The sequence below is a fragment of the uncultured Campylobacter sp. genome (genome assembly GCF_938039245.1).
Lineage (GTDB): Bacteria > Campylobacterota > Campylobacteria > Campylobacterales > Campylobacteraceae > Campylobacter_A.
Genome location: NZ_CALHVN010000043.1, coordinates 1 through 42583 on the forward strand (window position 1 = coordinate 1; position 42583 = coordinate 42583).

General features: G+C 47.1%; 49 protein-coding genes, 9 tRNA genes and 2 pseudogenes. 36 read left to right on the forward strand and 24 right to left on the reverse strand.

Features of this window, described 5'->3' with window-relative positions; translation table 11 throughout:
- Nucleotides 1-268: 268 nt before the first annotated feature.
- From Q0218_RS07990 to Q0218_RS08100, 24 genes are all read left to right on the forward strand, one after another.
- Nucleotides 269-664 carry a hypothetical protein gene (locus Q0218_RS07990; RefSeq protein WP_297968450.1) on the forward strand — a complete coding sequence of 132 codons (396 nt, stop codon included), beginning with the start codon at nucleotides 269-271 and terminating at the stop codon, nucleotides 662-664.
- Nucleotides 651-1817 (forward strand): beta-ketoacyl synthase N-terminal-like domain-containing protein, encoded by a 1167-nt coding sequence (locus Q0218_RS07995; RefSeq protein ID WP_297968451.1) that lies wholly within the window; start codon nucleotides 651-653, stop codon nucleotides 1815-1817. Before Q0218_RS07990 ends, Q0218_RS07995 begins: the two co-directional genes overlap by 14 nt.
- Nucleotides 1814-2254: a thioester dehydrase gene (locus Q0218_RS08000; RefSeq protein WP_297968452.1), complete on the forward strand. Its 441-nt coding sequence runs from the start codon at nucleotides 1814-1816 to the stop codon at nucleotides 2252-2254. Before Q0218_RS07995 ends, Q0218_RS08000 begins: the two co-directional genes overlap by 4 nt.
- Nucleotides 2247-2960, forward strand: a complete 714-nt coding sequence (fabG, locus tag Q0218_RS08005; RefSeq protein ID WP_297968454.1) for a 3-oxoacyl-ACP reductase FabG — start codon at nucleotides 2247-2249, stop codon at nucleotides 2958-2960. The genes Q0218_RS08000 and fabG overlap by 8 nt, the downstream gene beginning before the upstream one ends.
- Nucleotides 2960-4201, forward strand: a complete 1242-nt coding sequence (locus Q0218_RS08010; RefSeq protein WP_297968456.1) for a beta-ketoacyl-ACP synthase — start codon at nucleotides 2960-2962, stop codon at nucleotides 4199-4201. The genes fabG and Q0218_RS08010 overlap by 1 nt, the downstream gene beginning before the upstream one ends.
- Before the next feature lie 231 nt (nucleotides 4202-4432).
- Nucleotides 4433-4852 carry an excinuclease ABC subunit A gene (locus tag Q0218_RS08015; RefSeq protein WP_297968458.1) on the forward strand — a complete coding sequence of 140 codons (420 nt, stop codon included), beginning with the start codon at nucleotides 4433-4435 and terminating at the stop codon, nucleotides 4850-4852.
- A gap of 15 nt (nucleotides 4853-4867) precedes the next feature.
- Nucleotides 4868-5548 (forward strand): beta-ketoacyl synthase chain length factor, encoded by a 681-nt coding sequence (locus tag Q0218_RS08020; protein WP_297968459.1) that lies wholly within the window; start codon nucleotides 4868-4870, stop codon nucleotides 5546-5548.
- Nucleotides 5526-6278, forward strand: coding sequence for a 1-acyl-sn-glycerol-3-phosphate acyltransferase (locus Q0218_RS08025; protein WP_297968460.1), 753 nt, complete (start codon nucleotides 5526-5528; stop codon nucleotides 6276-6278). The genes Q0218_RS08020 and Q0218_RS08025 overlap by 23 nt, the downstream gene beginning before the upstream one ends.
- Nucleotides 6275-6532 (forward strand): phosphopantetheine-binding protein, encoded by a 258-nt coding sequence (locus Q0218_RS08030; protein ID WP_122862785.1) that lies wholly within the window; start codon nucleotides 6275-6277, stop codon nucleotides 6530-6532. The genes Q0218_RS08025 and Q0218_RS08030 overlap by 4 nt, the downstream gene beginning before the upstream one ends.
- Nucleotides 6533-6534: 2 nt before the next feature.
- A complete protein-coding gene (locus tag Q0218_RS08035) occupies nucleotides 6535-6786 on the forward strand; it encodes an acyl carrier protein (RefSeq protein ID WP_002946939.1) in 252 nt (83 codons plus the stop codon).
- Nucleotides 6770-7306, forward strand: coding sequence for a DNA gyrase subunit B (locus tag Q0218_RS08040; protein ID WP_297968463.1), 537 nt, complete (start codon nucleotides 6770-6772; stop codon nucleotides 7304-7306). Before Q0218_RS08035 ends, Q0218_RS08040 begins: the two co-directional genes overlap by 17 nt.
- A complete protein-coding gene (locus tag Q0218_RS08045; RefSeq protein ID WP_297968465.1) occupies nucleotides 7296-8963 on the forward strand; it encodes an AMP-binding protein in 1668 nt (555 codons plus the stop codon). The genes Q0218_RS08040 and Q0218_RS08045 overlap by 11 nt, the downstream gene beginning before the upstream one ends.
- The gene (locus Q0218_RS08050; protein ID WP_297968467.1) at nucleotides 8960-10657 is read left to right on the forward strand and encodes a glycosyltransferase family 2 protein; all 1698 of its coding nucleotides are present in this window, start codon (nucleotides 8960-8962) and stop codon (nucleotides 10655-10657) included. The genes Q0218_RS08045 and Q0218_RS08050 overlap by 4 nt, the downstream gene beginning before the upstream one ends.
- A 1-nt stretch (nucleotide 10658) precedes the next feature.
- Nucleotides 10659-11090: a thioesterase family protein gene (locus tag Q0218_RS08055; RefSeq protein WP_297968469.1), complete on the forward strand. Its 432-nt coding sequence runs from the start codon at nucleotides 10659-10661 to the stop codon at nucleotides 11088-11090.
- Entirely contained in the window at nucleotides 11065-11586 is a 522-nt protein-coding gene (locus Q0218_RS08060) for an outer membrane lipoprotein carrier protein LolA (protein WP_297968471.1), read from the forward strand. The genes Q0218_RS08055 and Q0218_RS08060 overlap by 26 nt, the downstream gene beginning before the upstream one ends.
- The gene (locus Q0218_RS08065) at nucleotides 11583-13814 is read left to right on the forward strand and encodes a hypothetical protein (RefSeq protein ID WP_297968473.1); all 2232 of its coding nucleotides are present in this window, start codon (nucleotides 11583-11585) and stop codon (nucleotides 13812-13814) included. Before Q0218_RS08060 ends, Q0218_RS08065 begins: the two co-directional genes overlap by 4 nt.
- A gap of 88 nt (nucleotides 13815-13902) precedes the next feature.
- Nucleotides 13903-14097, forward strand: coding sequence for a sulfur carrier protein ThiS (gene thiS / locus Q0218_RS08070; RefSeq protein ID WP_122873608.1), 195 nt, complete (start codon nucleotides 13903-13905; stop codon nucleotides 14095-14097).
- Between the two features lies 1 nt (nucleotide 14098).
- Nucleotides 14099-14875, forward strand: a complete 777-nt coding sequence (locus Q0218_RS08075; RefSeq protein ID WP_297968478.1) for a thiazole synthase — start codon at nucleotides 14099-14101, stop codon at nucleotides 14873-14875.
- Nucleotides 14876-15115: 240 nt separating this feature from the next.
- Nucleotides 15116-16249 carry a 2-iminoacetate synthase ThiH gene (gene thiH / locus Q0218_RS08080; protein WP_297968555.1) on the forward strand — a complete coding sequence of 378 codons (1134 nt, stop codon included), beginning with the start codon at nucleotides 15116-15118 and terminating at the stop codon, nucleotides 16247-16249.
- Nucleotides 16250-16543: 294 nt separating this feature from the next.
- Nucleotides 16544-17203, forward strand: a complete 660-nt coding sequence (locus Q0218_RS08085; RefSeq protein WP_297968481.1) for a thiamine phosphate synthase — start codon at nucleotides 16544-16546, stop codon at nucleotides 17201-17203.
- A 302-nt stretch (nucleotides 17204-17505) separates the two neighbouring features.
- Nucleotides 17506-17883 carry a WG repeat-containing protein gene (locus Q0218_RS08090; RefSeq protein ID WP_297968558.1) on the forward strand — a complete coding sequence of 126 codons (378 nt, stop codon included), beginning with the start codon at nucleotides 17506-17508 and terminating at the stop codon, nucleotides 17881-17883.
- Complete coding sequence (locus Q0218_RS11975) at nucleotides 17867-18196, forward strand: WG repeat-containing protein (protein ID WP_366517434.1); 330 nt, start codon at nucleotides 17867-17869, stop codon at nucleotides 18194-18196. The genes Q0218_RS08090 and Q0218_RS11975 overlap by 17 nt, the downstream gene beginning before the upstream one ends.
- Nucleotides 18197-18268: 72 nt before the next feature.
- Nucleotides 18269-18862, forward strand: coding sequence for a hypothetical protein (locus Q0218_RS08095; protein ID WP_297968484.1), 594 nt, complete (start codon nucleotides 18269-18271; stop codon nucleotides 18860-18862).
- A gap of 255 nt (nucleotides 18863-19117) precedes the next feature.
- The gene (locus Q0218_RS08100) at nucleotides 19118-20002 is read left to right on the forward strand and encodes an EamA family transporter (RefSeq protein ID WP_297968486.1); all 885 of its coding nucleotides are present in this window, start codon (nucleotides 19118-19120) and stop codon (nucleotides 20000-20002) included.
- A gap of 913 nt (nucleotides 20003-20915) precedes the next feature.
- Here Q0218_RS08100 and Q0218_RS08105 read toward each other — a convergent pair.
- The 18 genes and pseudogenes from Q0218_RS08105 to Q0218_RS08190 all read right to left on the reverse strand — a co-directional run.
- Nucleotides 20916-21770, reverse strand: a pseudogene (locus tag Q0218_RS08105) (ATP-grasp domain-containing protein); the annotation flags it as partial.
- 18 nt (nucleotides 21771-21788) lie between these two features.
- Nucleotides 21789-22121, reverse strand: a complete 333-nt coding sequence (locus Q0218_RS08110; RefSeq protein WP_297968489.1) for a cupin domain-containing protein — start codon at nucleotides 22119-22121, stop codon at nucleotides 21789-21791.
- Between the two features lie 142 nt (nucleotides 22122-22263).
- Entirely contained in the window at nucleotides 22264-22620 is a 357-nt protein-coding gene (gene rplS, locus Q0218_RS08115) for a 50S ribosomal protein L19 (RefSeq protein ID WP_002951216.1), read from the reverse strand.
- On the reverse strand, nucleotides 22617-23321 hold the full coding sequence (gene trmD / locus Q0218_RS08120; protein WP_297968492.1) for a tRNA (guanosine(37)-N1)-methyltransferase TrmD: 705 nt from the start codon (nucleotides 23319-23321) through the stop codon (nucleotides 22617-22619). The genes rplS and trmD overlap by 4 nt, the downstream gene beginning before the upstream one ends.
- The gene (rimM, locus tag Q0218_RS08125; RefSeq protein WP_297968495.1) at nucleotides 23321-23848 is read right to left on the reverse strand and encodes a ribosome maturation factor RimM; all 528 of its coding nucleotides are present in this window, start codon (nucleotides 23846-23848) and stop codon (nucleotides 23321-23323) included. The genes trmD and rimM overlap by 1 nt, the downstream gene beginning before the upstream one ends.
- Nucleotides 23841-24083, reverse strand: coding sequence for a KH domain-containing protein (locus tag Q0218_RS08130; protein WP_297968498.1), 243 nt, complete (start codon nucleotides 24081-24083; stop codon nucleotides 23841-23843). The genes rimM and Q0218_RS08130 overlap by 8 nt, the downstream gene beginning before the upstream one ends.
- 7 nt (nucleotides 24084-24090) lie before the next feature.
- Nucleotides 24091-24321 (reverse strand): 30S ribosomal protein S16, encoded by a 231-nt coding sequence (rpsP, locus tag Q0218_RS08135; protein ID WP_297968501.1) that lies wholly within the window; start codon nucleotides 24319-24321, stop codon nucleotides 24091-24093.
- 67 nt (nucleotides 24322-24388) lie between these two features.
- The gene (gene ffh / locus Q0218_RS08140; RefSeq protein ID WP_297968504.1) at nucleotides 24389-25729 is read right to left on the reverse strand and encodes a signal recognition particle protein; all 1341 of its coding nucleotides are present in this window, start codon (nucleotides 25727-25729) and stop codon (nucleotides 24389-24391) included.
- A gap of 66 nt (nucleotides 25730-25795) precedes the next feature.
- A complete protein-coding gene (locus tag Q0218_RS08145) occupies nucleotides 25796-26554 on the reverse strand; it encodes an RluA family pseudouridine synthase (protein ID WP_297968507.1) in 759 nt (252 codons plus the stop codon).
- Nucleotides 26551-27690, reverse strand: a complete 1140-nt coding sequence (gene waaA / locus Q0218_RS08150) for a lipid IV(A) 3-deoxy-D-manno-octulosonic acid transferase (protein ID WP_297968510.1) — start codon at nucleotides 27688-27690, stop codon at nucleotides 26551-26553. Before waaA ends, Q0218_RS08145 begins: the two co-directional genes overlap by 4 nt.
- Nucleotides 27691-27699: 9 nt before the next feature.
- A complete protein-coding gene (locus Q0218_RS08155) occupies nucleotides 27700-28410 on the reverse strand; it encodes a zinc ribbon domain-containing protein (RefSeq protein ID WP_297968513.1) in 711 nt (236 codons plus the stop codon).
- Nucleotides 28411-28419: 9 nt separating this feature from the next.
- Nucleotides 28420-29157, reverse strand: coding sequence for a Nif3-like dinuclear metal center hexameric protein (locus tag Q0218_RS08160; protein WP_297968516.1), 738 nt, complete (start codon nucleotides 29155-29157; stop codon nucleotides 28420-28422).
- 6 nt (nucleotides 29158-29163) lie between these two features.
- Entirely contained in the window at nucleotides 29164-30042 is an 879-nt protein-coding gene (gene glyQ / locus Q0218_RS08165) for a glycine--tRNA ligase subunit alpha (RefSeq protein ID WP_297968519.1), read from the reverse strand.
- A gap of 10 nt (nucleotides 30043-30052) precedes the next feature.
- The gene (locus tag Q0218_RS08170; RefSeq protein ID WP_297968521.1) at nucleotides 30053-30466 is read right to left on the reverse strand and encodes an effector binding domain-containing protein; all 414 of its coding nucleotides are present in this window, start codon (nucleotides 30464-30466) and stop codon (nucleotides 30053-30055) included.
- A gap of 2 nt (nucleotides 30467-30468) precedes the next feature.
- Nucleotides 30469-30942 carry a DUF3972 domain-containing protein gene (locus tag Q0218_RS08175; RefSeq protein WP_002946292.1) on the reverse strand — a complete coding sequence of 158 codons (474 nt, stop codon included), beginning with the start codon at nucleotides 30940-30942 and terminating at the stop codon, nucleotides 30469-30471.
- Nucleotides 30943-30952: 10 nt separating this feature from the next.
- Nucleotides 30953-31450 carry a 5-(carboxyamino)imidazole ribonucleotide mutase gene (purE, locus tag Q0218_RS08180; protein ID WP_122866867.1) on the reverse strand — a complete coding sequence of 166 codons (498 nt, stop codon included), beginning with the start codon at nucleotides 31448-31450 and terminating at the stop codon, nucleotides 30953-30955.
- Nucleotides 31447-32709 carry a peptidase U32 family protein gene (locus Q0218_RS08185; RefSeq protein WP_297968528.1) on the reverse strand — a complete coding sequence of 421 codons (1263 nt, stop codon included), beginning with the start codon at nucleotides 32707-32709 and terminating at the stop codon, nucleotides 31447-31449. The genes purE and Q0218_RS08185 overlap by 4 nt, the downstream gene beginning before the upstream one ends.
- Nucleotides 32709-33437 carry a chemotaxis protein gene (locus Q0218_RS08190; RefSeq protein WP_297968530.1) on the reverse strand — a complete coding sequence of 243 codons (729 nt, stop codon included), beginning with the start codon at nucleotides 33435-33437 and terminating at the stop codon, nucleotides 32709-32711. The genes Q0218_RS08185 and Q0218_RS08190 overlap by 1 nt, the downstream gene beginning before the upstream one ends.
- Before the next feature lie 123 nt (nucleotides 33438-33560).
- Between Q0218_RS08190 and Q0218_RS08195 the strand changes: the two genes are divergently transcribed.
- From Q0218_RS08195 to Q0218_RS08245, 11 genes are all read left to right on the forward strand, one after another.
- Nucleotides 33561-34340 carry a histidinol-phosphatase gene (locus tag Q0218_RS08195; protein WP_297968533.1) on the forward strand — a complete coding sequence of 260 codons (780 nt, stop codon included), beginning with the start codon at nucleotides 33561-33563 and terminating at the stop codon, nucleotides 34338-34340.
- 85 nt (nucleotides 34341-34425) lie between these two features.
- Nucleotides 34426-35856 carry a type I glutamate--ammonia ligase gene (gene glnA / locus Q0218_RS08200; protein ID WP_297968536.1) on the forward strand — a complete coding sequence of 477 codons (1431 nt, stop codon included), beginning with the start codon at nucleotides 34426-34428 and terminating at the stop codon, nucleotides 35854-35856.
- 125 nt (nucleotides 35857-35981) lie between these two features.
- Nucleotides 35982-36057, forward strand: a tRNA-Lys gene (locus tag Q0218_RS08205).
- A gap of 10 nt (nucleotides 36058-36067) precedes the next feature.
- Nucleotides 36068-36143, forward strand: a tRNA-Glu gene (locus Q0218_RS08210).
- 16 nt (nucleotides 36144-36159) lie between these two features.
- Nucleotides 36160-36235, forward strand: a tRNA-Val gene (locus Q0218_RS08215).
- An 8-nt stretch (nucleotides 36236-36243) separates the two neighbouring features.
- A tRNA-Asp gene (locus Q0218_RS08220) sits at nucleotides 36244-36320 on the forward strand.
- Between the two features lie 3 nt (nucleotides 36321-36323).
- Nucleotides 36324-36399 (forward strand) — tRNA-Lys (locus tag Q0218_RS08225).
- A 10-nt stretch (nucleotides 36400-36409) separates the two neighbouring features.
- Nucleotides 36410-36485 (forward strand) — tRNA-Glu (locus Q0218_RS08230).
- Between the two features lie 16 nt (nucleotides 36486-36501).
- Nucleotides 36502-36577 (forward strand) — tRNA-Val (locus tag Q0218_RS08235).
- Between the two features lie 8 nt (nucleotides 36578-36585).
- Nucleotides 36586-36662: transfer RNA gene (locus Q0218_RS08240), tRNA-Asp, on the forward strand.
- A gap of 3 nt (nucleotides 36663-36665) precedes the next feature.
- Nucleotides 36666-36741: transfer RNA gene (locus Q0218_RS08245), tRNA-Lys, on the forward strand.
- A gap of 489 nt (nucleotides 36742-37230) precedes the next feature.
- Here the strand turns inward: Q0218_RS08245 and Q0218_RS08250 are convergent.
- Nucleotides 37231-37338 (reverse strand): annotated as a pseudogene (locus Q0218_RS08250) (IS1595 family transposase); the annotation flags it as partial.
- A gap of 621 nt (nucleotides 37339-37959) precedes the next feature.
- On the opposite strand from Q0218_RS08250, the gene Q0218_RS08255 reads away from it, so the two are divergent.
- Nucleotides 37960-38619 (forward strand): hypothetical protein, encoded by a 660-nt coding sequence (locus Q0218_RS08255; RefSeq protein WP_297968538.1) that lies wholly within the window; start codon nucleotides 37960-37962, stop codon nucleotides 38617-38619.
- An 87-nt stretch (nucleotides 38620-38706) separates the two neighbouring features.
- On the opposite strand, the gene Q0218_RS08260 is transcribed toward Q0218_RS08255, so the two are convergent.
- From Q0218_RS08260 to larB, 5 genes are all read right to left on the reverse strand, one after another.
- On the reverse strand, nucleotides 38707-39366 hold the full coding sequence (locus Q0218_RS08260) for a hypothetical protein (RefSeq protein ID WP_297968540.1): 660 nt from the start codon (nucleotides 39364-39366) through the stop codon (nucleotides 38707-38709).
- A 780-nt stretch (nucleotides 39367-40146) separates the two neighbouring features.
- Nucleotides 40147-40758: a L(+)-tartrate dehydratase subunit beta gene (gene ttdB, locus Q0218_RS08265; protein WP_297968543.1), complete on the reverse strand. Its 612-nt coding sequence runs from the start codon at nucleotides 40756-40758 to the stop codon at nucleotides 40147-40149.
- Nucleotides 40755-41654: a L(+)-tartrate dehydratase subunit alpha gene (gene ttdA, locus Q0218_RS08270; RefSeq protein WP_297968546.1), complete on the reverse strand. Its 900-nt coding sequence runs from the start codon at nucleotides 41652-41654 to the stop codon at nucleotides 40755-40757. Before ttdA ends, ttdB begins: the two co-directional genes overlap by 4 nt.
- The gene (locus Q0218_RS08275) at nucleotides 41647-42105 is read right to left on the reverse strand and encodes a DUF2809 domain-containing protein (protein WP_297968549.1); all 459 of its coding nucleotides are present in this window, start codon (nucleotides 42103-42105) and stop codon (nucleotides 41647-41649) included. The genes ttdA and Q0218_RS08275 overlap by 8 nt, the downstream gene beginning before the upstream one ends.
- 52 nt (nucleotides 42106-42157) lie before the next feature.
- Nucleotides 42158-42583 (reverse strand): nickel pincer cofactor biosynthesis protein LarB (gene larB, locus Q0218_RS08280; RefSeq protein WP_297968552.1); only part of this gene is annotated, 426 nt, incomplete at its 5' end.

The window sequence follows — 42583 nt, forward strand, 5'->3', positions numbered from 1 at the left end:
TGGGACAGCTGCCCGCGTGGAGCGTCTGGGTGCTTTACGTAGCGGTGTTTTTACTAGCGGCTACTTGCGTAAACCGCGTGAGGATGGGGCTGGGGGAGTAGATTAGCTTATTTTAAGCGCTTAAATCTCGTATGCCGCCAAATTCGCATTCGTAAATTTGCGCGGCCTTTAGCCGGAGGCAAGCTCTGCGCTGTAGGTTTAAGGTAAAAAAGATATAATTTAAAATTATTCTAAAAAACAATAAAGATTTTAATATGGCGGCTAGCGAGTGAGGCTTAAAAGAGCTTTTAAATTTTTACTTATTTTTACGGCGACGATCTTTTTTTGCGGATGCGCGGCGAAGGCTAAATTTGATGTTCCGCAGATCGTAAATTTCGATAAACGCGAGTTTGAAGTGATTTCTCAAAGCGGCTCAAATTTACTCTATATTTCGCATGAAAAAGATGATTTTTATTTTACGATGATAAACTCCATGGGTACTCCGCTGGCTAGAAGAGTTTTAAGGCCGAGCGGCGAATTTGAAGCTATCGGCTTTTTACCGCCAAATAGTGCCTACAACGAGCTTTTTATTAAAGTGCTAAGTATCGTAAAGTCAAATCAAAAAGGGGCCGTCATAACAGCAAATAACGAAAATTTTAAGGTGAGAGCCCTTGATATACGTTAGCAAGCCAGCCCTCATCAGCGCAGCCGGAGCCGATGCGGAGGAAAATTTTGCAAATTTATGCGGCGAAAAGAGATTTTTGAGCGTTTGTGAAGGCTTTAGGGCGGATAAAAGCTTTATCCTCGGCAAAGCCCGCGCGCCGCTGGCTAAATTTAGCCAAAATACACCAAAACACTTGCAAACGCGCACGAACGCTCTGGTTTTAAGCGCGCTTTTGCAGATAGATAAAGACGTGCGAGACGCTATCAAAAAGTACGGCAAAAATCGCGTCGGCGTAGTAGTTGGCACGACTACTAGCGGCGTGGAGGAAAACTACGAAACGTTTAAGGATTTTGCCGCGACGGGTTTTTTTGATGCTTCAAAATTCGGCGTCAGTCGCAACTCCTTAGCCAATCCGTCCGAATTTATCGCCGATTTTTACGGGCTTAGCTCGGTTGCGTTTTCCGTCTCGACGGCCTGTACCTCGGGTGTCAAGGCGATCATAACGGCAAAAAGGCTGCTGGAACCCGGTATCTGCGACGCCGTGATCTGCGGCGGCGTGGATAGCCTAAATACGCTAACGATAAACGGCTTTGATAGCCTAGGTATCCTAAGCGCGCGCGAGACCAATCCGTTTTCCAAAAATCGCGACGGTATAAATATCGGCGAAGGCGCGGCCTTTTTCGTGGCGAGCAGGGATGAAATCTCAAACGTAGTTATCTCGGGCGAGCACTCAAACTGCGACGCGTTTCATATGACGCAGCCCGATTTTAGCGCTCAGATGCAAACAAAGTGCGTGCAAAAGGCGCTTCGGGCTGCAAATTTAGGCAGCGTTGATTATATAAATTTACACGGCACGGGCACGCAGGCAAACGATAAAATCGAGGCAAAGATCGTGCATTCGCTTTTGCCGCTCGTACCCGCAAGCTCCGTCAAGCCTCTAATCGGCCACACGCTAGGAGCCGCAGGAGCCATCGAGAGCGCGCTTTGCGCCATGCTTTGCGCTAAGGGCGAAACCGCGCTACCGCCGCACGTGTATGACGGCGTTTATGATGATGAGATAGAGAGGGTAAATTTGGTAAAATTTGGCCAAAAAGCGGTCGTAAATTCAGCTATGTCGCTGTCGTTTGCATTCGGCGGCGATAACGCGGCGATCGTGTTTGGGAGGGCGAAATGAGCCTAGAGGGTTATCTCCCGCACAGCACGGCGATCATTTTTATCGACGAGGTGCTTAAATTTGAAGAAGGGCGCATAAAGACCAAAAGCGTGATAAAAGAGGATAATAAATTTCTAGTGGACAGCAAATTCGCCATGCATAAAACCGTCGAGATGATGGCTCAGTCACTGGGCATCTACGACTCGAAGATGCGCGAGCTAAAGGGGATGAAATTTGGACTGGGCTTTTTGCTGGGTAGTAGAAAATTTGAAATATTTAAGCAGTTTTTAAAGGTCGGAGACGAAGTCGTCATCGAAGCTGCTTGCTCGATACAAGACGCAAGCGGTTTTGGAGTTTACGACTGCGAGCTTTACGTAAACGGCGAGCTTGGAGCGCGCGCGACGCTAAACGTGCTAAGCCCGGACGAGGAATACGTAAAAAGGATACTAGATGAGTAAAAGAGTGCTGATAACGGGCTCGAGTCGCGGCATCGGCGAAGCGGTAGCTAGGCGGCTGGCGGCGGCGGGATACGAGGTCGTATTGCACGGCAAAAGCGCGAGCGAGCAATTATTAAATTTGCAAAACGAGTTAAATTTGAGCGCTTTAAAATTTGACGTAGCCGATACGCAGGCGGCAAGGGCGGCGATCGAGGCCGATATAGAGGCTAACGGCGCTTACTACGCCGTCGTGCTAAACGCCGGCATCACGCGCGATAATACATTCGTAGCGATCGAGGACGAGGATTGGTTCGGCGTCGTGGATACGAATTTAAACGGCTTTTATAACGTCCTAAAGCCCGCTCTCATGCCTATGATCCGCGCTAAAAAGCCGGCTCGTATCGTCGTCATGAGCTCGGTCTCAGGCGTCGTCGGCAACCGCGGCCAGAGTAACTACGCGGCTAGCAAAGCAGGTCTCATCGGCGCGGCAAAATCCCTAGCCGTCGAGCTAGCCTCCAGGAACATCACCGTAAACTGCATTGCGCCCGGACTCATCGAGACTGATATGACGGACGGCGGTTTGCCGATGGAGGAGATCTTAAAGGCGATCCCGGCTAAAAGAGCGGGCAAAGCAGACGAGGTCGCGCCTTTAGTCGAGTTTTTGCTAAGCGAGGGCGCAGCCTACATAACGAGGCAGGTTATCGGCGTAAACGGAGGGCTTTGCTGATGCGAGTTTTTATAACCGGCATGGGCATGGTGAGCGCATTTGGCAAGAGTTGGGACGAGATAAGGGCTAAATTTGAGCTTGGCAAAAACGCCGTGAGATATATGCGGCAGTGGGATAGATATGAGGATCTAAATACCCGCCTGGCTGCACCCATAGAGGGCTACGAGTGCCCTAGCTCGTGGGACCGCAAGCAGCTAAGAAGCCTAGGCATAGTCTCGATGTATAGCGTCGAGGCGGCGGGTCTGGCGCTAAGAGACGCAGGGCTGATGCGAGGCGAAAATTTAGACGCCGCGAGCCTCGATCCTAGCGTGCAAGAGGGCAGTCTAGGGGTCGCGTGCGGTTCGTCCACGGGCAGCACCGAGTCGATACTGGCGATGGCAAAACTGCTAGAGCGCGGCGAAAACGAGTGTAATGCCAACACCTACATCAAGATGATGCCTCACACCACGGCGGCAAATATCGCGCTTTTTTACTCGCTAAAAGGTCGCATTATCCCGACGTCATCGGCCTGCACGAGCGGTTCGCACGCGATCGGATACGCCTACGAGAGCATTAAAAGCGGCAAGATCGACATGATGCTAGCTGGCGGCGCAGAGGAGCTGTGCCCGAGCGAGGCGTACGTGTTTGACATGCTTTATGCCACTAGCGTGAAAAATGGCTCGCCTGAAATTTCGCCCGCTCCCTTTGACGAGGGGCGCGACGGGCTAGTGCTAGGCGAGGGCGCTGGGATACTTTTGCTAGAGAGCGAAGAGAGCGCCGTAAAACGCGGAGCTAAAATTTACGCCGAGGTCGTGGGTTTTGGCTCAAATTGCGACGGCTCGCACGTCACTCGCCCGCAAAGCGCGACGATGAAAGGCGCGATGGCTCTAGCCCTAAAAGACGCAAATTTAACGCCGGAAAAGATCGGCTACGTAAATGCTCACGCTACGGCGACTAAGCAGGGTGATATAGCCGAGAGTATCGCTACAAACGAGCTTTTCGGCGATAAGATCGCTATTAGCTCGCTAAAAAGCTACCTCGGCCATACGCTAGGCGCTTGCGGCGGTTTGGAGGCGATATTTAGCGTGATGATGATGCGAGAGAAGAGATTTTTCCCGACGATAAATTTGACCCGCGTCGATCCGGAGTGCGCGCGGCTTTTTTACCTGACCGAGCAAACGGCGATAGATACAGACTTTGTGATGAGCAACAACTTTGCTTTTGGCGGAGTAAATACATCGCTAATTTTTAAAAAAATTTAAAACCAAGCGGCAAAGCGAGTCTAAACATCGGCGGCTAACGTCGCCTTTAAAAAATAAAGCCCCAAACGGCGCTTTTGCTAGGCAAATGCTTTTAAAGATAAAGCAAAGTAAGACCGCGAGCGTCGTTTGCCTTTGCGGGGTAAAATTTGGGCTAAAACCGAGCTTTTATGTTTATACTAACGAAATTTACGGTAATATTACGCGCTAATACGGCAAAATAAAGGAGAAAAAATGAAAAAATTATTAGTTTTAGCAGGCGTTTGCGCCTTGGCTTTAAATTTGAGCGCGCGCGACGACGTGCAGCACTTTTCGATCGAGGAGGCGTTAAACTCGCCAAAGGCTAAAGAGGTGCTAAATCCAAACATCAAGCTAAGCTTTGGCTCGGGTACGAAAGGCGGTATCATCAAAAGCGGCCTAATGGCGAACAAAAAAACCAATGCCTTTAACAAAAGCGACAAAGAGGCATGCGAGTGGGCGTTTCTATCGGCGGTAAAAACCTTCCAAGAGCGCGCGGTGCAAGAGGGCGGCTCGAGAGTGGTAAATTTAACCGGCTACTACAAAAAACAGCCTTTTGACTCCAAAACGCAGTTTCAGTGCGGCGCAGGCGCTTTGATGGCGGGCGTAACGCTAAAAGGCGATATAGCAAAATAGGCGGCAAAAGGAGCAATGGGGCTAAATTTTAAACTCGATTTTTTTGACGCGGTAGTTTTTAACGGCGCGCAAGATGCGAAGCTGGCGGCATACGAGAGGGAGCTTGACGTCTCGCACGTGCCTCTGCTTGAGCGCCGCAGGCTTAGCCGTGCGGCAAAATGCGCTTTTGACCTAACCAAAAACATCGCGCCGCTTGATATGCCTATCGTTTTTAGCTCTTATGAGGGCGAGATAAATCGCTGTTTTGAGCTGCAAAATACGCTAGCTCGCGGCGAACTCATATCGCCGACCTCGTTTTCGCTCTCGGTACACAACGCCCTTTCCTCGCTTTTAGCGATAAATTTTAAAAATAATAGCGAAATCTCGGCCGTTTCTGCATACGCGCCGCTAGAGTATGCTTTGGTGCAGGCGCATCTGATGCTAAAAAGCGGAGCCAAAAACGTCCTGGTTTTAGCCTATCACGAGAGCATTTCGCAGGAGTATTTTGATGAGTTTGCGCCCTCTTGTATGGTTTGTTTGCTAGTTAGCGAGGGCGAAAATTTAAGCCTGTCGCAATGTGAATCAGACGGCAAAACGGATGAAAATTTGCTCGTTAAGTTTTTGCAAAATTTTAATCCGAAGCAAAAATGCTCTTGGCAAAGCGCGGATAAAAACTCCGCTTGGCGGTGGGATTATGAGCCCTCGTCGCGGGTTTAGAATTTTTATCGTCGGGGCGAATTTCGCGCTATTTGGACTCATTTGCGCGCTTGGAAATTTGATCTTTATCCCGGTCGCGCTTCTTGGACTTTATAAATTTAAATTTATTCGCTATTTTTGCCGCGATCTGGTGCGTTTGGCTTGGAGATTTTTTATATTTTCTACGCAAATTTGCGGCTATCAGCGCACTAAATTTAACCTTCCCTCAGAGCTTGGCACCGCTTCGCAGATAATCATCGCAAACCACCCGTCGCTTTTAGACGTCGTATTTTTGATAGCGCTCATCCCCCGCGCAAACTGCGTGGTAAAAGGGGGCCTGGGTAAAAATATTTTCTTAGCTCCCGCGATAAAATCCTGCGGCTACATCCTAAACACGGCAAACGAGGAGCTCTTGCAAAAAAGCGCGGATGCCCTAAAAAGCGGCGAGAGCTTGATAATATTTCCAGAAGGCACGCGCACTGCAGGCGAGATCGTATTTCATAAAGCAGCCGCCTATATCGCGGTAAATGCGGCAAAACAGCTAGTCGCCCTCGCCATCAAAATGGATCCGCCCAGTCTCAAAAAACACGAGCCTTGGTACAAAACCCCCGGCGTTATGATAAAATACGAGTTCAAAGAGCTTTTTAGGCTAAATTTGGACGGTTTTTGCGCGCATAGGCCAAACCCGATCAGGGCTAGAGAGCTGCACGCTTTTATCAGCGAAAATTATACGAAGGAGTTTAAACGATGAACGAACTAATAGAGGAGATAAAAGAGCTCATCATAAAGAGCTTAAATTTGGAGGATATGAAACCAAGCGATATCGACGAAAACGCGCCGCTTTTTAACGAAGGGCTAGGGCTTGATAGCGTCGATGCGCTCGAGCTTGGCCTTGCGGTGCAAAAAAGCTACGGCCTAGTGCTTGATTCTAAAACCGCAAATTTAAAAGAGATTTTTTACAGCGTAAAAAGCCTCGCGCAATATATCTTTGAAAACAGGAAATAACGATGAAGCAGGAAGAAATTTTTGAGATTTTAAAGTCCGCGTTAGTGCAGCTTTTTGAGATCGACGAGGCCAAAATCACGCCGCAAACGCGCATCTACGAGGATTTGCAGATAGATAGCATCGACGCGATCGATCTAATAGACCACATCAAGCGCAAAACGGGACACCGATTGATGCCTGAAGACTTTAAAAACGTAAAAACGCTCGAAGACATCGTAAACGCGGTGGCTAAAAAATTTGACGAGCAAGCTTAAAATCGCCCTAAGCGTAGTTAGCGTCCTTTATCCGTTCGCGCTATTTTTCGCGGGTGATTTTGCCTTTTGGGTCGTTTGGGCGCTTGCCGCGCTGTGGATAGCGCGCGGAGCGTATTCAAGCGGCTTTGAGAGGAAGCTTAGCGTCCTTGCCGCCGTTTTTTTCATAGTTTGTGTGATTTTTAAAAGCGGATTTTTAGCGTATCTTTATCCCGTTTTGGTTAGTTTGGCGTTTTTAGCGTTTTTTGCTTTTAGTCTAAAAAACGAAGCCGTCATCACCAAAATCGCAAGGCTAAAAGAGCCTGATTTGGATGAAAAAGGCGTGATCTATACGCGAAATTTGACTAAAATTTGGTGCGCGTTTTTTATTTTTAACGCCGCCATATCGCTTGCGCTAGCCTTGATGGAGGATAAGTTTTACTGGAGCGTTTATAGCGGCGCGGTATCTTACGCGCTGATGGGGGCGCTGTTTTTCGGGGAAATTTTATTTAGAAAGAGATTTATAAAGAGCGATGAGCTTTGAAGAAAATTTAAAAAATTTTAGATTTGCGGACGACTCGCGCGACGTCTTTGACGCGTGTCTTAGAGTCGCCGCGTTTTTAGAAAAAAACGGCATAAAAGAGCTGCAAATTTATCTAGATGGCGCGTTTAAATTTTACGCCGCGTTTTTTGGCTCGCTTTTAGCGGGCGCGGCGCCTTACGTGCTGGCAAAGCCGGTTTATGAGCCGAATTTAACTGCCGTAAACGACGAAAATTTTTCAAATTTTCTCTCAATCAAGCCCGCAAACGGACTCAAATTTGATCCGCAGGCTAAATTTTACCTGCAGACTTCCGGCTCAAGCGGCAAAAGCAAGATGATAGAAAAGTCGCTCGCGCAGATGATAAAAGAGAGCGAGTATCTGGCCACCGAGCTAAATTTTAGCAGCCAAAACACCTTTTTTTCGAGCGTTTCGCACAGGCACATGTTCGGGCTTACGTTTAAGGTCTTTTTGCCGCTAGTTCTCGGCGCTAGCGTCATCGCTGACGAGCTAAACTACCCCGAGGCGATTTTGGGATTAGAGCTTGCAAATCACGTATTTATCGCTAGTCCCGTACTACTAGGCGCGCTAGTTCAAAGCCCCGCCGCAAGCGCGCTAAAAGGACTAAGCGGGATCGTAAGCGCGGGTTCGCCGCTAAAAAAAGAGCTAAGAGACGAGCTAGGCCGAATCTGCGACGCGCGGATCATCGAAATCTACGGCAGCACGGAAACTGGCATAGTAGCTAGAGACGAGGGGTGCGGGCTTAGGCTGTTTGGCGCGGTGAATGCCGGGCTGGACGGTAGGGGCGCGCTAAACGTGAGTTCGCCTTGGTGCGAGTTTTTTCAGACTAACGACGCGGCTAGCATTGGCGATAACCGCCTCGCGCTACAAGGCAGGATAGACCGCATAGTTAAGCTAAACGACAAGCGCGTGAGCCTGGAGAGCATCGAAGCAAAGCTGCTAGAAAGCGGCCTGCTCGCGGACTGCTACTGCGCGCCGCATCCGAAATTTAAACGTATCGCCGCGCTTTTAGAGCTTAACTGTGAGGGGCTAAAAAAATTTAGAAAAATCGGCAAAAAAGGCGTTGCGGCCGAGCTAAAAGAGCTTTTGAAGCTTGAGTTTAAAAACAGCGTGCGATACTTTAAAATCGTGGAAAAAATGCCGCGAAATCAGCAGGGTAAATTTGAAAAAAGCGAATTTGAAAATGCGCTATTTGCTAGTCCTAAGCTCGTCTGGAGCGGCGGGCGCGTAAATGAGGCGGGCGAAATTTGCGGCGGTCAAATTTATAAAAGCGGCCAAAATTTAGCGAGCGGCTTAAACTGCGGCTGCGCTAAATTTGAGGGGAGCGGCGAGCGGCTAGAAAACTCAGCGCAAAAATACGAATTTAGCGCCGTTATGCACGCCGGGCTTGAGATTTTCGAGAGCCATTTTCCAAATTTACCGCTGCTGCCGGGATTTATGCAGCTTGACTACGTCTTTGAGCTAGCTTGCGGCGTGGGTATCGACGTTAGCGGTGCTAGCGCTGTGGAAAATCTAAAATTTATGAAGTTTGTAAGACCGGGCGATTTGCTCCTAGTTTGTTTTGAAAAACGCGGCGGCAAGCTTTACTTTGAGCTATTTTGCAACGGCGAAAAGTGCTCGGTCGGCAGGGCGGCGCTTTGAATAAATTTGCGTTTTTAGTGCCCTTTTACAATCATCCGCAAAATATCAAAGCCCTGATCGCCGCGCTAAAAGCTTACAAGCTGCCAGTTATCGTCGTGGACGACGGCTCGGACGAGGCTAGCAAGCTAATCTTAGCGGAGCTTGAGCGCACGGAGGACATCTTGCTACTCACGCGCGCGCAAAACGGCGGCAAGGGTATCGCGATGAAGGACGGGTTTAAATTTGCGCTGGAGCGCGGTTTTAGCCATGTTTTGCAAATCGATGCCGATTTTCAGCACGACGTTGCCCTCATCGGCGAGTTTTTGAAGCAGAGCCGGGCGCACCCGCAAAGCATCGTCTGCGCAAATCCCATCTACGGCGATGATGCGCCGAGATCTCGCGTTTACGGCAGAAAAATCACGAATTTTTGGGTCGCGATAAATACGCTAAGTCTTGTCGTCAAAGATGCTATGTGCGGGTTTCGCGTTTATCCTTTGGAGCAGCTTAAAAAAGCGGCGGCAAAAAGCAAAACAAATAGGATGGAATTTGACATCGAAATCCTCGTAAATGCCGTAAGGCAGGGCATTAACGTGCGCTGGATCGATACGTACGTACGCTACGAAAAGGGCGGCGTTTCGCACTTTAAGATGCTGCGCGATAACGCGCTAATCAGCCTCATGCACGCAAAATGCTTTTTTTCTCTGCCTAAATTCGCGCCGGGTAAAATTTGGCGAGCGTGCGGGTTAAATTTGGGCGAAAAAAACGGGACAAGCACCCAAATCTCCGTAGAGCCTCAAGAAAATGCCGAGCAAAACCTCTGGTGGAAAAAGCAGGAAAGAGGAGGAGTATTTTTTCTAAGGCTTAGCCTATTTTTGTCGCAAATTTTGCCTGAGTTTGCGCTAAAGCTTATCGTTAAAATCGTGGTTTGGTTTTATTATTTATTTTCAAAAAACGAGCGCGAAAATATCGCCGAGTTTAGACGAAATTTAAGCGAATTTGCGGGCGCGCAGACGCTAAAAAAAACGAGCGTTTTTAGCCATTTTGAGGCGTTTGGCGGAGCTATTTGCAATAAATTTAGAGTCTGGAAAGGCAAGATCAAAGATGACGAGCTAGAGATCATAGACCTAGAGCGCATAAAAAGCGAACTAATCGGCGCGCAAAAGGGGCAAATTTTGCTCACGGCGCACCTTGGAAACGTCGAAATTTGCAAGGCTTTGGCTGCGCGGGTCGAGGGCTTTAGGATGGTGATTTTGACCTATGACGAGAACTCGCGTAAATTTAACGAAGTGCTGCGCGAAATCAGCCAAAACGGCGGCAGCGTGCGCATGATGGCGGTAAATAAGCTAGACGTAGCCGCGATGCTGGAGCTAAAAAATATCGTTGAAAGCGGCGAGCACATCGGCATAATGGGCGACAGGACGCCTCTTGGCGGCGATAAGGCCGCGCGCGTGAAATTTCTAGGCAAGGAGGCGAGCTTTAACTATGGTCCTTACTTGATCGCGGGGATTTTAGGCGTGAAGATAAGCTCGCTGTGGTGCCAGAAGATCGGCAGTAAATTTAGGATCGAGCTCGTACCGCTAGCAAGCGCCGTAAAACTGGGGCGAGACAAAGCCGCCGCAGCGCGCCAGTATCTACAAATTTACGTCCGCGAGCTGGAAAATCGCTGCAAGCAAACGCCTACGCAGTGGTTTAATTTTTTTGATTTTTGGAGATGAGATGATATCAAAATCAGTCGCGCTAAAGGCGCAGTTTTACGACGTGGACAGCATGAACGTCGTGTGGCACGGCAACTACGTGAAGTATTTCGAGACGGCTAGATGCGCGCTGCTAGAGGAGATAGGCTACGACTACGAGGCGATGAGGGCGGACGGCTACGCGTACCCGATCGTAAAAATCGAAGCAAAATATATTAAGCCCGTGTTTTTTGGCGATGAGATCGAGGTGGAGGCGACGCTAAAGGAGTGCGAGTGCTTTTTAAGGATCGGCTACGTCGTAAAAAGCGCCAAAACAGGCGAGACGCTGTGCACGGGCGCGAGCTCGCAGGCGGCCGTGGATATGCGCGCGATGCAGACGTGCTTTGAGATCCCGCAAGAGCTACAAAATGCAGTAAAAAGGTATATAAATGAAAAAAATAGCGATAATTTTTAGTTTGGCTGCGAGCCTAATGGGGCTTGATTTTAACGAGATAAAATCTCAAATCAAAACGCAAAATATCAGCGGCGAGTTTGCTCAGACGAAGTTTTTGAGCGGTTTTAACGTGGAGTTTAAAAGCTACGGTAAATTTGAGCTCAGTCAAAGCGAACTGCTCTACGACACGCTAAGTCCCATCGCGGTTAGCATCGTCATAAACGAGCGCGGCATCTTTCAAAAAAGCGGCAATCAGCTCATAAAAATCGATCAAAATTTTGATAAAAAGCTCTTTTTATCCATCATAAAGCTTGATAAAGACGAGCTTGAGAAGGAATTTATCTTTAAAATCTCAGGCGATAAAAACAACTGGAAGATCGAGCTGACGCCCAAAAATTTGTTGCTAAAGCAAATCTTTACGCGCATCTTAGTCGGAGGCGATAAATTCGTCCGCAAGATCGTGCTAAACGAGGTTAGCGGCGATAAAACGGTAAATGATTTTTACAACGTAAAATGAAAAAATCCGCGCGTTTTTTTATCTTTTTAGCGGCGTTTTTAGCCGCGCTCGCCGTTTGTTTTGCAAACGCGAAAAAGATAAACGCGGATATTTTTTCTCTCGTAAATTTTGAAAACTCTACCGAGCAAACCGCATTAAAAGCGATGCTTGATAGCGCTTCAAACGAGTTTTTGCTAGTTTCAAATTCGCCCGAGTTTTTAGAAAAAAGCGAAATTTTAGCCGCGCAAAGCGGAGTTTTTGAAGAGTACCGCGCAAAGCAGGACGTAAATTTAACCTCGTATCTAACTCAGCTAAATACCCTAAAAATCGCGCTTTTAAACGAGCAAACCTATGAGCTTTTGGTAAAAGACAAAAACAAATTTTTTAAACAAAGCGCGCAAAATTTATTTAATCAATTCGCTTTTAAGCCGCTTAACGCGAAGGACGATTTTTTTGCCTTAAGCTCGCACATGAGCCTAGAGAGATCAAAAATCAGCCTAAATTTGTCAAATTTGATGCTGGAAGCCGCGAGCGAGGGCGTGAAATTTTACCTCGTAAAAGCGCGCCTTAAGCTCGGCTACGAGCCGCGAAATTTGATCAAATTTTATGAAGACGTACGCGAGATGGCGGCGCAGGACGCAGTGCAGGCTTACGCTAGCTGCGGCGCGCTATACGGAGCCTACGGAAAAGCGGGCGGCGACAAAGAAAGTGCCGTTATGAGCGCGGCTTCGCTTAGCCTTTGCGCGATTTTTTTGCTGCTTGCTTTTAAAAATTTGCGCATTTTTTGCGTCGTTTTCGTCGCGATTTTCGGCTTTGCGTGCGGGCTTGCGGCCTCGCTTTTGATCTACGAGAGCCTTAGCGTCATGGTCGTGGTTATCGGAACGAGCCTCGTGGGCCTTATGTTTGATTTTGCGCTACACTGGCTGGGTAAAAATCAAAACGCGCCCGTGGCGGCTGCGAGCGTGCGTCCGATGCTTAAGATTTTCTTGCTCGGGCTTTGCATCACGATGAGCGGATACGGCGTTTTTGCTTTTTCGTCGCTTGAGCTGCTGCGTCAAACCGCGATATTTTCGCTATTTACGCTGCTTGGGGCGTTTTTATTTACCTATTTTTGCTTGCCTTTTATATTTGAGGGTGCCACGTTTTCGCAAGGCGCCGCGTTTTCGAGATTTTTTGATAAATTTGCGGGATTTTGCGAGCGCGCGGCGGGAGCGATAAATTTAAAAACTTTACTCGCCGCATTTGCGCTTTGCGCGGGAATTTTGGCGCTAAATTTTAAAAGTCTAAGCGCGCCCGAGCAGATAAAAGACTACGCAAACTCGCCCGCGCAGCTACTGGAGCAGTCTAAAAAGATCAGCGAGATAACGGGCGCCGCGCCGCAAAACTCCGTCATCGTGCTAAAGAGCGGAGACGATCTAGTCAGCGACGAAAAGCGGCTGATGTGCGAGCTAAAGCAGGCAAATCTCGTCAAAGACTACGCATCGATTTCTAAATTTATCCTAAGCCTGGCCGAGCAGGAAAATGTAAAAAATATCTTTAAAGAGGCCGCGCAGGACGAGGGAATTTTTAAAATTTACGCTCAGTTTGGCTTGCCTAGCGAGCTAGTAAAATCTGAGCTTGAAAAGATCGCAAATGCCAAAACTATCGGCGCTAGCGAGATTTTAGAATTTGACGCGGCGAAAAATTTGACGAGATTTTTGCCTGACGCTAGCACGAGCGCGATATATGCCGAGGGGCTTGAAAGCAGTGCGAAAACGGATGAAATTTTAAAAGCAAACGGCGCTTTTAGCGTGGATTTCGTCGGCGCGCTAAATCAAAATTTGACCGAAGCCAAGGCCTGGGCCGCGGTATTAAAAGGCGGCGCGTTTTTGGTCGCATTTGCGCTTTTATGGGCGTTTTTCGGGGCGGCGCGCTCGCTTTTGGTTATGAGCGTCATCGCGCTTGGCGTGCTAGCCGTGCTTTGCGCTTTTGCGGCGCTTGGCGCCCACGTAAATATTTTTGCTATTTTCGGGCTCATTTTGGCAAGCGCGGTCGGGATTGATTATCTCATTTTTGCGCTAAACGACGACTTGTCGCGGCGGGAGCGCGTTTTTGGGATATTTGCCGCGTTTATCACGAGCTTTATCTCGTTTTTTGCGCTTAGTTTTAGCCAGACGCCCGCAGTTAGCGTTTTTGGGCTAGCAGTTAGCCTTTGCGTCGCATTTTACGGGCTTTCCGCATGCGCGCTTGCGATGAAAAATTTGGATTAAATTTAGCAAAAAGCGGTATAATCGCGAGCTTACGCAGCGCGAAATTTGACCCGCACGGGCGCGCTAAATTTAATAAAACGGAAAGAAAATGCTAAAAATAAACGGCAAAGATGGGGGCGAGTTTATCGGCAAAACCGTAGCGCAACTGCTAGCCGCAAAGGGGCTAAAGCCTGAGCGTATCGCGGTCGAGCTAAACGGCGAAATCTTGCCAAAAGATAAATTTGATACGGTGCTAAGAGACGGCGACTCGGCCGAGATAGTGCATTTTGTCGGGGGAGGTTGAGATGAAATTTGATGAAAATAACGATATTTTAGAGCTTGGCGGGCATAAATTTAGCTCGCGCTTTATCCTGGGATCGGGTAAATTTTCATTACCTCTTTTGGAGGCCGCGGTACACGAGGCGGGCGCGCAGATCGTCACGCTAGCGCTTCGGCGCGTGAACGAGGGCGGGATCGAAAATATCCTGGACTTTATCCCAAAGGGCGTGACGCTGCTACCAAACACCTCAGGCGCCAGGAACGCCGAAGAGTGCGTGCGTATCGCAAAGCTAGCGCGCGAGGCCGGCTGCGGCGATCTCGTGAAGGTTGAGGTCATCAGAGACAGCAAATACCTGCTGCCAGATAACTACGAGACGATAAAAGCGACTGAAAAACTCGCAAGCATGGGCTTTGTCGTGATGCCATATATGTATCCCGACCTAAACGTAGCGCGCGATCTGGCGTCGGCGGGGGCTGCGTGCGTGATGCCGCTGGGCGCTCCGATCGGGACGAACAAAGGCCTTTGTACGCGCGAATTTATCAAAATTTTACTCGCCGAGATAGACCTGCCCGTGATCGTGGATGCGGGTATCGGCAGTCCAGCGCAGGCGTGCGAAGCGATGCAGATGGGCTGTGCGGCCGTCATGGCAAACACCGCTATCGCGACTGCGGGCGACGTAAAAACGATGGCGCGAGCCTTTGCGCTAGCGATACGGGCGGGCAGGCTGGCGTATTTATCGGGGCTTGGCAATGTAAGCGAGAGTGCTAGGGCGTCGAGTCCGCTGACGGGATTTTTGGAGTAAAGTCGGCTTTAAATTTGATGATATAAAAACGGCGTCAAATTTGAGGCGGGCGATGATTAAATTTGCCTCGTTAAATTCTGCGAATTTTAAATTTGATAAATTTGCCGAGTTTTAAATTTAGCGCCGTAAAGGCGCGGGTCCGGGCGCGTCAAATTTGCCGCCTTGCGTCCTAAAAACTATCAAATTTAACGCCTAAAATTTAGACGAAAAACGGAGAAATATTTGAAAAATATAGACGTGATGGAGTATGCGCAGGGCGCCCAGCGTATCGACGAAACGCTGATGCGGCGGGTGCTAGCCGCGCGAGAGGGCTACGACTACGAGAAATTTGATGCTCTCAGCGTAAAGCGCGCTCTTGGCGAAGAAAATCTAAGCATAGATGGTCTAAAAGCGCTTCTAAGCCCCGCTGCGGGCGCATTTTTAGGCGAGATGGCGGAGGCGGCGCGAGATAGGACGCGCAGGCAGTTTGGCAACTCGGTGCAGTTTTTTACGCCGCTTTATATCTCAAATTTTTGCGATAGCGACTGCGTCTACTGCGGCTTTAGCTCGCGAAATAAAATCTCGCGCGTACGGCTAAAGGTGGACGAGGCTGCGACGGAGCTAGCAAACATCGCAAAAAGCGGGCTAAAAGACGTGCTGATCCTAACCGGCGAAAGCGCTAAAAAAAGCGACCTGGGCTACATCGGCGAGGTTTGCAAGGAGGCGTCTAGGCTTTTTAGCAACGTAGGCGTCGAGATCTATCCGCTAAATGCCGACGAATACGCGTTTTTGCACGGTTGCGGCGCAGACTACGTCGTGGTTTTTCAGGAGACTTACGACCCTGCTGCCTACGCGAAATTTCACCTCGGCGGCGTCAAGCGCTCGTTTGCATACCGCTTCCACGCCCAGGAGCGCGCTCTTATGGGCGGTATGCGCAGCGTCGGATTTGCCGCACTTTTGGGGCTTGACGACTTTAGGAAGGACGCGCTAGCCACCGCGCTGCACGCGCATCTTATCCAGCAAAAGTACCCGCACGCCGAGATCGCTCTATCTTGCCCGCGCCTTCGCCCCGCGATAAACAAGGCTCACGTCGGCCCGAGGGACGTTGATGAGAGGGCGCTATTTCAGGTCATCTGTGCGTACCGCCTTTTTTTGCCCTATGCAAATATCACGATCTCTACGCGCGAGTCGGCGCGCTTCAGGGACGGCGTCATCGCAGTCGCCGCGAACAAAATTTCAGCCGGCGTTAGCACGGGCGTGGGGACGCACTCTGATAAGGCCAAAAAGGGCGACGAGCAGTTTGAGATCAGCGACGCGCGCTCGGTTGATGAGATACTAGGCGCCGTGCGAGGGCTAAATTTACAGCCCGTGATGAGCGAGCATATTTACGTTTGAGGTCGGTCGGCGCTGTGTTCGGTTCGGATTTGCGCTTGTGCTTTTTTTATAAATTCGGTGACGTTTTTGCTTTGATTTGCATTGCGGCTTGAAGCGCTTGGGCGGCTTTTTGGAGGCTTTGCGTTTTTATTGGGCAAATTTGCGCTTTAAAAGGTTTGTAAAATTTGCTTTTTACGGCTTTTTTTGATGCGGTTTTTCGCCAGGCATTCGCAAAAATCCTAAATTTTGATTCTTCGCGACGTTTTGTATTTTTTTGTATTACGCACTTTTATCTAAATTTAAAAATGAGGTTTTATGGATTTTGGTAAATTTGAGCTCGTTTGGGTGACGAATCGCCGTTTGAGCGAGGATTTTTTTGCGGACGTTAGGTGCGTAGCGCAGGGCGGCAAGGCGGATAAAATTTTGCTTAGAGAGAGCGATTTGCCAGGGGACGAATACGAAAATTTAGCCCGCAAAACGCTTGAAATTATCGCAGAGTGCGGCTCTAACGTGCAGCTTGTTTTGCATACTCACTCAAGCGTCGCAAGTAAACTAGGCATCTGCGAGATACATCTTCCTTTTACTAAATTTAGGGCGTCAAGCGGCGAGCGGGCTGTAAATTTAGCGGATTTAAATTCGGCTAAATCAGGTAGCGTTTGCGCGGATAAAGACGAAGTCGGCGGCACTTATGCGCCGAATTTGACGCAAAATCTCAAAATCGGCGTTTCGGTGCACTCTTTAGAGCAGGCTTTGGCAGCGCAGAGTCTCGGTGCTGATTACGTCGTGGCGGGGCATATTTTTGACACGCCGTCTCATGCGCTGGAGCGGGGTAGGGGGCTTAAATTTTTGCGGGAGATTTGCGAGAGCTTAAAAATAAAAACCTACGCTATCGGCGGGATAAATTTTGAAAATTTAGGCGAGATCAAGGATGCGGGCGCGACCGGCGCATATATGATGCGGGGATTTTTAGGCTAAATTTAGGGCGCTTTGCCTACTCGCCGGTACCGAAAATCAGATCAAATCCTAGCCGTAGCACAAAAATAAAAATTAGCCTTTGCCGCAAAAGCTCGTAGATTTCGTCGCTTTGCGCATCGCCGTTAAACCGCGCTTGCGGTGCGTTTGGCGTTTTAAACTAAAATACGCATCGCGTCTCTAAAAAGGCTTGAAAATTGGGTGCGCGAGGGCTTTGCGCTAGCTAAATTTAGAGGAAATAAATGCGAGATAACTGGCTAGAGTACGACTTTATCGGCGAGTTTTAAAAGGACGGTCTGGCTACGATTTGCGGTAAAAGCAAAAAATGGGGACTAATAAACTCAAGCGGCGAGGAGGTTTTGCCCTGCGTTTACGATAACGTTTGGCATTTGCCCGAGTTTTTTACACTCGAAAAAGACGGAAAGCTCGGCCTAGCAAACGCGCAAGGAAAAATCGTCCTGCCCTGCGAATACGGCGATATCGTAGGCGATGAAGGGGCAGGCTTGGAGCCTTTATTTCGCGCGAAAAAGGGCGAAAAATGGGGAGTCATAGATAAAAACGGTGAAGCTATGATACCTTTTAAATTTAATGAGGTCGGTATACCGGGCAAAAACGGCTTTACGGTAGTACGAGGGCGAAAAGTACGCAATCGCGGGCAAAGACGGCATAACCGTCCCCTTTGAATACGATTTTCTAGACGAGTGCGAGGACGGCGTATTTATAGCGCAAAAGGGCGAAAAATACGGGCTAATATCAAGCACGGGCGATATACTCGCTCCGCTAGACTTTGAGGATATAGACATTTTTGAGGATGGGCTGGCTAAGGCTGAGAAGAACGGCAAAGTCGGCTTTTTAGACGTAAACGGACGAGTTGCGATACCGTTTAGATACTGCAGGGCAAGCGCTTTTAAAGGCGGTATCGCTTCTGCTCAAAAAGAGGACAAATGGTATATCGTGGATAAAAACGACAAAACGGTCGCGCCCGAGATAGCGTAGGCGCAAATTTAACCGTTTGCGTCGCGCCTAAAAAGCGGTAAATAAACTAAAAATAAACGCGAAGGAACAAAAATGGACGAAAGCAAAAAGATAATCGTCGAAAAAATGATAGCCTACGAAAAAAGGCTGATTAGCCCGGATCATAATTTTAACGAAGATACGCTTTGCGCGTGGATTTTAGAGGCTTGCGAGTTTGCTTTTGATAACTTTAAGGAAAAAGATACTTTTGCTTTCGAGTATATGTATGAGTACAGGGTCGCTACCGTAGGGCTACGGCTGATGATGGGTTTGAAGAAATTTTATCCGCAGTTAAAATCCTCTCAAAAGGTCGTCGATACGATTTTAGCCGTCATAGAAAACGAAAAATACGGCGGCGGACGGCACGACTTTGTCCTGGCGCTATGGGAAAACAGGCTAGATATCCCATTTATACAAATCGTCCAAAAACGTAGCGACTTTTGGGAAAATCCGCGGTTTGCAAGCACGATTATCTGGGGCTTGGTTAGGCGCAAGATAGCGGGCTTCGCTCCGCAAATACAAGCCACTTTGCAGCGATTTACGGATAAAAGAGGACTGCATCTAGATATCAGAAAGGATTGTCAAAAGTATTTAGCCAACGAGCCTAAATACAAGCATTTTTCGGCTTTTTTACAAAAGCAAAAATAATCTAGCGCTTTAAGCTTTGGTCGAGGCCGGTCGGCTTTTTTTAAGATAAAGTCCCCAACCAGAAAATTTGTAAAGCCGCCCGTTTGGCATCCCGGATACGCGCCTACTTACGGGCTTAGCCGTAAGCGGCTGCGCGAGATTTTGCCAGAGCGGGTAGATTTATACGGGCGCTTTTGCGGCTTAAATTTAGGCTTTAAAATTTAGGCGAATTTCGCTACTATTTGGGCTAAAATTTGATTTAAAAATGGAGAAAAAGTGAAAAAACTAATTTTCGTAACCGTGCTTTGGGCGTTTAGCTTTAGCCTCATCGGCGAGTTTTTGGCGGGGCGAGTGGATAGCTATTTTGCCGCGTTTTCGCGCGTGGTGCTTGCGCTTGGCGTATTTTTGCCCTTTATGATTAAAGATTTTGCAGCGAAAAACCTCGCCCTCTACGCCAAAGTAGCCGCGATCGGCGCGGTGCAAATCGGCGCGATGTATATCTTCTACTACAACTCGTTTGCCTACCTTAGCGTTGCCGAGGTCGCGCTTTTTACGATATTTACGCCGTTTTACGTGAGCGTGGTTTACGACGTGCTAGCGGGCAGGCTGAGGCTACTGTATCTGCTTAGCGTCGGTATCGCGGTTTTGGGCGCTCTCATCATCAAATACGGTAACGTAAATGCCGGCTTTTGGCATGGATTTTTGCTCGTACAGGGGGCAAATTTATGCTTTGGCGTCGGACAGAGCGCGTATAAATTTCTGCTGGAAAAGCAAGGCTTTAGCGAGCAAAGAGGGGTTTTTGGCTACTTTTTCGTAGGAGCCTCGGCGGTTACGGGCGTAGCATTTGCTATGTTTGGAAATCCGGAAAAAATCAACCTCGACCTAACCCAGGGTGCCGTACTACTGTGGCTTGGTATCGGAGCTAGCGGTCTGGGGTATTTTTTATGGAACAAAGGCGCGTGCGAGGTGGATAGCGGCACCCTAGCCATCATGAATAACGCTCTCATACCTGCTGCCATCATCGTAAATTTGGTCTTTTGGCACAAAGATGCGGATATACTAAGACTCTGCCTCGGCGGTGCGGTGATTTATATTTCTTTGCTGATTCACAACAAAATCATCGAGCATTATGAGCGAAGCAGGGCGGCAAAACGGCTCTAAATTCGGCACAGGATTGCTAAAACGAGCTTTTAGTTTTTGTTTCTGAGCGCCGCGAGTCGTCTTTGCTTTAGCCTAAAAGATTTTGCCGTATGGCAAGCTTTGACCGCGTTTTTATGGTTGCTAGATACGGCGATAAATTTAATCAAAAATACAAAAATATGTAAGGAAGGGCGGAAACAAAAAGGTTGCTTGCACCTTGCTAGAAGGCTAGATAAACAAAAAACTTCAAAAAGATAAACCTTAAGCTCGCTTGCCGTCTTATCATCAGGCGGCGCTTTGCTAGTTTAAGCAAATTTGCTGCGGCCTTGGCAATCTTTTTTATGCTTGCCGCCGCATTTTTGCGAAATTTTGCTTTTAATTTTTCGGCATTGCTTGTTGGGCACAGCCGGTAGCGCAGCGGAATAAACCGGTCAAATCAAGCGTTTGCTTAAATTTAGACCGGATATAGTTTAACCGCATTTAACCGCCCTCCTTGCCTATAAGAGCTTTATCAATCTTAAAAGAATGCGATAAACTCCTTCTTGCAGTCTAAGCTCTACTTATCTTTGCTATATAGCCTGTCTTAGAACCGCAAACGCAAATAAAGCCTTATTCTTTAAGATAGAGCAATAAAACCTCTTTTTTAATGCCGTTAAATTTAGTTTATTAGCGCAACTCCGCCTACTTGCTGGAGCAAATGGGGGTCTAACTACTGCGCTCGTGCTCTATTTGAGAAGAATATTTTTGTTTTGAGCCTTGATTAGGCGTTTATATGAGGCATCAAAGCCGTTGTTGATTTTATGGCGCTAACTTCGATTGCGCGGCTGTTTGACGCCCGCCGTAGTTAAAAGTTATAAAATTTACCTCGCATCTCATGCTGCGTTGGTATGCTGACAAGGGCCGATAGCATGCTAACTAACGCGCTATTTTACGCCATAACCTCGCCCGTGCTTTTCATCTCAGGGCCCAGGATCAAATCGGCACCCGGGAGCTTGTTAAACGGAAAGACAGCTTCTTTGACGCAGACGTGATTTTTCACGCGAGGCCTTAGTATGCCGCGCTCCTCGTAAACTGCGCCGTAGTTATCGTAAAATTTAAGCGCCTCGCGCAAATTTCCTTGCCACATCACGCGCGTAGCGACCTTTGCCATCGGCACGCCGGTGGCCTTGCTAACAAACGGCACGGTGCGGCTAGCACGCGGGTTTACCTCGATCATGAAAAGTTCATTCTCGTATATGGCAAACTGGATATTCATTAGCCCCACTACGCCTAAATTTAGCGCGATGTCGCGGGTTTGGTTTTCTACCTTTTCGATCATCTGCGCGGTCAAATTTAGCGGAGGCAGTATGCACGCGCTGTCGCCGCTGTGGATGCCCGCCTCCTCGATGTGCTGCATAATAGCACCGATATAGACGTCCTTACCGTCGCTGATAGCGTCTACATCGAGCTCCACGGCGTCTTGTAAAAATTTATCGATTAGTACTGGCGAGTGATTGCTGACCTTGACCGCTTCGCTCATATATAGGCGTAGCTCCTCATCGCTATGCACTCGTCTCATCGCGCGGCCACCTAGTACGTAGCTAGGACGCACGAGTACCGGATAGCCGATAGCCGCAGCCTTTTCTAGCGCCTCTTTTTCGCTTGTCGCGGTGTCGTTTCTCGGCTGTTTGACGCCTATTTTAGAGATAAATTCGCTAAATTTCTTGCGGTCTTCGGCGACGTCGATCGTGCGCGCGCTGGTGCCGATGATTTTCGCGCCCGCTATGCTTAGGCGTTTGGCAAATTTTAATGCCTAAAAGCTTATACCTCAAGATTTTAAAACCTTGAATACTCGACTTACATCGTCATTTTTGCTTAAGCTAAGTCTTACGATACTATTTTCTAGCGCAATGAGTGCATGAGGAATGTTTGGATCAAGCGTAACCATATCAAGCGCATTCAGTGTCGTAGAATCCTCACTGACGCTAAAATCTATTTTTCCGCTTAAAACTTGAATCATTATCGCCCCAGATGCCTTATGCTCTTTCATTTCAGCGCCTTTTTCTAAATTTATACGTATCTCTTTGCTATGCGGACCATCAAAAAGCTTAGCGATGGTAACACCGTCAAATATACTATTTTGCCATACTATCTTTTCCATTTACAACCTTTATTATAAAATAATAACACCATTGTAACTCTAAATTTAGATAAAGGGATTGATTTTAATTAAGCGATTTTTGAAATTTAAGAAAATGGGTAGGGAGCAAAAGCCTAAAAATAGACTTTTGCAAGGAGCAAAATTATTTTTTAAGCTCTTTAATGCGAGCAGCTTTACCGCGTCTATCGCGTAGATAAAATAACTTAGCGCGGCGCACGCGACCTTGTCTTAGAACGGTTATGCTCTCTAGACTTTCGCTATAGATAGGGAAAATTCTCTCTACGCCTACGCTGTTTGCGCCGATCTTTCTAATAATAAACGTTTCGCCTGTTCCGCTACCGCGTCTTGCTATACAGATACCTTCGAAATTTTGAATTCTAGTTTTATCGCCTTCTTTAATGCGGATAGCTATACGTAAAGTATCTCCAGCGCGAAAATCAGGCACAGACTTTTGAGCTATTTGAGTTTGTTCAAATGCCTCTATATACTTGTTTCTCATATTTTTTCCTTAGTCGGCGGCTCAAATTTTCGGTATAAATCCGGACGAAAAAACCTAGTTTTTAAGAACGCCATATTATTTTTCAAAGCTCTGATTTTAGCATGGTCTCCCTTTAAAAACGCTGAAACCACTCCAGAACCTTTGTAATCACTGGGTTTCGTAAAAGAGGGGGCTTCTAGCAAATTGCCTTCAAAACTCTCAACTTCAAGGCTTTGATTATTCCCTAAAACGCCGTCGATATTGCGAGAAATCGCATCGGTAATGCAAAGCGCGCCCAGTTCCCCTCCGGTCATCACAAAATCGCCTATGCAAAAAATCTCGTCCGCGTATTTTTCTATTGTGCGCTCGTCTATACCTTCATATCTACCGCAAACTAGGCAGATGTGTTCTTTTTTAGCTAGGCGCCTAGCATCGTTTTGAGTAAAATTTTTCCCGGCAGGCGCCAGGAAAATAGTATGGATTCTTGGCTCATTTTTTAATAAAAAATTTAAAGTATCATTAAGAGGTTGGCACGTCATGAGTAATCCTGCGCCGCCTCCAACCATATAATCATCTACCTTTTTATGCTTATCGGCGCTAAAATCTCGAGGATTTAAAAAATTAATCAAGATAAGACTTTCCTTTACGGCACGACCTAAAATACTATCTTGAAAATATGGTCGTACAAGGCTTTCAAAAAGCGTAACAAAGGTAAATTTCATCAGGAATTTTCTAAAATTAAGATAGCATTTTTGGTATAGATTTTTTTATTTTCCGCATCGACTTTTTCTATATAAACATCAATATACGGAATATAAAAACTTTTTTCTAACCCTTTGGCAATCAAATTTTCATCGGTTTTTACTAGAAATAGATGATTTGTCCCGACCGCATCTATATCTTCTACCTCGCCCAGCCTTTGGTTGTTCTCGTAAATTTCACAACCGATGACATCAAAATAGAAAAATTCGCCTTTTTTTAGTTTGCAGTTTTTTCTAGTTTCTTCTTCTGTAGAATAGATTATTTTATTTGTAAGAGTTTTTGCACTATCTATGTTTTCAAAACCGTAAAAAGAGATCGTATCATTCGTACGATTGTAGCTTTTTACGACAAGTTCCTTTCCGTCTTTATCGTAAAACATAGCATTTTTTTTAAACTGGTTAGGAAAGTCACCTTTATTATGAAGCTTGACAAATCCCTTTAATCCTACTGTTTTGCCAAGCAGTGCAACTTCTACAAATTCATTCAAGGTGTTTTACCGTAACTCGGTATGAAGTAGTATCTTTAGCTTTATAGCCGACAATAACGGTTTTTATCGCATTTATTGTTCTACCGTCTTTACCAATTAGTTTACCGGTATCAACCTTGTCGGCATATATTACTAGTTCGGTAAAATCATCGTCAAGCTTAACTCGTTCAAGTTTCACTTTTTCCGGGAAATCGGCAATGAGTTTAGCGTATTCAAGTAAAAAATTTTCTACCATTTTTTAATTATTTGCTAGTTATTTTTGCAACCCTGTCGCTAAGTTTCGCACCGACGCCTTTCCAATAAGCCAAGCGCTCAGCGTCAAATTTTACCACCTCAGGCTCAATCATAGGATTGTAGTAGCCGATCGACTCTATCCAGCCGCCGTCCCTTCTTTTTCTGCTATCCGTTACGACTATACGATAAAAAGGTTTTTTCTTGCGTCCCATTCTCGTTAGTCTTACTACTGTTGCCATTATATTTCTCCTTTTGTTTTTTAAATAGGCTTAAATTTAGTCACGCTCGTAACTAAATTTAAGCCCTTTAATTAGGGCGTGAGTTTTTAGCCTGGTTTAGTAAATTTCCAAGCCCTTTTAAACCTTCTTTGCCAGAAAATCTCTTTGCTATTTTCGATGCGCTTTCAAACTGCTTCAAAAAGCGATTTACCTCTACTTGAGATAGTCCAGAACCGGCAGCCAAACGTCTTTTTCGGCTATTGTTTAGCAAATCAGGATTTTCGCGCTCTTTTTGCGTCATCGAATTTATCATAGCCTTGATATGTAAAATTTCCTTCGAGTTATCAAGGTCTATATCTTTTATCTGATTTGCCACGCTTGATAGGCCGGGTATCATACCGATTAAGCTTTTCATATTTCCGAGCTTTTTGACGCTTTCCATTTGCGATAAAAAGTCGTTAAAGTTAAACTGCCCTTTTTTAATCTTTTTATTTATTCTTTTTGCTTCTTGCTCGTCTATCACGGCGCTAGTTTTTTCAACCAACGTCGCCAAGTCGCCTTCGCCCATTATGCGGCTTACGATACGCTCGGGGATAAAGCTCTCCATATCGCCGACTTTTTCGCCTATACCTACGAATCTAAGCGGTATATTTAGTTGTTTGGCTATGCCGATAGCTACGCCGCCTTTGCTGTCCGAGTCAAATTTGCTTAGCACCACGCCGCTTATTTTTAGCGCGTCGTTAAACGTACTTGCTGTTTTTACGCCGTCTTGTCCGCTCATAGCGTCGGCTACATAAAAAATTTCATGCGGCTGGAGCTCTGATTTGATATCTTTTATCTGCTTCATCAAAGCTTCATCTATCGCTAGACGTCCCGCCGTATCGACTAAAAGTACGTCGTAAAGCCCGCTTTTTGCTTTAGCTAGTGCTTGTTTGGCTACGTTTAGCGGATTGGTTTCGTTTTCTATGCTAAAAAGCTCTATCTCGTTTGCGTCGCAAAGCTGGCGAAGCTGCTCGACGGCCGCCAAACGCTGCAAATCGCACGCCGCGACTAAAACTTTTTTCTTTCTAAGCTTTAGATAATTTGCTAGCTTTATCGTCGTAGTAGTTTTTCCGCTACCTTGCAAGCCCGCCATCAGCACGATCGTAGGAGCTACTGGCGCAAATACAAAGCCCTGGTTGCCCGGCGCGGTTAAAACCTTCGTTAAATTTGATTTGATAGCGTCTAAAAATTGCTTTTGGCCTATCCCGCTTTGCTTTAGATCGGCCTCTATGAGAGCTAGCAATTCTTTGGTAACTTTGTGATGAACGTCGGCTTTTAGTAGTGCTTTTTTAAGCACGTCAAGCGCGTTATTTAGCGCTTTTTCATCGTCTACGAAACGAATTTTACTAACGGCTAAACGAAACGACTCGCTGATTTGCTCAAACACATTCTACCTTTTATTTACATTTATAGCTAAAGCGCGTATTTTATTAAATTTAAGCTTTATCGCTCTTTAAATCTCAAAATTTCTTGAAATTTCAAAACCGAGCCTGTTAAAATCACTGCTCAAATTTGACCTAAATTTATATCCCAAAAGCTCGATTTTGTAAGCATGCAGATACATTCTTGCGGATTTATTTTTAGCGTATTTTTCATCGCCGACGATCCCGTATCCCGCGTGATTTAGGTGCACTCGGATTTGGTGCGTTCTGCCGGTTTTTATCTCGACTTTTACGAGGCTTTTTTTGCCTGCGACCATAACCGGCGTCACGTGCGAAAACGCCTCTTTGCCGTTTGGCGATATCTTAGAAAACGCTCCGCCCTTATTTTTTAGCGTGATTATAGGTTCGTTTACGCTAAATTCCTCGCTCACGATACCTTTTACCGCCGCGACGTACTCTTTTTTTACGCGGCAGTTTTTAAACTCCTCGATCGCTTTTTTTTGAAAATCCTCGTTTTTCACGAGCAAAAGCACGCCGCTAGTTTCCTTATCGAGTCTGTGAAGCAAAGGAAATTTATAAGTTTCACTCACTTTTTCCGACGTTAAAAACGCCGGTTTATCAACCGCGATCAAATTTTCATCCTCAAAAATCACGCTTGGGCGCGGTAGCTTTTGCACGCTAAATTTAGTCGCCGCGCTCATCATTGCGCGCGCCACGGCGATCCTCTGTCCTTTTGCGCTAACTAGGCCTGCATCGATCAGCTCCTTTGCCTCGTTGTTTGAGATGCCTTCCTGGATCGCCAGTAGTTTATAGGCTTTTTCTTCTTTCATAAATTTTCCTCGATATCTTTTAAAATCTCGCTCGCATCGCCCTTGGCGACTATTTTTGCTTTTGGTAAATTTTGCTTTAAAAGCGAACTTATCTCGTCCGCTTTTGCAAATTTTATGCCGTCAACCGCGCTATACAAGGCTTTTTGGTTAAAAATAAACTCTCCGCTTATCACCGCGTTTTCAAACTGCGCCGCCTCGATCGGATTGTGTCCGCCGACGTTTGGCACGAAGCTACCGCCGAGCACGACGACGTCGCTAAATTTATAAATATTTACCAGCTCGCCCATCGCATCGACCAGCACGCACTGCGCGTCAAAGTTTTTCGTTTCGCTAAATTTAGAAAAACTAAGTCCGTTTTTTACGGCAAATTTAGCCAAAATCTCGCCCGCTTCGCCAAATCTCTCCGGATGGCGCGGCACGAGTATCAGTTTGTCGTTTGCACTCAAATTTAACTCGCGCAAAATCAGCTCCTCTTCACCTGCATGAGTGCTAGCTAGCACGATCGCGCGCTCTTTTGGTTTGGCGTAAATTTTACTCGGACTTGGCAAAAAGGCTGATTTTATATTGCCGCTAACGACGATATTTTTAGCGCCTAGTCGCTGTAGGCGCTGTTTATCCAGATCGCTTTGGGTGTAAATTTTATCTATAAATTTAAACAAATACCTATAAAAAAAGCCAAATTTTAGATAGCTTTTGTAGCTCCTATCAGAAATCCTAGCGTTTATCAAAATAACGCGAGAGCCTTTAAATTTAGCCCAAAAAACAAGCCCTAGCCAAAGCTCGGCCTCAAAAATAACCGTTATTTTAGCAGGCTTTAGCCAAAACGGTAAAAATATCTCAAACGGCAAAAAGCCCGTATTTTGCGTGATTTTTTTCGCCTCGTCAAATCCCGTTTTGGTTACGACCGAGACTGCGGCCGCGTCTTTAAATCTACTAACTAGCGGCGCGATAGAACGCACCTCGCCGAAACTGCACGCGTGAAAATGCACGCGCGAGGCGTCAAATTTAGGATTTTTAAACAAAAAAAATCTAGCGGGGATCGAGGCTCTGTACTTTTTCTTAAAAGCTAAAATCGCAAGCGGTAAAGCCCCCAAGGCAAACGCCGCGAGGACTAAAACGTAATAAATTATTATCAAATTTAAAGGCTAGTTCGCCGCTTCTTTGTATAAAATTCGGCCGCAGTGAGGGCAGGTCACGATGTCTTCGCCCTTGATGACGGCAGAATAAGTCTTGTCGTTTATCTGCATAAAGCAGCCGTAGCAGGCCTGCTTTTTGACCGGCACGACGGCGGTATTGTGCGCCCATTTGCGGATTTTCTCGTAAAAGGTCAAGATTTTTTGATTCATCTCGCCGACTAGCTTATTTTTCTTAGCGTATATTTCATCTCTTTGCTGCTCGATAGCGCCGACCTCGGCCGAGATTTCACTCTCGATTTTGGTCAAATTTTCGCCAAGCTCCGCAGCCTTCGCCTCAAGCTCGCTTTTAAGCGCATTTTTGCTGTCTATGATTTTTTCCAGTCTTTCAACCTCTTCGTTTGCGGCCTCTAGCTGTTCTTTTGCTAGCTCGTCTTCTAGCTGAAGCGCTTTTATCTCTTTTTCTGTTTTTGCTGCGCCGCTTTTTTTGGCGACGTCTTTTATTTTCGCGCTAAATTCGGCTATGTGCGCATTGGTTTGAGATTTTTGATTTTTTAGCTCGGTCACGCTCGTAGCCGCTTCCTCGATCTGCGCTAAAATTGCCGCCTGCTCGTCCTTGGTCGCTCTTAAAACGCTTTGAACCTTCTCGAGGCGCGGGGTAAAATCGTCGATATCTTTGTCGATCGTCGAGAGCTCGACTAGCTGTTCTAAATATTTATTCATCTTTTTCCTTTAACTGTATGAAAACGGGTTTTTTGAGTTGGATATTATAGTAGGAATCGGCAAAATTTGCAAATATTTTGCAAGCGACTCCCCAAAATACCGCTCGCTCTCGAAGTGCCCGATGTCTAGCATAGTAAGATTATTTTGCGCGGCGCTCATGGCTTGGTGATACTTCAGATCTCCGGTTAAAAACACGTCCGCTTTAACGCTATCAATCAAATCTCCGCCGCTTCCCGTACAAAACGCAAGGCGCTTTACCTGCGCATTGGGGTCAAATTTTCGCCCTTTGCAAACCATTAAATGGCTCAAATTTAGCTTTGTTTTTACTCTCTCGCAAAGCTCGTCAAAGCTCAAATTTACGTCCGCATAAAGCAAAAATCCGTCGCGCTCCTTTGGCGTAAATCCCAAAATTTCGCTTAGCACGTATTCGTTTAGGTGGCTTAGATCATAGTTCGTGTGCATAGCGATCAGGCTTAAATTTTTAGCCACCATCTTTACGATTAGGCTGCTTGGGTATTTGTCCAAATTTAGCGATTTTAGCCCTTTAAAAATGAGCGGATGATGTGTGATGATGAGCGAGTTTGGCTGCACTTCGTCCAAAAGCTCGTCGTCGACGTCAAGGCTAAGGTAAACGCACTCCGCGCTCGCCTCAAACGAGCCCACGAGCAATCCGCTATTATCCCACTCCTCTTGACTCGCAAACGGACTAATCTCGTCTAAAATTTTATAAATTTCGCCGATTTTCATCAAATTTTATTCGCCCTTCGCGTCGTTCGCGGCATCAATGCTGGCCTTGTACGTTAGCGCGCACTCTTTGGCTAGTTCGCGGATTTTTAGGATGTAGTCTTGCCTTTGCGTTACGCTGATCGCTCCGCGCGCGTCAAGGACGTTAAACGTATGCGCCGCTAGCATGCAATAATCATACGCAGGCAGCGAAATTTTAGCCTCCAAGCAGCGTTTACACTCGCCGAAAGCGTTTTCAAACTGGCGAAACAGCATATTAACGTCGGCGATTTCAAAGTTATATTTGCTCCACTCAAATTCGCCCTGCTTATGCACGTCGGCGTAGGTCACGATATTGCCGCCCCTATCGTCCCAAACGATATCGTAGACGCTATTTACGTCCTGTAGATACATCGCAAGGCGCTCGAGGCCGTAAGTGATCTCAGCCGAAACCAGCTCGCACGCGATGCCGCCGACTTGCTGAAAATACGTAAACTGCGTCACCTCCATACCGTCTAGCCAGACCTCCCAGCCTAGCCCCCAAGCACCTAGCGTCGGGCTCTCCCAGTTATCCTCGACGAAGCGGATGTCGTGATTTTTCAAATTTAAACCGAGCTTTTCAAGGCTTTTTAGATAAAGCTCTTGTATATTTTCCGGGCTTGGTTTAATGAGCACTTGAAACTGATAATATGCTCCAAGGCGGTTTGGGTTTTCGCCGTATCTGCCATCAGTCGGGCGACGAGAAGGGGCAACATACGCCGTCGCCCACGGCTTTGGCCCGAGACTCCTTAAAAAAGTCGCCTGATGATAGGTGCCCGCGCCCGCAGGCATATCGTATGGCTGCAGTATCACGCAACCCTGCTCGCGCCAGTAGTTTTGTAACGTCAAAATAATCTCTGAAAACGTCATTTTTTACCTTTTATTTTATTGATATGTAAATTTCTATTTTTTCGTTTAAATATTTCTCAAAATCCGTTTCGTAGGCTCTTTTTAGCTCAGAGTTTTCAAAATATTTCCAAATTTCTCCCCAAAATTTCGCTACGTTTTGCGGCTCGCTCGGAAAGCTGAAAACAGCGTATTTGCCGCTTTTTATCTCTAAAATTCCGCCGCCTGAGCAAAGCGACTTCGTGCCGATAAATAAATCATAAAATCCGTTTACGTCGCTTTCGTAGTTGCAGTAAACGCCGTAAATTTCGCTTTTGCCGTCATAAACTTCTTTCATAAATTTCGCCCACAATGCCGGGATTTTACCGTCGCCGTTTATCTCGTCGGCATTTTTGGTACGAGTTTTTAGTCCGTAAATTTTAAAACCCTCTACTGATAAAATTTCCATAATCATTCCTTGTCGCCTTTAAAATTTTCAACCGCTTTGTTCCACATGAGTTTGTATTTTCGCTTTAAAAACTCGACTTCATCTTGCGAATTTTTTAGCTGCTTCGTGAGCGTCTCGACCGTTTTTCTATCCTCGTCGTAGAGCTCTTGCATCGAGATTAGCGCCTCTTTTAAAAACTTATTTTCGTTGCGCAGGGTCTCTAGCGTTTCGTCTTTAGCATCAAGCACCTTTTCGTGCAAATTTAATATCGTGCCGATCGTCTTTTCCACGAAGCTAAAGCCGTCGGCACCGATCTGCGGCGCAGGAACGGCCACGACGCTAGGCACCACGCTCATCGTGCCTTGGCTAGCCTCTATGAGGATCTCGCCGCCTTCTTCTTTTGTATTTAGCACGCCGCGGTTTATCATCCCCTCGATTACCTCGCGCTCTAGGTGCACGAGCTTGCAAAATTCGTCTATGCTCAAGTATGTCTGCATATTTGCTCCTTTAGGCGAGTAAAACTTCCACCTTCGCCGAGTCTTCCTCTACTTGCTTAGCTTTCGCCGCTCGGTCGGCTTTTAGCATTTCGTCTAGATTTTGGTCGTTTAGAGCCAAAATTTGCAGCGCCAGATATGCCGCGTTTACCGCACCCGCCTTGCCGATAGCGACTGTGCCCACGGGCATGCCGCCGGGCATCTGCACGGTGGAGTAGAGCGCATCCACGCCGCTAAGCGCGGAGCCTGCCATCGGTATGCCGATCACGGGACGAGTGGTGTTTGCTGCGATAGCGCCCGCTAGATGCGCCGCCATGCCGGCTGCTGCGATAAATACCTGTGCGCCCTTTTCCTCGGCCGCAGCGACGTACTCGCTCGTTCGCTTCGGACTTCTGTGCGCCGAGCTGATGATTAGCTCGTAAGGGACGTTAAATTTTTCAAGCACCTTTGCCGCTTCGCTAACTACGTCGTAGTCGCTCTTGCTTCCCATTATAATTGAAACGAATTTCATTTTATTTCCTCTCTTAAAAAGCTAAATTTAGGCAACCTCGCGCCCAAATTTACTTCGTTTTCGTTGCCGCTGTGGATCTCGGCGATCTCTTTGCCTTTTTTGGTTACGAGCTTTTTAAATTTGATAAATTTCTTGCCGCCACGAGCGAAAATTTGAGATATTTCGCTCTCGCACTCATCTATCTGCGAGCTCAGAGGCGCCACGATCTCATACTCGCTACCCGGGAAAATTTTATATTTGCATTTAAAAAACTCGCCGTCTAAAGTCATGGCGTTTACCTGATGAGTACCTTCTTCTAGGCTGCTGGCGTGATTTTGCGTATCAGCCTTTTCAAACGGACGATTTACCAAGTAGCCGTCGGTAAAGCCGCGATTTTTTAGCGTATTTAGTTCGCCGGCGTAAATTTGCGCGTCGAATTTGCCAGCTACCGCATCGTCGACGGCCATGCGGTAGGCTCTAGTCGCACAGGCGGCGTAGTATTCGCTTTTCGTGCGGCCTTCGATTTTTAGGCTACCCACTGCGCCGCTTTCGATGATATCTTTGATGTGCGCGGATAAATTTAAATCCTTCGAGTTCATCACGTGCGTACCGCCTTCTTCGTCCTCTTCTAGGCGAAACAGCGTCCCGCTCTCGGGATTTTTGGCGTAGAGTTCGTATTTAAACCTGCAGTCGTTGGCGCAGCTGCCGCGGTTTGATTGGCGGCCGCTTTGAACCGCGCTAACCAAACAGCGCCCCGAGTAAGCAAAGCACATCGAGCCGTGCACGAAAATTTCGATATCTAGCGTCGGGATTTGCTCTTTTATCTTCACGACGTCTTTTAGGCTCATTTCGCGCGCTACGACGATGCGTTTTGCACCCATTTCGTGGTAGATTTTAGCGTCAAGCGCATTCATGACGTTTGCCTGCGTCGAGAGGTGGATCTCGATGTCGGGCGCGATCTCTTTTGCCAGGCTCATGACGCCCGGAGTCGCGATGATAAAGGCATCTGGCTTCATTGCAGAAATCGTTTGCAAGTGGCGTTTTAGTGGCTCGATTTGCGAATTAAAAGGAAACGCGTTTACCGTCGCGTAAAATTTTTTACCCTTTGCGTGCGTGTATTCGATAGCTTCTTTAAAGCTTTCAAGGTTAAATTCGCGCGCCGAACGAGTGCGAAGCGAAAAGCTCGCCACCGATGCGTAAACCGCGTCCGCACCGTACTCTAGAGCTATTTTTAGCTTGGTTAAATTTCCTGCTGGGGATAAAAGCTCAGGCTTTAGCACTATTTTTTGCCCAAACTTTCTATCAGAGCCTCGATATCGTCGTTGCTGACGAGATTTTCGGTGTGCGTATCGCCGGCGATATGTACGGCCGAGGCCACGCGCTTCTCGTCGTCGATCTTGCCCTCAAACAGGCTGCTCATATACTTGCTAAGCGCGCGCATGACGTTAATTACGCGCTCGATTTTTTGGCGGTGGATGTCTTGATACTGCATCATATCCATCGCCATCATTATCTCGTCCTCGGCCATCCTGACGTTATCTAGAGTCGTTTCTGCAGAGCTTTTTAGGGCGTTATTTTTCTCTAGCGCATCGGCAAAAGTAGCGATATTCGGGAATTTTTCATGCAGTTTGGTAAAAATTTCGATATTAGCCTCTATACCGCTGATAATCTCGCTAAGCCCGCTTTCAGCGTCCATAGAGAAGTTATTGATCGCGTCAAGCTTGTCAAACATCTGCGTAGCTTTTTCTTCGCTATCTTTTGTGACGTCGTCTAGCTGATGAACCATCTTGTGATCATCCGTCGGTGGAGGCGGAGGCCACGGCATATTTGAGGATACTTTGTAGTCGCCAGAGTCGAATTTAACATCTTCGTCTTTGCTCTCTACCGAGGCTTCCTCGGCGGTTTCTAGGTTTAAATTTTCATCGTCGCTAGCTTGCGCGTCGTCGGTCTCGGCGGCAACGCCCTCTAAATCGCCCGCCATCAAGGCGTCAAGTTCTTCTTGCGTCATAAAAACTCCTATTTAAATTTAGGCTGATTATATAAAAAATTAACGAAATGTAAGTTTAAAAAGCGAATTTTATCCTTAAATTTATCAAATTTTAGGTAGCATCTCGGAAATAAAAGGACGAAAATGAAAGTCGATCTTCACAATCACACTCCGCTTTGCAAACACGCCGTAGACGAGCCTAGGCAGTATGTTTTAAGCGCGATAAAATCGGGTTGCGAGTATTTTGGATTTAGCGATCATGCGCCGATGAAATTTGACGAAGCGTACCGCATGGAGTTTTCGCAGATGGACGCTTACGAGAGCGAGATTTTGCGCCTTAGAGACGAATTTGACGGGCGGATAAAAATAATGCTCGGCTACGAGGTCGATTTTTTAGAGGGCTTTATGGACGAGCGGGTTTTATCGCGCGACGTAGATCATCTCATCGGTTCGGTGCATTTTTTGGGCGGCTGGGGCTTTGACAATCCCGAATTTATCGGCGAATACGAAAAACGCGACATAGATCAAATTTGGCGGGATTATTTTTACTGCGTAGAAAAGATGGCAAAGTCGGGTAAATTTGACATAGTCGGACATTTGGATTTGCTAAAGGTATTTAAATTTATGCCAAAAACCGACGTTAGACTCCTTGCTAAAGACGCGATTAACGCTATAAAAAAGGCAAATTTGACGGTGGAGATAAACGCGTCCGGTTTTAGAAAGCCGATAGGCGAGCAGTATCCAAGCGTAAATTTGCTAGAAATGATCGCCGAAAAAGACATACCGATCACCTTTGGCTCGGACGCGCACGCAAAAGACCAAGTCGGTCTAAACGGCGAAAAATGCGAACAAATCGCTAGAAATTTGGGCTTTAGCAAGTGTGCGGTATTTAAAAACCGCGATAGAGAATTTGTAAAATTTTAGATCGGGTAGAAAAAATTATTTAAATTAATCTTAAAAGCAATATTTTATGATACAATTACGAAATTAATAAACAGAGGAGCGGGAAATGGGAAAATTCGTAAAAAACGTCGATCATTTTTTTGATTTTTGCAAAGAGCACGAGGTTAAATTCGTAGATTTTAGATTTACCGATATGAACGGCGCTTGGCACAGCATCACGTATAACGTAAAAGCCGTCGAAAAGGCGCATTTCGAGCACGGAGTGCCGATGGACGCGAGCTCGCTGGGCGGCTGGCAGCCGATAGATAAAAGCGATATGATAATGCGTCCGGAGGCTACTAGCGCCTTTTTAGACCCTTTTACCGCCGACGTTACCGCAGTCGTTTTTTGCGATATTTACGACATTTACAAGGGGCAAATTTACGAAAAATGCCCGCGCTCGATAGCTAAAAAAGCGATGGCCTACGTAAAAGAAAGCGGCGTGGGCGACGCGGCGTATTTTGGGCCGGAGAACGAATTTTTTATATTTGATAACGTAAAAATCGTCGATAGCCCAAACTGCGCGATGTACGAAGTAGATACCGAAGAGGGCGAGTGGAACGACGCCAAGGACTTTACCGACGGCTACAACACAGGCCACAGACCGCGCCGAAAAGGCGGCTATCTGATGACGCAGCCGACCGATAGTATGGTCGATCTGCGCGCTGAAATGATGCAGGTTTTAGAGCAAGTAGGCCTTGAAGTCTTCGTCGGGCACCACGAAGTCGCGCAGGGTCAAGGCGAGATCGGCGTAAAATTCGGCACTCTCGTAGAGGCCGCCGATAACGTGCAAATTTATAAATACGTCGTCAAAATGGTCGCGCACCTAAACGGCAAAACCGCGACTTTTATGCCAAAGCCGCTCTACGGCGACAACGGCAGCGGCATGCACGTGCACCAGTCGGTATGGAAAGACGGTAAAAATTTATTCTACGGCGAGGGAAATTACGCGAATTTAAGCGATTTCGCGCGCTGGTACATCGGCGGAATCTTAAATCACGCAAGAAGCGTCGCGGCGTTTACAAACCCAAGCACAAACAGCTACAAGCGCCTAATCCCGGGCTTTGAAGCGCCGTCGATACTCACTTACTCAAGTCAAAATCGCTCGGCGTCGATCCGTATCCCTTACGGCTCGGGAGAAAAATCCGTGCGCGCCGAGATGAGATTTCCTGATAGCACGGCAAACCCGTATTTGGCGTTTGCTGCGATGCTGATGGCGGGGCTTGACGGCGTGAAGCATAAAATGGAGCCGGTAGGTCCGATGGATGAAAATTTATTTAAACTGCACCTGGACGAAATTCGCGAGCGCGGTATCGAGCAGCTACCGCATACGCTAAGGGGTAGCCTAGAAGCGTTAATCCGCGATAACGAATACCTGCGTCCGATAATGACCGAGACTTTTATCGACGATTATCAGCATTATAAATTTGAAACCCAAGTGTGGCCGTACGAGGCAAGACCTACGGCATACGAGTTTAAGACTTGTTTTTCTTGCTAAATCAAATTTAAACGTAAATATCGTCGCGAATTTTTAAATTTACGACGATATTTTAAAAACGACGGTGATTTTCTTGACAAATCAGCCTTTTTTATATATAATCACGTTTCGTTTTTTGAAAATTTGTCTTGTTAGCTCAGTCGGTAGAGCATTTCACTTTTAATGAAGGGGTCGCTGGTTCGAGTCCAGCACAGGACACCATTTTTACATAGACCCTTTCGTCTAGTGGCCCAGGACTCTACTCTCTCAGTGTAGCAACAGAGGTTCAAATCCTTTAAGGGTCGCCACGATTTAGTCTTTTTCGGTCGCTTAGCTCAGTTGGTAGAGCGCCACCCTTACAAGGTGGATGTCATAAGTTCGAGTCTTATAGCGACCACCATTTTAGGTGCAGCGGTAGTTCAGATGGTTAGAATGCCGCCCTGTCACGGCGGAGGTCGCGGGTTCGAGCCCCGTCCGCTGCGCCATTTGTCTTGTTAGCTCAGTCGGTAGAGCATTTCACTTTTAATGAAGGGGTCGCTGGTTCGAGTCCAGCACAGGACACCATTTTTACATAGACCCTTTCGTCTAGTGGCCCAGGACTCTACTCTCTCAGTGTAGCAACAGAGGTTCAAATCCTTTAAGGGTCGCCACGATTTAGTCTTTTTCGGTCGCTTAGCTCAGTTGGTAGAGCGCCACCCTTACAAGGTGGATGTCATAAGTTCGAGTCTTATAGCGACCACCATTTTAGGTGCAGCGGTAGTTCAGATGGTTAGAATGCCGCCCTGTCACGGCGGAGGTCGCGGGTTCGAGCCCCGTCCGCTGCGCCATTTGCCTCGTTAGCTCAGTTGGTAGAGCATATCACTCTTAATGATGGGGTCGTAGGTTCGAACCCTACACGGGGCACCATCCATACCATCAAAATAACCGCAAAAATGTTCTTAATATTTTTAGTTTAAGGTAACTTAAGCGAATTTCTCTTATCAATCTCGACAGTTTCTGACATAAGTTTTATTGCGTAGTTTTAGTGCTATATCTAAACTCCTTACGCTTGTAGCCGCGTCTTAAAAAGCTATAAACGCCGAGATGTAGAGCAGAACGCACTCTTTAAGATGAAGTAATATCTTAACTTCTCTGTGGTCGCCGCCGTCACTACGCCTAAAAATTCCCTTTAAATTTAGAAGTCCATGCTTAGCATATCCTCTTCTGCTCTACTTTACTATGCCAGTAGCCCTTTGGGGGCGGTAGCAAAGCAAGCCGCAGCTAAAAATTTCAATGCCGTTTTACGGTTTTGCCGTTAGCTTCTTGCAAAGTAGTAAGCATAGCGAAGTAAAGGCGATTTTTATCTACTCAAACCAGCATTTAGGCGAGCTAACGTACCGAAAATTTTGCCTAAAATCCGGTTAGACTTGCTATTTTAGTAGGCTCTATTTCCTTTGCTAAATACTTGAGAACTTCTCTAAATTTATTATCTAAAATTTGGGAACGTATATACTTATTTTTTATCTTCTCTGCGCCAGCCGCTTTAAGAGCTTCGTCAAAATCATACTTCTCGCATTTAACTTCACTTCATTTGCTGTCAATGGGATGCACTCGCTCTAAGAAAAACGTCTGCGAAAGTTTTTACCTTATCTTGAGCCTAAATTAAAACTCCAAGCGATAGAAAAGCTGCTATGACTCCGCTAGCGCGGGCAAATCGGCAAAAGGCATCAAAGAAGCAGACAGGTCTTGCAAGATACGCAAAAGCGGTTAGCGCCGCTACCGCTGATGCCCGTAAAATAGCCGGACAAAGGGCATCTTAAAGGATTTTGCCAAGATTGCGCAAGGAGGTCAAAAAATAAATATCACAGCAAATTTAAAATAAAACTTACGCAAAAAGCGTGATTATTGATTACGGATGGCTTGTCTAGCTAATATGCGCCCTATTTGCGAGATAAAGTCGGTCACGGCAAACAAACTTGCTCAAAGATACGCGCAAACGGCGCCAAAATTTTAGTTTTTGCCAAAAGCAGGCTGGATTAAACCGCGTAAAGTCAAATAGGCGGCATATAAAGAGCGTAAATTTGGGCAAGGAAGACTTCAAGAAGATGATATAATGCGCTCAAAAATCGCTAAAAGGTCGCAGTTATGGAGCCGAAAAATAAGGCTATAAGATTAAAAGCAAGATTAAGACTAGCCGCAAGGAAGCTTAAAACCGCCTTTTTCATTAGCTTGGGCGCTTACGCTTTGGTTGCTTTGAGCTTATTTGCCGTGCCCGAAAACATCTTGTCTGCTCACACGGTTTTTAGAGAATTTACGACGTTTATGGCGGATTTTTATCCTGCTATAAGCACGGCGCAGACTAAAACTGCCTTTGGCGATGTAGCGGCGTTTCATCTTAGCTATTTATGCTTTTTTATGCCCGTTTGTTTGCTGTTTGCGGGACTTTACGGCGTGGCAAAAGGAGCTACCGGCAGGCTTGAGGGAAGCAAAAGCAACGCCCAAGCACTTTCGCAAGGCATTATTTTATTTGCGCTTATCGTATGCTTTTTGGTATTTGGCGGACTTAATGATTTTTTCTCCGGCTATTGGATATGGCACACTTATCGGCCGACGTGGGAGTTTATAGCGCAGACGAGATTAGGTCTATTTTTACGTTATGAGATGATTGGCTTTGGTATTGCGAATTTTTGCGTGATGATATCGGCGTATCTTATTATGCAGATTTGTAGGCAGCTACGGGCGTTCATTTTGCTTAGGGCTCGCCAAACGGCCGCGTTTTTTAGGCGGATTTTATCGCGCTCATAGGCTAGGCGGTAAAGCTTGTTTGAAGCGAAGTTAAATTTGACCGTTTGATGCGAGAAACGCTAAATTGAAACGGTTAAATTCGTAAATTTAAGCCGTGCGGCGTATTTGCTTTAGTTTTATTCTGACAAAATTTGCTTTTAGTAGCGCTTCTTCCTTACCTGGCGAGTTTGCGAGCCGCTCTAGCGCCTCTTTGGCAAGTTTTTCCGGTTCGCTTAAATCATTTTTTGCGCTTAAATCATCTAGTAGCTTTGCGTTTGCTTTCGCCGCGCCTAGGCACAAAAAGTCAAAACATACGCAAAATACGAGCAAAATCTGTGCGCACGGGACGTAAATGCTAAAAATATCCCTTGAAATTATCGCCGTGATAAGCCCGCAAAGTAGTTCCAAAAGCGCCAAACGAAACGAAAAAACGTAAAAATATCGCTCCTCTAGCCTTGCAATCAGCGAAAATCCAAAAAGTAGCGCATCTAAAAGCAACCCGGAAGCCGGCCCGCCAAAAACATTTGCCCAGGCGCCCCAAGTAAAATCAAAAATAATATTTTGCGAAACCAGCACGATATAAAGCGATAAGATGAACGCGGGCGCGAACATGGCGAGGCTAAATTTAGGTTCTTGCAAACAAAGGCGCACGGCAAATTTGATAAAAGCGTAAAATTTCGCCAAAACGCCCAAAGCAAAGTAGCCTACAGCCGTCAAAAACAGCGCGCAAGTGCAGAAAAATACAACCGTAAAAGTCGTTTCGCCCAAATTTTTCCTTTTTTATATTGTTAATTAACGGATAAATTTTGCTGTTTGAGCCGTTAAATTTGGCTTAAATTTATCCGTAAACGACGGCTAAATTTAGATCGCGTCCGAGCCTGAAGTATCACCTACAGCGTTTGGCTTGCGACTTTTAGTAAATAAAAAATATCCGCATCGCCTACGCTTCCGCCGTCGTAAAAATCCAAAATTTCTTTTAACTGCCTCTTATGCGGATTTCAAGCTTGCTTTGGGTCAGATTTGTATCCGCAGTCCCGCAACCGTCGTCGGCGCCGTAGATTTTGGTATTTCTTTTTGTTTGCTTTATATTTATATTTTGCTTTTTGGTTGCGTTGCGGACGCAAATTTAAGCCGCCAATACTTGTTTTAGCTAAATTTCGCGCTTATGCTTAAAATCAGGCGAGGCGAGTGCGCTGGGGCTTGCAAGCTACCTCTACGCAAGCGTGAAATTTGTGGAGAAAAAATAGCGCGTAGGCTAAATTTACGAAAGAGCTTCGGCGAAATTAGCGCGCATTTTAGTCGGCGCTTTAAAACAGCGGCTTCGGGTCTAAGTTTTTAAAATTTATCTACGCGATTAGTTAAATTTTGCAGATAAAATTTAATCTCGCGACAAGCCCCGCCGTCCGTTTTATCAATTACCCACATCCGCGCTATCCGCCCAAAGCTCTTAAATTTGCCCCTCGTTGTTAGAGCGCTAAATTTTAAAATTTAGCAACCGGGCGTAAAAATTTAAGGCGTAGAATTTAAAGCGTAAGCCCCTAAATTTAACTACTTTATAAACCCGACCTGCGGTAAAATTTCAGCTAGCGCCGCATCTTTTTTCTCGTTAAATTTGACCTTGTTCTGCTCAAAAAGATTATTTCCGTGCGCGTCGATTGAGACGATGAGCGGGCCAATCTCCTTCACGCGGCACTTCCACAGCGTCTCGGGCATCCCAAGCTCCGTCCAGTCGGCACTCTCGATCTGCTCGACCTGCGTTGCGGCGACCACCGCGCAGCCCGCGGGAAATACGCAGTGTATCGCGCCAAACTCCTTGCAGCCGCTCATCGTGCCCTCGCCCATGCCGCCTTTGCCCACTATCAGGCGCACGCCCGTTTTAGCGATAAACTCGCGCTCGAATTTCTCCATCCTCATACTCGTAGTTGGCCCGACCGAGACCATCTCGAAGCTTTTATCGTCCGTTTTTCTGATGATGGGCCCCGCGTGCAGGATCGCGCCGCCCCTGATATCTAGCGGCAGCTCGCGGCCCTCCTCTACTACGCGTCTGTGCGGCACGTCGCGGCAGGTGACGATGTGTCCCGTGAGGTATATCACGTCGCCGATCTTGATATCTGCTAGATCCTCGGCCTTGATCGGTGTGGTTAAAATTTTCTTACTCATAGCGCGAACTCCTTGTGCGATTTTACGTCAAAGCTTAGCTGCTCGTCCCAGACGATATGGCCTTTGCGGTGCGACCAGCAGCCTACGTTTACGGCGACGGCGATGACGCTTGGGTGGCGGGCGCAGTTCTCGATATGCACGCCCATAACCGAGCTTGCGCCGCTCATGCCTTGCGGGCCCAGGCCGATTTTATTGATGCCATCTTCGAGTAGTTTTTCGGTTAGCGCGGCGCGGTCGTTTGGATTACGCGAACCTAGCGGTCTCATCAGCGCTTTTTTAGATAGCAGCGACGCCACGTCGATCGAGGTGCCGATGCCCACGCCCACTAGCAGCGGCGGACAGGCGTTTATGCCGTAGCTGGTCATTATGTCCATGACGAATTTCACGACCCCCTCGTAGCCCATGCCGGGCATCAGCACGGTCGCCTTGCCGGGCAGGCTACAGCCGCCGCCGGCCATATAGGTGTGTATCTCGCACTCGCTGCTACCCGGCACGATCTCCCAAAATACGCTCGGCGTGCCCTTGCCGACGTTTTTGCCGGTGTTGTACTCGTCGAAGGTCTCGACGCTGTTGTGACGCAGCGGAGCCTCGCGCGTCGCTCGCAGTACGGCCTCTCGCAGCAGCTCCTCAAGCTCGCCGATGAGCGGGAAATTCGCTCCGCAGCGCACGAAAAATTGGATCACGCCCGTATCCTGACAGGACGGACGGTCTAGCTGCTTAGCTAGGCGCTGATTTTCAAACATCGTTTTGTAGATTTCTCTCGCTAGCGGCTGCGTCTCGCGCTCGCTAAGCTCCCGCAGCTTCTCCGTCACGTCGTCAGGCAGCACCTTGCCCGTGTAGCCGACGAATTTCGCCATGACCTCGGTCATTTTTTGCACGGCTTTTTGTTTATCCATCGCTTCTCCTTTTTTCAAATTTGTCATACACGCCCGCCAAAATGCAGCCAGCTGCATAGCAGAGCAGGTCGGCAAAATCAAACGTCCCGCCGATCATTACTTTTAAAATTTTATTTTCTATGCCTAAAATTTGCACCGCGCCAAAATACTGCGCGAGCTCCAAAGCCGCCGCGAACGCAAAAATTTTAAGCGGCAAATTTGAGGGCGGCTTGCTAAATGCAGCCCGAGCCAACGCGTAAAGCAAGATAACGGCCAAAATGTCGCCCGCGTAGTGGCGCACGAAGCCGCCCTTTACGCAGATCGCGATGTAAATTTCTACCGCTAAAATCAGAGCTGCCGTGGCTAAAAACGTTAGCTTCGTCCGCGCGCTTTGCCTTGTTTGCGCCTTTTGCGCGAGCTTTTTCGCGCCCTCAGGCCTAGCCTTTTGTTCGTTTAAATTTTCCTCTCGCAACGCTTTCCTTTTAAATTTAGCCGTTAAATCTGACCAGCGCGGCGGCATAAATTTACAGATGATTTATCAGGCTCGCGTTATACGCGGCGCCGAAACCATTATCGATATTTACGACGCTCACGCCGTTTGCGCAGCTATTTAGCATCGCTAGCAGCGCCGCCAGCCCGCCAAAGCTCGCGCCGTATCCCACGCTGGTGGGCACCGCGATCACCGGCACGCTCACAAGACCCGCCAGCACGCTAGCTAGCGCGCCCTCCATGCCCGCTACCGCGATGGCGACCTTTGCGCCGCGTATCTGCTCTAAATTTGCGATCAGCCTATGCAGCCCGGCCACGCCCGCGTCGCTAAATTTACGCACGTCGTTGCCCAAAAATCTCGCCGTCTCGTACGCCTCCTCCACTACCGCGCCGTCGGCGGTGCCGGCAGATACTATCGCGATGTAGCTTTGCGTGAGCGCGGGCTCTTTAAATTTGACGCT

Coding starts and splice junctions, on each gene's coding strand:
- Q0218_RS08255 (WP_297968538.1), top strand. CDS start 37,960: ATGGAGCCGAAAAATAAGGCTATAAGATTAAAAGCAAGATTAAGACTA.
- Q0218_RS08000 (WP_297968452.1), top strand. CDS start 1,814: ATGAGCCTAGAGGGTTATCTCCCGCACAGCACGGCGATCATTTTTATC.
- purE (WP_122866867.1), bottom strand. CDS start 31,450: ATGAAATTCGTTTCAATTATAATGGGAAGCAAGAGCGACTACGACGTA.
- Q0218_RS08155 (WP_297968513.1), bottom strand. CDS start 28,410: ATGAATAAATATTTAGAACAGCTAGTCGAGCTCTCGACGATCGACAAA.
- rpsP (WP_297968501.1), bottom strand. CDS start 24,321: ATGGCAACAGTAGTAAGACTAACGAGAATGGGACGCAAGAAAAAACCT.
- glnA (WP_297968536.1), top strand. CDS start 34,426: ATGGGAAAATTCGTAAAAAACGTCGATCATTTTTTTGATTTTTGCAAA.
- Q0218_RS08060 (WP_297968471.1), top strand. CDS start 11,065: ATGAAAAAAATAGCGATAATTTTTAGTTTGGCTGCGAGCCTAATGGGG.
- Q0218_RS08085 (WP_297968481.1), top strand. CDS start 16,544: ATGGATTTTGGTAAATTTGAGCTCGTTTGGGTGACGAATCGCCGTTTG.
- Q0218_RS08025 (WP_297968460.1), top strand. CDS start 5,526: ATGAGCCCTCGTCGCGGGTTTAGAATTTTTATCGTCGGGGCGAATTTC.
- thiS (WP_122873608.1), top strand. CDS start 13,903: ATGCTAAAAATAAACGGCAAAGATGGGGGCGAGTTTATCGGCAAAACC.
- Q0218_RS08170 (WP_297968521.1), bottom strand. CDS start 30,466: ATGGAAATTTTATCAGTAGAGGGTTTTAAAATTTACGGACTAAAAACT.
- Q0218_RS08030 (WP_122862785.1), top strand. CDS start 6,275: ATGAACGAACTAATAGAGGAGATAAAAGAGCTCATCATAAAGAGCTTA.
- Q0218_RS08190 (WP_297968530.1), bottom strand. CDS start 33,437: ATGACGCAAGAAGAACTTGACGCCTTGATGGCGGGCGATTTAGAGGGC.
- Q0218_RS08015 (WP_297968458.1), top strand. CDS start 4,433: ATGAAAAAATTATTAGTTTTAGCAGGCGTTTGCGCCTTGGCTTTAAAT.
- Q0218_RS08020 (WP_297968459.1), top strand. CDS start 4,868: ATGGGGCTAAATTTTAAACTCGATTTTTTTGACGCGGTAGTTTTTAAC.
- Q0218_RS08075 (WP_297968478.1), top strand. CDS start 14,099: ATGAAATTTGATGAAAATAACGATATTTTAGAGCTTGGCGGGCATAAA.
- Q0218_RS08065 (WP_297968473.1), top strand. CDS start 11,583: ATGAAAAAATCCGCGCGTTTTTTTATCTTTTTAGCGGCGTTTTTAGCC.
- ttdB (WP_297968543.1), bottom strand. CDS start 40,758: ATGAGTAAGAAAATTTTAACCACACCGATCAAGGCCGAGGATCTAGCA.
- Q0218_RS08175 (WP_002946292.1), bottom strand. CDS start 30,942: ATGCAGACATACTTGAGCATAGACGAATTTTGCAAGCTCGTGCACCTA.
- glyQ (WP_297968519.1), bottom strand. CDS start 30,042: ATGACGTTTTCAGAGATTATTTTGACGTTACAAAACTACTGGCGCGAG.
- Q0218_RS08130 (WP_297968498.1), bottom strand. CDS start 24,083: ATGGTAGAAAATTTTTTACTTGAATACGCTAAACTCATTGCCGATTTC.
- Q0218_RS08045 (WP_297968465.1), top strand. CDS start 7,296: ATGAGCTTTGAAGAAAATTTAAAAAATTTTAGATTTGCGGACGACTCG.
- thiH (WP_297968555.1), top strand. CDS start 15,116: ATGGAGTATGCGCAGGGCGCCCAGCGTATCGACGAAACGCTGATGCGG.
- Q0218_RS08010 (WP_297968456.1), top strand. CDS start 2,960: ATGCGAGTTTTTATAACCGGCATGGGCATGGTGAGCGCATTTGGCAAG.
- Q0218_RS08035 (WP_002946939.1), top strand. CDS start 6,535: ATGAAGCAGGAAGAAATTTTTGAGATTTTAAAGTCCGCGTTAGTGCAG.
- trmD (WP_297968492.1), bottom strand. CDS start 23,321: ATGAAATTTACCTTTGTTACGCTTTTTGAAAGCCTTGTACGACCATAT.
- rplS (WP_002951216.1), bottom strand. CDS start 22,620: ATGAGAAACAAGTATATAGAGGCATTTGAACAAACTCAAATAGCTCAA.
- Q0218_RS08110 (WP_297968489.1), bottom strand. CDS start 22,121: ATGGAAAAGATAGTATGGCAAAATAGTATATTTGACGGTGTTACCATC.
- ttdA (WP_297968546.1), bottom strand. CDS start 41,654: ATGGATAAACAAAAAGCCGTGCAAAAAATGACCGAGGTCATGGCGAAA.
- Q0218_RS08160 (WP_297968516.1), bottom strand. CDS start 29,157: ATGAAAATCGGCGAAATTTATAAAATTTTAGACGAGATTAGTCCGTTT.
- Q0218_RS08195 (WP_297968533.1), top strand. CDS start 33,561: ATGAAAGTCGATCTTCACAATCACACTCCGCTTTGCAAACACGCCGTA.
- Q0218_RS08145 (WP_297968507.1), bottom strand. CDS start 26,554: ATGAAAGAAGAAAAAGCCTATAAACTACTGGCGATCCAGGAAGGCATC.
- Q0218_RS08095 (WP_297968484.1), top strand. CDS start 18,269: ATGGACGAAAGCAAAAAGATAATCGTCGAAAAAATGATAGCCTACGAA.
- fabG (WP_297968454.1), top strand. CDS start 2,247: ATGAGTAAAAGAGTGCTGATAACGGGCTCGAGTCGCGGCATCGGCGAA.
- Q0218_RS08055 (WP_297968469.1), top strand. CDS start 10,659: ATGATATCAAAATCAGTCGCGCTAAAGGCGCAGTTTTACGACGTGGAC.